The 56,005-nt window shown below is 64.7% G+C and carries 56 protein-coding genes (1 of these 56 cut by a window edge); 29 read left to right on the top strand and 27 right to left on the bottom strand.

The features are described 5' to 3' along the window. From G8E10_RS00280 to G8E10_RS00250, 7 genes are all read right to left on the bottom strand, one after another. A protein-coding gene (locus G8E10_RS00280; RefSeq protein ID WP_167125905.1) for a glutamate--cysteine ligase crosses the window boundary here: on the bottom strand, positions 1-1,352 show its 5' portion. Its footprint begins 22 nt before the window's first position; 1,352 of the gene's 1,374 nt are visible here — the first part of the coding sequence; it begins with the start codon at positions 1,350-1,352; its stop codon lies off the left edge, out of view. A gap of 145 nt (positions 1,353-1,497) precedes the next feature. Further along, complete coding sequence (locus tag G8E10_RS00275) at positions 1,498-2,235, bottom strand: 16S rRNA (uracil(1498)-N(3))-methyltransferase (protein ID WP_167125902.1); 738 nt, start codon at positions 2,233-2,235, stop codon at positions 1,498-1,500. A gap of 9 nt (positions 2,236-2,244) precedes the next feature. After that, positions 2,245-3,750 (bottom strand): inorganic phosphate transporter, encoded by a 1,506-nt coding sequence (locus tag G8E10_RS00270; protein WP_167125899.1) that lies wholly within the window; start codon positions 3,748-3,750, stop codon positions 2,245-2,247. Between the two features lie 288 nt (positions 3,751-4,038). Beyond that, complete coding sequence (locus tag G8E10_RS00265) at positions 4,039-4,548, bottom strand: NUDIX hydrolase (RefSeq protein ID WP_425530805.1); 510 nt, start codon at positions 4,546-4,548, stop codon at positions 4,039-4,041. 298 nt (positions 4,549-4,846) lie between these two features. Next, a complete protein-coding gene (locus G8E10_RS00260; protein WP_281517381.1) occupies positions 4,847-5,611 on the bottom strand; it encodes a FadR/GntR family transcriptional regulator in 765 nt (254 codons plus the stop codon). A 150-nt stretch (positions 5,612-5,761) separates the two neighbouring features. Continuing rightward, complete coding sequence (locus G8E10_RS00255; RefSeq protein WP_245419987.1) at positions 5,762-6,475, bottom strand: L,D-transpeptidase; 714 nt, start codon at positions 6,473-6,475, stop codon at positions 5,762-5,764. Between the two features lie 215 nt (positions 6,476-6,690). Next, entirely contained in the window at positions 6,691-7,509 is an 819-nt protein-coding gene (locus G8E10_RS00250) for a L,D-transpeptidase (protein ID WP_167125893.1), read from the bottom strand. A gap of 190 nt (positions 7,510-7,699) precedes the next feature. On the opposite strand from G8E10_RS00250, the gene G8E10_RS00245 reads away from it, so the two are divergent. Continuing rightward, complete coding sequence (locus G8E10_RS00245) at positions 7,700-8,380, top strand: DNA-3-methyladenine glycosylase I (protein WP_425530804.1); 681 nt, start codon at positions 7,700-7,702, stop codon at positions 8,378-8,380. A 104-nt stretch (positions 8,381-8,484) separates the two neighbouring features. On the opposite strand, the gene G8E10_RS00240 is transcribed toward G8E10_RS00245, so the two are convergent. The 3 genes from G8E10_RS00240 to G8E10_RS00230 all read right to left on the bottom strand — a co-directional run bounded on the left by G8E10_RS00240 (position 8,485) and on the right by G8E10_RS00230 (position 9,529). Then, positions 8,485-8,673, bottom strand: a complete 189-nt coding sequence (locus G8E10_RS00240) for a hypothetical protein (protein ID WP_132446357.1) — start codon at positions 8,671-8,673, stop codon at positions 8,485-8,487. A gap of 77 nt (positions 8,674-8,750) precedes the next feature. After that, positions 8,751-9,149 (bottom strand): CopM family metallochaperone, encoded by a 399-nt coding sequence (copM, locus tag G8E10_RS00235; protein ID WP_167125887.1) that lies wholly within the window; start codon positions 9,147-9,149, stop codon positions 8,751-8,753. Positions 9,150-9,181: 32 nt separating this feature from the next. Further along, positions 9,182-9,529 (bottom strand): hypothetical protein, encoded by a 348-nt coding sequence (locus G8E10_RS00230; protein WP_167125884.1) that lies wholly within the window; start codon positions 9,527-9,529, stop codon positions 9,182-9,184. A gap of 167 nt (positions 9,530-9,696) precedes the next feature. On the opposite strand from G8E10_RS00230, the gene hisS reads away from it, so the two are divergent. The 5 genes from hisS to G8E10_RS00205 all read left to right on the top strand — a co-directional run bounded on the left by hisS (position 9,697) and on the right by G8E10_RS00205 (position 15,526). Beyond that, positions 9,697-11,259, top strand: coding sequence for a histidine--tRNA ligase (gene hisS, locus G8E10_RS00225; RefSeq protein ID WP_167125880.1), 1,563 nt, complete (start codon positions 9,697-9,699; stop codon positions 11,257-11,259). A 274-nt stretch (positions 11,260-11,533) separates the two neighbouring features. Beyond that, the gene (locus G8E10_RS00220; protein WP_167125876.1) at positions 11,534-12,685 is read left to right on the top strand and encodes an ATP phosphoribosyltransferase regulatory subunit; all 1,152 of its coding nucleotides are present in this window, start codon (positions 11,534-11,536) and stop codon (positions 12,683-12,685) included. Further along, entirely contained in the window at positions 12,682-13,383 is a 702-nt protein-coding gene (hisG, locus tag G8E10_RS00215; RefSeq protein WP_167125873.1) for an ATP phosphoribosyltransferase, read from the top strand. Before G8E10_RS00220 ends, hisG begins: the two co-directional genes overlap by 4 nt. A 108-nt stretch (positions 13,384-13,491) precedes the next feature. Next, positions 13,492-14,199 carry a glutathione binding-like protein gene (locus G8E10_RS00210; protein ID WP_167125870.1) on the top strand — a complete coding sequence of 236 codons (708 nt, stop codon included), beginning with the start codon at positions 13,492-13,494 and terminating at the stop codon, positions 14,197-14,199. A gap of 64 nt (positions 14,200-14,263) precedes the next feature. Next, positions 14,264-15,526, top strand: coding sequence for an NAD(P)/FAD-dependent oxidoreductase (locus G8E10_RS00205; protein WP_132663749.1), 1,263 nt, complete (start codon positions 14,264-14,266; stop codon positions 15,524-15,526). Between the two features lie 5 nt (positions 15,527-15,531). On the opposite strand, the gene G8E10_RS00200 is transcribed toward G8E10_RS00205, so the two are convergent. Next, positions 15,532-15,753 (bottom strand): DUF3072 domain-containing protein, encoded by a 222-nt coding sequence (locus tag G8E10_RS00200; protein ID WP_092986867.1) that lies wholly within the window; start codon positions 15,751-15,753, stop codon positions 15,532-15,534. A gap of 135 nt (positions 15,754-15,888) precedes the next feature. Between G8E10_RS00200 and G8E10_RS00195 the strand changes: the two genes are divergently transcribed. After that, the gene (locus tag G8E10_RS00195; RefSeq protein ID WP_110732870.1) at positions 15,889-16,113 is read left to right on the top strand and encodes an antitoxin MazE family protein; all 225 of its coding nucleotides are present in this window, start codon (positions 15,889-15,891) and stop codon (positions 16,111-16,113) included. Then, entirely contained in the window at positions 16,110-16,433 is a 324-nt protein-coding gene (locus G8E10_RS00190; RefSeq protein ID WP_167125867.1) for a type II toxin-antitoxin system PemK/MazF family toxin, read from the top strand. The genes G8E10_RS00195 and G8E10_RS00190 overlap by 4 nt, the downstream gene beginning before the upstream one ends. Here G8E10_RS00190 and G8E10_RS00185 read toward each other — a convergent pair. From G8E10_RS00185 to groES, 4 genes are all read right to left on the bottom strand, one after another. Continuing rightward, positions 16,396-16,563 (bottom strand): hypothetical protein, encoded by a 168-nt coding sequence (locus G8E10_RS00185; RefSeq protein ID WP_167125864.1) that lies wholly within the window; start codon positions 16,561-16,563, stop codon positions 16,396-16,398. The genes G8E10_RS00190 and G8E10_RS00185 overlap by 38 nt on opposite strands. Positions 16,564-16,618: 55 nt before the next feature. Further along, positions 16,619-17,071 carry a pyridoxamine 5'-phosphate oxidase family protein gene (locus tag G8E10_RS00180; RefSeq protein ID WP_245419985.1) on the bottom strand — a complete coding sequence of 151 codons (453 nt, stop codon included), beginning with the start codon at positions 17,069-17,071 and terminating at the stop codon, positions 16,619-16,621. A 302-nt stretch (positions 17,072-17,373) separates the two neighbouring features. Continuing rightward, on the bottom strand, positions 17,374-19,011 hold the full coding sequence (gene groL, locus G8E10_RS00175; protein WP_110726816.1) for a chaperonin GroEL: 1,638 nt from the start codon (positions 19,009-19,011) through the stop codon (positions 17,374-17,376). A 90-nt stretch (positions 19,012-19,101) separates the two neighbouring features. Continuing rightward, positions 19,102-19,398, bottom strand: coding sequence for a co-chaperone GroES (gene groES, locus G8E10_RS00170; protein WP_092932367.1), 297 nt, complete (start codon positions 19,396-19,398; stop codon positions 19,102-19,104). Positions 19,399-19,654: 256 nt separating this feature from the next. Here groES and chrA point away from each other — a divergent pair, with 256 nt between their 5' ends. The 3 genes from chrA (at position 19,655) to G8E10_RS00155 (ending at position 22,988) form a co-directional block, all read left to right on the top strand. After that, complete coding sequence (gene chrA / locus G8E10_RS00165) at positions 19,655-21,022, top strand: chromate efflux transporter (protein WP_167125861.1); 1,368 nt, start codon at positions 19,655-19,657, stop codon at positions 21,020-21,022. A 135-nt stretch (positions 21,023-21,157) separates the two neighbouring features. Next, positions 21,158-22,006: a TIGR01459 family HAD-type hydrolase gene (locus G8E10_RS00160; protein ID WP_167125859.1), complete on the top strand. Its 849-nt coding sequence runs from the start codon at positions 21,158-21,160 to the stop codon at positions 22,004-22,006. Between the two features lies 1 nt (position 22,007). After that, the gene (locus tag G8E10_RS00155; RefSeq protein ID WP_132663746.1) at positions 22,008-22,988 is read left to right on the top strand and encodes a bifunctional riboflavin kinase/FAD synthetase; all 981 of its coding nucleotides are present in this window, start codon (positions 22,008-22,010) and stop codon (positions 22,986-22,988) included. A 46-nt stretch (positions 22,989-23,034) separates the two neighbouring features. Here G8E10_RS00155 and G8E10_RS00150 read toward each other — a convergent pair whose 3' ends face one another. Together G8E10_RS00150 and G8E10_RS00145 are read right to left on the bottom strand one after the other, a co-directional pair. Beyond that, complete coding sequence (locus G8E10_RS00150) at positions 23,035-23,283, bottom strand: DUF1902 domain-containing protein (protein ID WP_167125855.1); 249 nt, start codon at positions 23,281-23,283, stop codon at positions 23,035-23,037. Further along, entirely contained in the window at positions 23,280-23,570 is a 291-nt protein-coding gene (locus G8E10_RS00145) for a type II toxin-antitoxin system Phd/YefM family antitoxin (protein WP_110799930.1), read from the bottom strand. Before G8E10_RS00145 ends, G8E10_RS00150 begins: the two co-directional genes overlap by 4 nt. Positions 23,571-23,866: 296 nt before the next feature. Between G8E10_RS00145 and ileS the strand changes: the two genes are divergently transcribed. The 3 genes from ileS (at position 23,867) to G8E10_RS00130 (ending at position 28,141) form a co-directional block, all read left to right on the top strand. Continuing rightward, the gene (ileS, locus tag G8E10_RS00140; RefSeq protein ID WP_167125851.1) at positions 23,867-26,845 is read left to right on the top strand and encodes an isoleucine--tRNA ligase; all 2,979 of its coding nucleotides are present in this window, start codon (positions 23,867-23,869) and stop codon (positions 26,843-26,845) included. A gap of 191 nt (positions 26,846-27,036) precedes the next feature. Beyond that, positions 27,037-27,654 (top strand): hypothetical protein, encoded by a 618-nt coding sequence (locus tag G8E10_RS00135; protein WP_110799929.1) that lies wholly within the window; start codon positions 27,037-27,039, stop codon positions 27,652-27,654. A 7-nt stretch (positions 27,655-27,661) separates the two neighbouring features. Further along, entirely contained in the window at positions 27,662-28,141 is a 480-nt protein-coding gene (locus G8E10_RS00130) for a GNAT family N-acetyltransferase (protein WP_167125848.1), read from the top strand. 4 nt (positions 28,142-28,145) lie between these two features. Here the strand turns inward: G8E10_RS00130 and G8E10_RS00125 are convergent, their stop codons facing one another. Beyond that, positions 28,146-28,595, bottom strand: a complete 450-nt coding sequence (locus G8E10_RS00125; RefSeq protein WP_167127044.1) for a nucleoside deaminase — start codon at positions 28,593-28,595, stop codon at positions 28,146-28,148. Positions 28,596-28,665: 70 nt separating this feature from the next. Between G8E10_RS00125 and G8E10_RS00120 the strand changes: the two genes are divergently transcribed. Genes G8E10_RS00120 through G8E10_RS00110 form a run of 3 tightly spaced genes read left to right on the top strand, consistent with a single transcriptional unit; the run spans position 28,666 to position 32,296 of the window. Beyond that, complete coding sequence (locus tag G8E10_RS00120; protein ID WP_167125845.1) at positions 28,666-30,864, top strand: pseudouridine synthase; 2,199 nt, start codon at positions 28,666-28,668, stop codon at positions 30,862-30,864. A 6-nt stretch (positions 30,865-30,870) separates the two neighbouring features. After that, positions 30,871-31,434 (top strand): 16S rRNA (guanine(966)-N(2))-methyltransferase RsmD, encoded by a 564-nt coding sequence (gene rsmD / locus G8E10_RS00115; RefSeq protein ID WP_110799926.1) that lies wholly within the window; start codon positions 30,871-30,873, stop codon positions 31,432-31,434. A 7-nt stretch (positions 31,435-31,441) separates the two neighbouring features. Then, positions 31,442-32,296, top strand: coding sequence for a patatin-like phospholipase family protein (locus tag G8E10_RS00110; RefSeq protein ID WP_167125842.1), 855 nt, complete (start codon positions 31,442-31,444; stop codon positions 32,294-32,296). Positions 32,297-32,310: 14 nt separating this feature from the next. Here the strand turns inward: G8E10_RS00110 and G8E10_RS00105 are convergent, their stop codons facing one another. Continuing rightward, complete coding sequence (locus tag G8E10_RS00105) at positions 32,311-34,134, bottom strand: monovalent cation:proton antiporter-2 (CPA2) family protein (RefSeq protein WP_167125838.1); 1,824 nt, start codon at positions 34,132-34,134, stop codon at positions 32,311-32,313. A gap of 184 nt (positions 34,135-34,318) precedes the next feature. On the opposite strand from G8E10_RS00105, the gene G8E10_RS00100 reads away from it, so the two are divergent. From G8E10_RS00100 to lpxK, 6 genes are all read left to right on the top strand, one after another. Continuing rightward, positions 34,319-35,665 (top strand): TldD/PmbA family protein, encoded by a 1,347-nt coding sequence (locus G8E10_RS00100; protein WP_167125835.1) that lies wholly within the window; start codon positions 34,319-34,321, stop codon positions 35,663-35,665. A 134-nt stretch (positions 35,666-35,799) separates the two neighbouring features. After that, positions 35,800-36,615 carry a 3'(2'),5'-bisphosphate nucleotidase CysQ gene (locus G8E10_RS00095; RefSeq protein WP_167125832.1) on the top strand — a complete coding sequence of 272 codons (816 nt, stop codon included), beginning with the start codon at positions 35,800-35,802 and terminating at the stop codon, positions 36,613-36,615. Between the two features lie 78 nt (positions 36,616-36,693). Beyond that, positions 36,694-36,921, top strand: a complete 228-nt coding sequence (locus G8E10_RS00090) for a DUF4170 domain-containing protein (protein WP_092932394.1) — start codon at positions 36,694-36,696, stop codon at positions 36,919-36,921. Between the two features lie 67 nt (positions 36,922-36,988). Beyond that, positions 36,989-38,302, top strand: coding sequence for a lipid IV(A) 3-deoxy-D-manno-octulosonic acid transferase (gene waaA, locus G8E10_RS00085; RefSeq protein WP_132711312.1), 1,314 nt, complete (start codon positions 36,989-36,991; stop codon positions 38,300-38,302). Positions 38,303-38,356: 54 nt separating this feature from the next. Beyond that, on the top strand, positions 38,357-39,121 hold the full coding sequence (locus G8E10_RS00080) for an HAD family hydrolase (protein WP_167125829.1): 765 nt from the start codon (positions 38,357-38,359) through the stop codon (positions 39,119-39,121). Next, positions 39,121-40,164 carry a tetraacyldisaccharide 4'-kinase gene (lpxK, locus tag G8E10_RS00075; protein ID WP_167125826.1) on the top strand — a complete coding sequence of 348 codons (1,044 nt, stop codon included), beginning with the start codon at positions 39,121-39,123 and terminating at the stop codon, positions 40,162-40,164. The genes G8E10_RS00080 and lpxK overlap by 1 nt, the downstream gene beginning before the upstream one ends. A 173-nt stretch (positions 40,165-40,337) precedes the next feature. On the opposite strand, the gene G8E10_RS00070 is transcribed toward lpxK, so the two are convergent. Further along, positions 40,338-40,592, bottom strand: a complete 255-nt coding sequence (locus tag G8E10_RS00070) for a DUF2093 domain-containing protein (protein ID WP_092932401.1) — start codon at positions 40,590-40,592, stop codon at positions 40,338-40,340. Positions 40,593-40,714: 122 nt separating this feature from the next. Then, the gene (gene mutL, locus G8E10_RS00065) at positions 40,715-42,589 is read right to left on the bottom strand and encodes a DNA mismatch repair endonuclease MutL (protein ID WP_167125823.1); all 1,875 of its coding nucleotides are present in this window, start codon (positions 42,587-42,589) and stop codon (positions 40,715-40,717) included. Between the two features lie 416 nt (positions 42,590-43,005). Between mutL and G8E10_RS00060 the strand changes: the two genes are divergently transcribed. Together G8E10_RS00060 and G8E10_RS00055 are read left to right on the top strand one after the other, a co-directional pair. Beyond that, positions 43,006-44,796, top strand: coding sequence for a response regulator (locus G8E10_RS00060; RefSeq protein ID WP_167125820.1), 1,791 nt, complete (start codon positions 43,006-43,008; stop codon positions 44,794-44,796). 258 nt (positions 44,797-45,054) lie between these two features. Further along, the gene (locus G8E10_RS00055) at positions 45,055-46,455 is read left to right on the top strand and encodes a putative bifunctional diguanylate cyclase/phosphodiesterase (RefSeq protein ID WP_167125817.1); all 1,401 of its coding nucleotides are present in this window, start codon (positions 45,055-45,057) and stop codon (positions 46,453-46,455) included. Positions 46,456-46,528: 73 nt separating this feature from the next. On the opposite strand, the gene G8E10_RS00050 is transcribed toward G8E10_RS00055, so the two are convergent. From G8E10_RS00050 to G8E10_RS00025, 6 genes are all read right to left on the bottom strand, one after another. Next, positions 46,529-47,116, bottom strand: a complete 588-nt coding sequence (locus tag G8E10_RS00050; RefSeq protein WP_167125814.1) for a PRC-barrel domain-containing protein — start codon at positions 47,114-47,116, stop codon at positions 46,529-46,531. A 187-nt stretch (positions 47,117-47,303) separates the two neighbouring features. Continuing rightward, a complete protein-coding gene (locus tag G8E10_RS00045; protein WP_132446412.1) occupies positions 47,304-49,031 on the bottom strand; it encodes an IlvD/Edd family dehydratase in 1,728 nt (575 codons plus the stop codon). 115 nt (positions 49,032-49,146) lie between these two features. Next, positions 49,147-50,019: an SMP-30/gluconolactonase/LRE family protein gene (locus G8E10_RS00040; RefSeq protein WP_167125811.1), complete on the bottom strand. Its 873-nt coding sequence runs from the start codon at positions 50,017-50,019 to the stop codon at positions 49,147-49,149. After that, complete coding sequence (locus tag G8E10_RS00035) at positions 50,016-50,654, bottom strand: 2-dehydro-3-deoxy-6-phosphogalactonate aldolase (protein ID WP_167125808.1); 639 nt, start codon at positions 50,652-50,654, stop codon at positions 50,016-50,018. The genes G8E10_RS00040 and G8E10_RS00035 overlap by 4 nt, the downstream gene beginning before the upstream one ends. A gap of 61 nt (positions 50,655-50,715) precedes the next feature. Beyond that, positions 50,716-51,642: a 2-dehydro-3-deoxygalactonokinase gene (locus G8E10_RS00030; RefSeq protein ID WP_167127041.1), complete on the bottom strand. Its 927-nt coding sequence runs from the start codon at positions 51,640-51,642 to the stop codon at positions 50,716-50,718. A gap of 8 nt (positions 51,643-51,650) precedes the next feature. Next, positions 51,651-52,436 carry an SDR family NAD(P)-dependent oxidoreductase gene (locus G8E10_RS00025; protein ID WP_167125805.1) on the bottom strand — a complete coding sequence of 262 codons (786 nt, stop codon included), beginning with the start codon at positions 52,434-52,436 and terminating at the stop codon, positions 51,651-51,653. Between the two features lie 253 nt (positions 52,437-52,689). On the opposite strand from G8E10_RS00025, the gene G8E10_RS00020 reads away from it, so the two are divergent. The 4 genes from G8E10_RS00020 to G8E10_RS00005 form a co-directional block, all read left to right on the top strand. Further along, positions 52,690-53,499 (top strand): IclR family transcriptional regulator, encoded by an 810-nt coding sequence (locus G8E10_RS00020; protein WP_422038090.1) that lies wholly within the window; start codon positions 52,690-52,692, stop codon positions 53,497-53,499. A 201-nt stretch (positions 53,500-53,700) separates the two neighbouring features. Continuing rightward, positions 53,701-54,432 (top strand): helix-turn-helix transcriptional regulator, encoded by a 732-nt coding sequence (locus tag G8E10_RS00015; protein WP_245419977.1) that lies wholly within the window; start codon positions 53,701-53,703, stop codon positions 54,430-54,432. A 96-nt stretch (positions 54,433-54,528) separates the two neighbouring features. Continuing rightward, the gene (locus tag G8E10_RS00010) at positions 54,529-55,302 is read left to right on the top strand and encodes a helix-turn-helix transcriptional regulator (RefSeq protein ID WP_281517361.1); all 774 of its coding nucleotides are present in this window, start codon (positions 54,529-54,531) and stop codon (positions 55,300-55,302) included. 407 nt (positions 55,303-55,709) lie between these two features. After that, positions 55,710-56,005: iron-sulfur cluster assembly protein (locus tag G8E10_RS00005; RefSeq protein WP_167125802.1), on the top strand; the 296-nt coding region annotated here is incomplete at its 3' end.

Genomic DNA, 56,005 nt, shown 5'->3' with positions numbered 1-56,005 from the left:
ACAGGTTCGACCGAGCCGTTCCAGCGGCCCTTGTAGAGCGACAGCATTTCCTGCGCGAGCGTGGTGCCGCGGGCGACGACCTCGTCGAGCGGCGCGAGGAAATGGGTCTCATCAACGCCTTCGCCGTTCAGCCGGTTGCGCGCCTTCAGGCCCGCACGCGACACCGAGAGCACGTCGCGGGCGATGTCGCCAAGCTTGCGGCCCCGCACCGTCGCATCCAGCCCTTGCGCGGGCACGGCATCGCGCAGTGCGATGACGTCCTCATAGGTCCAGTCCTTCACCAGTTCGGCGGCGCTCGCAAGAGCGGCATCGTCGTAGAGCAGGCCGACCCAGAAGGCGGGCAGGGCACAGATGCGCCGCCAAGGGCCGCCATCTGCGCCGCGCATTTCGAGGAACCGCTTCAGCCGCACATCGGGAAACAGCGTCGAGAGATGGTTGGTCCAGTCGCCCATGTTGGGCTCCCAGTCGGCAAGCTCGCCCTTCAGCGCGCCGGCCATGAACTGGCGGAAGGTCACATGCGTGCAGTCGTGGTAGCGCCCGTCGCGCACGACGAAATACATCGGCGCATCCAGCGCCCACTCGACATATTGCTCGAAGCGGAAATGACCGGTCAGTGCTGCGGGCAGCACGCCAGCGCGCTGGTTGTCGGTATCCCGCCAGATCTCGCCGCGCCACGATTGCAGACCGTTCGGCTTGCCCTCGGTGAAGGGCGAGCTGGCAAACAGTGCGGTCGCCAGCGGCTGCAGTTTCAGCGACACCTGCATTTTCGCCGCCATGTCGGCTTCGGACGAGAAATCGAGGTTCACCTGGATCGTGCAGGTCCGGTACATCATGTCGAGCCCTTGGGTGCCGACCTTCGGCATGTAGCGGGTCATGATGTCGTAGCGCGACTTCGGCATGCGCGGGGTGTCCGCCAGCGTCCATGTCGGGCTGCCGCCGATGCCGAGAAAGCGGATGCCGAGGGGCTCGGCAATATCGCGCAGCACCGCCAGATGCGTGTTGGATTCCTTGCACGTCTCGTGCAGCGTCTCGACCGGCGCGCCGGAGAGCTCGAACTGCCCGCCCGGCTCCAGCGAGATGGCGCCGCGACCCGTCGGCTCCACAAGGCCGATCAGGTGCCCGGCATCGATGATCGGCTCCCAGCCGGTCTTCTGCTGCATGCCTTCCAGAAGCGTCAGGATCCCGGCATCGCCGGCATAGGGCACGGGGCTGTTGTCGGCGGTGTAGAACACGAATTTTTCGTGCTCGGTGCCGATGCGGAAGGCCTCTTTCGGCTTGTTGCCGTCCGCCAGATATTCGGTCAACTCGGAAACGGAGGTCACCGGTGTCTGGTCGGTCGTATCGCGGGCCATGGGTATCGTCTCGGTAACGGAGAAACCCGGCCGTTTAGCAGGGCATGAGAGCAGCTAAGTAAGGGCTGATTGAACCGCTTTCAGATGCGGTGCAAGCAAAAATATTTCAACCTTCGTTCAAAAATCGCAAGAGCCCTGTGGCGTTTCAGCGCCAGTCGCCCAGCGTCGCCTGAATGATCGCCATGGCGGCGACGGCCGCCGTGTCGGCCCGCAGGATGCGCGGCCCGAGCGGGATCGCCGTCACGAAGTCGAGCCCGCGCAAGGTGTTGCGTTCCGCCTCGGAAAACCCGCCTTCCGGACCGACGAGCAGCGCGAACCGCGCATCCGTCAGCCCGCGCAGCACCGGCAGCGGGTTGTCGCCGGCATCGCCCTCGTCGCAAAAAAGGATGCGGCGGTCGCGCGGCCATGTTTCCAGAAGCGCCTCCAGCCGCACCGGCTCGCGCACGTCGGGCATCGCCAGCACGCCGCATTGCTCGGCAGCCTCGATGACATTGGCCTGCAGCCGCTCCAGGCTGGTGATGCGCCCCTGCACATGCTGCGTCATCACGGGCTGCAAGAGGCCGGCACCCATCTCCACCGCCTTCTGCACGAGATAGTCGAGCCGTCCTACCTTCAGCGGCGCGAAGAGATAATGGAGGTCGGGCAGGGGAGACTGCGGCCGCGTCTGCTCCCGCGGGATCAGCGCCATGCGCTTGCGGGTGGGCATGGAAATCTCCGCCCGCCACTCGCCGTCACGCCCGTTGAACAGGAGGAGATCGCGGCCTTCCTCCATGCGCAGCACATTGGCGAGATAGTTGAACTGGTCCTTCGTCGTCTCCACCGCGATGTCGGAGACGAGATCCGGCGCGACGAACAGGCGCTGCATGCGAAAATTGGCTCTCATGATGCCGTTCTACAGAAAGATCGCGGAGAAGAGAATGTAGAGGAGCGCCGAAAGCAGAGCGGAGGCGGGGACGGTGATGATCCAGGCGCCGACGATGGTCATGAAATGCGAGCGCCGCACCAGCTGCCGCCGCCGCGTCTCGTCCGCGCCATGCTCGGTCCGCAGCTGGAACTCGGACTGTCCGGTCTTCCGCCGTACATAGTCCAGCCGCAGCTTGGAATTGCGCGTGTACCATTCGCGGAAGAAGCCGATGCCGAACACGGCGCCGACGGCGATATGGGTCGTGCTGACCGGCAGACCGAAGGTCGAGGCGAAGATGACGGTGATGGCGGTGGCGAGCGCGACGCAGAAGGCGCGCACCGGATTGAGCTTGGTGATTTCCTCGCCGACCACGCGGATGAGCTTCGGTCCGTAGAGCAGCAGTCCGGCGGAGATGCCGAGCGCGCCGATCAGGAGAACCCAGAACGCGACGTCCGCGGTTTCCGTCGGTACCAGCGTGCCGACATTGGCAACGATGGCCGACAGCGGCCCGACCGCATTCGAGACATCATTGGACCCGTGCGCGAACGAGAGAAGAGCCGCGGAGACGACGAGCGGCAGATGGAACAGCGGCCGCAGCGACTGGTTGCGGTTCTCGAGCCCGACCGCCCGGCGCGCCACGGTGCGGCGCGAAACGAGATAGATCAGGATACCGACGACAAGGCCCACCGCCAGCCCTTCGCCAAGCGTGATCTCATAGACACGCTCCAGCCCGATCAGCGCGAAATAAGCGGCGAAGACGCCGCCCATGCAGGCGAGCAGGATCGGAATCCAGAACACCGCCCCGGCGATCTTGTCCTCCCGGTAGATGATGAACGTCTTGATGAAGAACAAAAGCCCAGCTGCCACCCCGCCGCCGATGAACGGCGACAGCATCCAGCTGAGCGTAATGCCGCCGAGAGACAGCCATTGCACCGACGAGAACCCGACGGCCGCAACGCCGCCGCCCAGAATGCTGCCGACGATGGCATGCGTTGTCGAAATCGGCGCACTGCACCATGTCGCGATGTTGATCCAGACGGCCGCCGATATCAGTGCCGACATCATGACCCAGACCAGCGTCGCACTGTCGGTGAAGGCCGTGGCATCCACGAGCCCGCCCTCGATGGTCGAGACCACCCGCCCGCCGGCAAACAGCGCGCCGGCGATCTCGAAGATCGCGGCGATCACGAGCGCGCCCGTCATCGTCATCGCCCGCGCGCCGACGGCCGCGCCGACATTGTTGGTGACGTCGTTGGCGCCGATGTTCATGGCCATGTAGCCGGCGATGGCCGCGGCCGCGACGACGATGATCGCGCCGGGAGCCGTGGAAACGGCACTCGCCGCGATGATCATGACGAGGACGAGAAAGATGAAGCCGAGACCGAGGCCGACGGAGCTTTTCAGGACGAAATGCGACGCCTCCTCGTTCAGCGTCAGCTTGTCGAGGTCCTTGTCGAGTGTCGATTTCTCCAGAGCGGGTGTCGTCTTCCCCATGTCATTCCTTGTCGCACCGGCGTGCTGCCGCGACAGCCCTGCAGCGACGGTTGAGTCGCGCGGCAGGGCAGGCGCCGTCCGTATCGTGTCGTCCTCTTATACGAGAAATCTCGCACGACGCTTGCCAAGCGCGCAAACGTCGCGACATCACCGCCGGCGAGCTTTTGTCAGATTGAGGGTATGCCACAAGCCTGACAGTCTCATGATCGCCCTGCATGCCGCTCGAAAGCGGCCGAAAACAGGCCGAAGACGAATCGTGCTGCAGGATCGAAGCGAAAATGGGGTGTACTATTGCGCGGCGCTGCGGGGCTCGTCGGGCTGCATGGTCGCGAGAAGCTGGGTCTGGAAGTCGAGGATGAGCGCGCGCAGGCTCGGTTCCGCAACGCGGCCGGCAGCCTCCGTGAAGGTGACCCATTCCAGGGTACGCGAGCCCTTTTCGGGAAAGCGCTTGGCCATGTCGAACACGACGACCGGATAGACGTGAACCCGGCAGGTGATCTTCAGGCCGTTGTTCATACCCTTTTCATAGATGAAGCTGCCGATGGAATCGGAGGAGGGCTCGCCCTTCACGCCGGCCTCTTCCCAGGCCTCGCGGGCGGCGACCTCGTGCGAGGCCTTGCCTTCCATGGGCCAGCCCTTGGGAATCACCCAGCGCCCGGTGTCACGGCTGGTGATCAGCAGCATTTCCGGCACGGCACTTTTCTTCCGGAATCGATAGCACAGGGCAGCGAACTGCATGCGCTCGGGACGGCGGAACATCAGGCGGACTTCGGAAACGATGCTGTCGAGGATGGTCAATGACGTGCGGCCCTTTCCACGGAATCAGTGTCCGGGAGAATAGTCGAAGTTGCCGCGAGCGGCGGTGATGATAATGCTTGGCCTAACTCCGCTGGAAGGAGGTCGATCCATGATTGTCAGAAAAAATGATATGGCTCCCGTCATATCCGAAAATATGAATATTCGAATGGACGCGGAGGCTGTCACAGTCCATAGAAATCTACTTCATGCGAGTGATTCTTACTATGCCTGCAATCTTGTGCAGACATAGTCGCACACCGCCATCGCCTATCGCGGATGCGACATCCCATGGCGCAATTCAATCCTGATGCCGTTCCTGCAGGCGCAGACGCGCAATCCGCGCGCGGTCCTCTGCCCGGTGTGCATCGAGGCTTGCGCCGATCACGAAATCGATATGGTTCTCGGCGGCCCGGCGTGCAGCATTGCCATCGGCGCCAAGGATAGCCGCATGGATGGCCTCGTGCTGCTCCAGCAGCCTGTCGGCCGCCCCCGGCGCCGAAAACACCGTGGTGCGGCTGAAGAAGATGTCCTGCTCCAACAGCCGGTAGCACGACCGCAGCGTGTGCAACAGGATGATGTTGTGCGCGCTTTCGCCCACCGTCATGTGGAAGTCGATATCGGCGCGCAAGCCGCCGTCGCGGTCGTCCGCATCCTTCGCTGCCCGCATCCGCGCCACGATCCGTGTCAGGCTCTCGCGATCGGCAGGCGTTGCATGGCGGGCGGCCCGCTCGGCCGTCAGCCCCTCGATCTCGCGGCGATAGTCCAGATAGTCCCGCGCCGCCTTTTCGTGGCGAACGATCAGGGCACGCATGGGCTGCGAAAAGATCTCACCGATGATATCCGTGACGAAGGTCCCGCCGCCATGGCGGCTGACGAGCAGCCCGCGCGCCTCCAGTTCCTTCAGTGCCTCCCGCAGGATCGGCCGGGAGACGTCGAAGCGGGCGGCAAGGTCGCGCTCTCCCGGCAGCCGGTCGCCGTCGCGCAGCACGCCGTCGAGAATCAGCGTCTCGATCCGCTGCACGATCTCGTCGGCCGCCCGGCTATGATGGATGGCGGAGAACATTTCGACAGGCTCGTCCGCCACGCGCTTCCCCCACAGCATGTCCGGCCGAAGCGAGATCGCTTCGGCGTCGGATCATGCGACAAAACAAGAGACGAAAAAAGGACCGGCCGGCATCAAGCCGACCGGTCCCGAAAGTTTACACCCAAACGATCAGCCGCCGAAGATGGTGCGCAGCAGATCGATGCCGCGGTCGTCGTAGGAGACTTCGCCCTGCCTGTTGCCGGGTCCGACGACGATCACCTTGGCGCCGATCGAGGCGCGATCGTAGAGGTGCTCGACATCCTGGTTCATCATGCGGATGCAGCCGGACGACATGTTCTGCCCGATGGTCCAGGGCTGGTTGGTGCCGTGGATGCGGAAGCCGCTGTCGCTTTTGCCCTTGTAGAGATAGAGGGCGCGCGCGCCGAGCGGGTTGTTGACCCCGCCTTCCATGTAGGCCGGCAGGATATGGCCGTTCTTGCGCTCGCGCACGATCATTTCGGCGGGCGGCGTCCAGCCGGGCCATTCGGCCTTGCGCTGCACCTTCACCACGCCCGACCAGCCAAAGCCCTCGCGCCCGACGCCGATGCCGTAGCGGGTCGCCTTGTTGTTGCCTTCGACGTAGTAGAGATATTTGTGGTTGGTATCGACGATGATGGTGCCCGGCGCCTCGTCGGTGCGCAGCCGCACCTTGGTACGCCAGAATTCGCGCGCCGGCTTGCGCTGCGGGGCGGCAACGGTCGTCACGTCGCTCTGCCCGATGGTCGCGGCCGGTCGCTCGATCATCGTCGCCGATGCGACGCCGGCGCCGCCGATCAAGATCGCGACCGACAGGGCGGCCCCTGCCAGTCTTCCCCCTGTCAGTCTTCTCGCTGTCATTGTCATTCGTGTCTCTCCCACTCGAGCCCGCCAGTCGCGCCGTTCAGTCGCGCCCTGCGCAACGCATCGGGGAAACGCTATTCGATCGCACGCATCCCGCAAGATCATCGGTTGCAACATCGACCGAATGTGACCGTCCCCGATGTCACCTCGGGAACGGCTGTTGCCGAAAAAGCACGATACTGCGTCGAAACCGGCTTACGCGCCGACGCCCTCTCTCTTCACAACACGATGACGCGCGTCCCCACAGTCACCCGTTCGTAAAGGTCGGTGACGTCCTCGTTGCGCATGCGGATGCAGCCGGAGGAGACGGCATAGCCGATGGTCCAGGGCGCATTGGTGCCGTGGATGCGGTAGAGCGTGGAGCCGAGATACATGGCGCGGGCGCCAAGCGGGTTGGCAGGCCCGCCCTCCATGCTGGCGGGAAGATAATGCCCCTTGGCGGCCTCGCGGGCGATCATCTCGGATGGCGGGCGCCAGGTCGGCCACTCCGCCTTGCGCGTCACCTTGTGGGCGCCGGCCCACTCGAAGCCCGGCTTGCCGACGCCGACGCCATAGCGCCGGGCTTCGCCATTGCCGGTGACGAGATAAAGAAAGCGGCTGTTGGTATCGATGACGATCGTGCCGGGCCGCTCACGGGTCTCGTAGGCCACCATCTGCGGCAGGAACTGCGGATCGATCGGCCGTACGGGACGCTGCGGCGCCACCATGCCGGCCGAGCGGACCAGCGGTGCCGCCCGCTGCACGGCCGGACGCTGGTAAGGCCGCTGGTAGATCACCTGCTGGCGCGGAGCATAGGCTGCCGGGCGCTCGCGGTAGACGATGCGCGGCTGGTCGCCTGCGGCCCGCTGCCGGCGCACGCCCCTCTGATCGACGGGCGCATTGCCGGCGCCGAGCTGCATCAGCCAGGGCGCGGTCAGATCCGGGCTGACGATCACCGGCGGGCGGTTGCCGTAGCGCTCGGCGGCCTGCGCGTATCCGGAGCCGATATCGGTGAGGGCGACGGACAAGAGGGTGGTGAGGATCAACAATGTCTTCATGACGGGCTCGTTCTCGATCTGGCGGCGGCGGTGGCTCAGCCGGTTCATCCGGCGTATGGTGGAAGCCTGACACCGCAGCGGAATAGGAAGCGTAAACGAGCGTCGCGGAACGGGTGGCGGGCCCGTGAAAGTCTTCGGTAGGGTTATTGCGTGCTTTCGAAAAATGGTTGACGAAGCATGAAGCGTCGAGATGTTCGATGTAGGGAAGGCGAGAGCGATGAGCGAGACCGAGGCACCCCAGGGCGTGATCAAGGGCCTGATCACCGGCACGGACGGCCTGACCCGCTGCTTCTGGCCGGGCCAACTGCCGGATTACCTGCGCTACCACGACGAGGAATGGGGCCGCCCCGTCACCGACGACATCAGGCTGTTCGAGAAGATCTGCCTCGAAGGCTTCCAGTCCGGCCTCTCCTGGCTGACGATCCTCAGGAAGCGCGAATCCTTCCGCGCAGCCTTTGCCGGCTTCGATATCGATGCCATAGCTGCCTTCGGCGACGACGACATCGCCCGCTGCGTTGCGGATGCCGGCATCGTGCGCCATCGCGGCAAGATCGTCTCGACCATCAACAATGCGAAGCGCGCTCAGGAGTTGCGCGCCGAATTCGGCACGCTCGCCCGCTATTTCTGGAGCTATGAGCCGGCCCCGCACGAGCGGCCTGCCACTGTCACCTTCGCGGAGATCGCCGCCAATCCGACGACGCCCGTCTCCGTACGGATCTCAAAGGACCTGAAGAAACGCGGCTGGACCTTCGTCGGCCCGACCACCGTCTATGCCTTCATGCAGGCCATGGGCCTCGTCAACGACCATATCGAAGGCTGTATCTGCCGGCAGCCGATCGAGGACCTGCGCGCCCGTTTCGTGCGGCCGTAAGCCCTCGAGTTTGTCAGGGATAAGTGGAATCCGGTTATCCCGAAAAGACAAACGACAACAAAGGGCTTTAGGGTCTGACGGGTTCAGAATGAACCTGACAGACCCTAAAGCGTGCGGCCCCGCCGCCCGCTGGCCAGAAGCACGACGCCGATGACGGCGACAACAAGGCCGATGACGAGCCACTGCGTCTGCCCGGTCATGAAGCTCCCGCCCATCAGATTGGCGCCCTGCAGCGTCCAGATCAGCCCCACCAGCAGACAGAGCACACCCGCAATCGTCTTGAAACGCTTCATCCCGTTCTCCTCCAAATCGTCTCGCCGTGTTGCGTAGGGCAAGCCATGACCCGCCCCACGCCTTTATGTCTCAGGCCTCAGCCGCCGTTCTTGGCCAGCCAGTCCTTCATACGGGTGATCTCGGTTTCCTGCGCCGCGATCACCTCCTGCGCCAATGCGCGCAGGTTCGGGTCGGTGCCGAATTCCAGCTCCACCTTCGCCATGTCGATCGCGCCCTGATGATGCGCGATCATGCCTTTGGCGAAGTCCACATCGGCCTTGCCGGTGTACGTGATGGCCATGCCCTCGTGCATCCGGGCATTGGCCTTCGCAAAGGCCTGGCTCGACGGTCCCTTGTCGCCCTCGGGCTTTGTCATGCTCTCATGGTTCATCTGGCTGTGATCCATGGGCTTGGGCGCGTCCTGCGCCACGGCAAACGGGGCCAAGAGGGAGAGAAGGGCGATGGTTGCGGCGCATACGGCCTGTTGTCGAAACATGGTCTGTCCTTTCGAAATGATGATGAAGGCTATCAGGTCGAAAGAACCGCCTTGGGCGGCGGCGCTGCGGGTTGCGGGGCGGAGGCCGCCAACGGAAGCTCCGCCGCTGGTCGCACGCGCTGCACCGGGACGGCCAGCCGGCCGAGATCGCCGGCCGCGACCTCCAGTGCGAAACAGGCCGAGCAAAGCATGGGATGCGCACCCTTTGCCGGATGAGGGCAGCCGCTCGCGCAGTCGGGCGCTTCGGAATGGTTGCTCACCGCGTCATGCGCGGCAGCGATGGCGTCCCGATGCGCGAGACCCTGCGCCTGCGCCACGGCCGAGGTCCATCCCGACAGGATGGCGCAGAGGACGGCGAGGGCGAGGATGAAGGGGCGCATCCTCCCAACATAAGCAGGATCGGCGCGAAGGGAAGCCCGCCCGCGCCGTCCCGTTGCGCCCGCTCAGCCTTGCCGCCCAGCCTTGCCGCTCTGGCCGCGATCGGATAGGGAAGGCGCCACGCTATAGAACGAGCCCTTCCAGCCGCAAACGAGACGGTCGAGACGCCATGAACGACAAGAAGAAGAAGCCTCAGAAGCTCAAGGCCCGCCTGCCGCGCGGCTTCGTCGATCGCTCCGCCGCCGACATCCGTGCCGTCGATGGCATGGTGGCGAAAATCCGCGAGGTCTACGAGCGCTACGGCTTCGATCCCGTGGAAACGCCGCTGTTCGAATATACCGACGCACTCGGCAAGTTCCTGCCCGACAGCGACCGCCCGAACGAGGGCGTGTTCTCGCTGAAGGACGACGACGATCAGTGGATGTCGCTGCGCTACGACCTCACCGCGCCGCTCGCCCGCCACGTCGCGGAGAATTTCAACGAGATCCAGCTGCCCTACCGCACCTTCCGCGCCGGCTGGGTCTTCCGCAACGAAAAACCCGGCCCCGGCCGCTTCCGCCAGTTCATGCAGTTCGACGCCGACACCGTGGGCGCTGCTGGCTTTCAGGCCGATGCCGAGATGTGCATGATGATGGCGGATACGATGGAGGCGCTGGGGATCGCGCGCGGGGACTATGTCATCCGGGTGAACAACCGCAAGGTTTTGGATGGTGTGCTTGAGGCGATCGGGCTTGGCGGTGAGGAAAATGCCGGGCGGCGTCTGCATGTTCTGCGTGCAATGGACAAGTTTGATAAATTTGGCTCCAACGGCGTCAGGCTTCTTTTGGGTGGCGGTCGGTGGGATGGAGGCAGTGAAGGTGTAGGGGACTTCACCAAAGGAGCAGGTCTCAGCGAGAGCGCGATAAGCGCCATTATCAAACTGCTAACAGTGTTCGATGACCGCTTTGCTGACCTGCTGGGCGACATGCAAGATCTTCAGTTCAAGGAAATATTCGGCTCCGAATTCTCTATAAACCCAACATTTGAAGCTGGCGCACAAGAACTTTATTCAATTTACAACTTGGTATTCGCTGCTGGCTATGAATTTGACCGTATCAAAATCGACCCTTCTGTCGTCCGTGGCCTAGAATACTACACCGGCCCCGTCTTCGAAGCCGAACTGACCTTCCCCGTCACCAACGAAAAGGGCGAAAGCGTCGTCTTCGGTTCCGTCGGCGGCGGCGGTCGCTATGATGGCCTCGTCTCCCGCTTCATGGGCCAGCCCGTGCCCGCCACCGGCTTCTCCATCGGCGTCTCCCGCCTCATGACGGCGCTGAAGAACCTCGGCAAGCTGGGCGAGGACGAGGTTCTCGCCCCGGTCGTCGTCTGCGTCATGGACCGCGACATCGAAGCGCTCGGCCGCTACCAGCGCTTCACCCAGGCGCTCCGCCACGCCGGCATCCGCGCCGAAATGTACCAGGGCAACAAGAAGAACTTCGGCGACCAGCTGAAATACGCCGACCGCCGCGGCGCCCCTCTCGCCATCATCCAGGGCGGCGACGAGCGCGAGCAGGGCATCGTCCAGATCAAGGACCTGATCGAAGGCAAGCGCCTCTCCGGCGAGATCGAGGACAACGCCACCTGGCGCGAAGCCCGCGTGGCGCAGGTCTCCGTGCCCGAAGCCGAACTGGTGGAAAAAGTCCGCGAGATGCTGGACGCCCAGAGGCAGGACCGCGACCGGGCAGCAGGCTGACGCGCGTGTTCTCGATATCGCCGACCGCGCAGCCCCTCACCCTAACCCTCTCCCCGCACGCGGGGCGAGGGGACGTGCCTCATGCGCCCCTTGAGATGCCGGCAACCACTCGCCACACCCTGACTACGTTTGGTAAGCAAAGCGGTCGCCACACCCTCCCTTCGCCCCGCAAGCGGGGAGAAGGTGCCGGCAGGCGGATGAGGGGCAGCCTCCCCGCGACGGTATCGGTTCTTCTTCTCACCCCCGCCCGCACGCCCCCGGGAACCGCACACCCATGACCCGCTACGACCTCCCCGATTTCGCCCCGGACCTCCTCGCAGCCTTCGCCACGCGACGGGCCGAGCGGGTGCACACGCCGGTCATCCAGCCGGCCGATCCCTTTCTCGACATGGCGGGCGAGGACCTGCGGCGGCGCATTTTTCTCACCGCGAGCGAGACGGGGACCAGCCTCTGCCTGCGGCCGGAGTTCACCATTCCCGTCTGCCTGCGCCATATCGAGACCGCCACCGGCACGCCGAAGCGCTATGCCTATCTCGGCGAGGTTTTTCGCCAGCGCCGCGGCGGCGCGGAGGAGTTCTATCAGGCCGGCATCGAGGATCTGGGCGAGCGGGACGTGGCGAGCGCCGATGCGCGCGCCATCGTCGATGCGATGGACCTGCTGCGCGTCGTGCTGCCCGGCCAGGCCCAGACCCTCTCGCTGACGCTGGGCGATCAGGCCGTGTTCGAGGCCGTGGTTGCAGCCCTCGGCCTGCCGGTCGGGTGGCAGAAGCGGATGATCCATGCCTTCGGCGACGTCGGCCACCTCGAAGCGCTGCTCGACCGTCTGGCCCGCCCCCAGCCCGTGACCGGCCTCGACCCCGAGATCGAGGCCCTGCTGTCGGCAGACCGGCAGGATGACCTGATCGCCCGTCTGGAACGCCGCATGGAAGAGACCGGCTACTCCACCAATGCCAGCCGCTCGCCGGCCGAAATCGCCCGCCGCCTGAAGGAAAAGCGCGAACTCGCCGAAACCCGCCTCGATGGCTCGGCGCTGCTGCTGCTGCGCGAGTTCCTGACGCTGCGCCTGCCGCTGGCCGAGGCCTCCGCAGCCCTCGCTGGCTTTGCCGATGCCGCCGACCTGAAACTCGGCCCGGCTATCGCCGCCTTCGATGCGCGTCTTGCAGCCCTCGCCAATGCCGGTGCCGATCTCTCCGCCATGACCTACCGCGCCGCCTTCGGCCGCCCGCTCGACTATTACACCGGGATGGTCTTCGAAATCGTCGCATCCGGCGGTGCCGAGGTGCTGGCCGGCGGCGGCCGGTTCGACCGGTTGATGACGCTGCTCGGTGCGCAAAGCCACATCCCGGCCGTCGGTTTCTCGCTGTGGCTCGACCGCATTGAGGCGCTGCGCGACGCCGCACAGGGGAAAACGGGAGAGCCGGAATGACCATCACCATCGCGCTCCCCTCCAAGGGCCGCATGAAGGACGAGGCCTCGGCCATCTTCGAGCGCGCCGGCCTGAAAATATCGACCGTCGGCAACGACCGCTCCTATCGCGGCCGCGTCGACGGCATCGACGATGTCGAGATCGCCTTCCTGTCGGCGTCCGAAATCTCGCGCGAAATCGGCGCCGGCTCCGTGGATTTCGGCGTCACGGGCGAAGACCTCGTGCGCGAAGGTCTGGCGGATGCGGACGAACGGGTGGAATTCTGCGCCCGCCTCGGCTTCGGCCATGCCGATGTCGTCGTCGCCGTGCCGGATATCTGGCTCGACGTCGACACCATGGCCGACCTCGGCGATGTCGCCGCCGATTTCCGCACCCGCCACGGCCGCCGCCTCGCCATCGCCACCAAATACTGGCGCCTGACCCAGCAGCACTTCTCCGGCAGCCATGGCATCCAGCTTTACCGCATCGTCGAAAGCCTCGGCGCCACCGAAGGCGCTCCCGCCTCCGGCTCCGCCGACATCATCGTCGACATCACCTCCACCGGCTCGACGCTGACGGCCAACCACCTGAAAATCCTCTCCGACGGCATCATTCTGCGCAGCCAAGCCTGCCTCGTGCGCGCCCGCAAGCCGGGGCATGAGAACGACATCCGGGTGCGGGAGATCGTGGAGCGGGTACAGGCGGCGTTGCGCGGCTAGAACGGGTTCGCATGTATGACGGCGACGAAAATCGCCGCACGCCCCGCTGACATCCCGCCCCATCGCCCCTATGTGAAACCGCAACCCCTTCCAAGGAACCCGTCCCGCATGGCCGATCTCTCTTCCTTCCCCATCACCACCCGCTGGCCCGCCACCCGGCCGGATGCCATTCAACTTTATTCGCTACCGACGCCGAATGGCGTGAAGATCTCGATCGCGCTCGAAGAACTCGGCCTCGACTACGAGCCGCATCTCATCTCTTTCGGCACCAACGATCAGAAATCGCCGGAGTTCGTCTCGCTCAACCCGAACGGCCGCATTCCCGCGATCATCGATCCGAACGGCCCTGAGGGAAAGCCGATCGGCCTGTTCGAATCCGGCGCCATCCTAGTCTATCTCGCAGAAAAGACTGGCAAGCTTCTGCCGGCCTCCGCTGCCGGACGGTATGAAACGCTCGCTTGGGTCATGTTCCAGATGGGCGGTGTCGGGCCGATGTTCGGTCAGTTCGGCCACTTCTTCAAGTTCGCCGCCGACAAGGTCGCCAACAATCCCTACCCGATGGAGCGCTACCGCGACGAATCCAAGCGGCTGCTCTCGGTGCTCGAAACCCGTCTGGAAGGCCGCCAGTGGCTGATGGGCGACGATTACACCATCGCCGATATCGCCACCTTCCCGTGGATCGAGGGTGCGCGAAAATTCTACGGCGGCGATCAGGTGCTCGACTATGCGAGCTTCCCCAACGTCATGGCCTGGGTCGCCCGCGCGCTGGAGCGTCCGGCGGTCAAGACCGGCATGGAGATCCCCAAGCGGGATTGATCGCACGCGGTTTTCTACCGCATTGACGGTTCCGCCCGCGACGGGATAGGTCTCGGGCGGAATCATGCGAAGGGAAGACGGCGTGGCGGAAGAGCGGGAGACAGGGCAGGACAACCGGCTTGTCGTGGTTGGCGGCGGGCAGGCGGCCTTTGCGCTGATCGCCAGGCTTCGCGCGCTGAAGGACACGCGTCCGATTACCTTGATCTCGGCCGAACAAAGCTTGCCATACCAGCGCCCGCCGCTGTCCAAGAAATATCTCCTGCGCGAAATGACGCTCGATCGGCTGCTCTATCGGCCGGAAAGCTGGTACGCCGAGCACGCCATCGATGTCCGGCTCGACTGCCGTGTGACCGCGATCGACCGTGCCGCAAAGTCCGTGACGCTCGATGATGGCACCGCGCTCGCCTACGACACGCTGGCGCTCGCGACCGGCGCCACGCCCCGGCGCCTGCCGGACAGCATCGGCGGGACGCTCGAGGGTGTCTTCACCCTGCGCGACTTCCGGGATGCGGACCGCCTTGCGGAGGAGATGCGCCCGGGCCGCCACGCCCTCATCATCGGCGGCGGCTATATCGGGTTGGAGGCTGCGGCCGTCGCTCGCACGCTGGGCCTCGAGGTCACCCTGATCGAGATGGCCGACCGCATCGTTCAACGCGTCGCCGCATCGGCAACCTCAGACATTTTGCGGAACCTGCATCTCTCCCGCGGCGTGGACCTGCGCGAAGGCACCGGCCTCACGCACCTGCTGGAACACGACGGCCGAGTGACAGGGGCGGAATTGTCGGATGGCACGAAGATCCATGTGGACCTCGTGATCGTCGGCATCGGCGTCTCCGCCAACGACCGCATCGCCCACGATGCGGGCATCGCGACGGCGAACGGGATCATTGTGGATATCAACGGCCGCTCCAGCGACCCCTCCATCTTCGCGATGGGTGATTGCGCCGTGCTGCCCTTCGCCGACATGCTGATCCGTCTGGAATCCGTGCAGAACGCCGTCGATCAGGCGGAAACCATCGCGGCAAACATCGCGGGTACGCCAACGCCTTACCACGCGAAACCGTGGTTCTGGTCCGATCAATACGACGTCAAGCTACAGATCGCCGGCTTCGGCCTCGGTCATGACGAAACGGTCACGCGAGCGGGACAGAGAGAAGGCAGCGCCTCCGTCTGGTACTACCGCCAAGGCACGCTGATCGCGGTGGATGCGATCAACGACGCCAAGGCTTACGTTGTTGGAAAGAAACTGATCGAAATGGGGACGACACCGGACAAAGCCGCCATCGAAAACCCCGCCACCGACCTCAAGGCGCTCCTCGCCTCCTGATCAGGCTACTCGCCGAGATCGAGCTTGCTGCGCAGCGCATCGATCCGTTTCGAAGCCTCCGCCTTGGTGATGTCCTCGGCAAACTGATCCGGCTGATGCGCCTGTTCCGACAGCGTCTGCAGATAAGACCGCTGCGCTCCCGTCATGGGCTCGTCGCCGCTGACCCAGTCGTCGGGGTTCTTTTCGGTGTTGGAAGACGTGTCGTTGGCAACGGCTTTGTCGGACATGAAGTGCTCCTCAGGTGGTTATGTTCGCTAAACGTTCATGCACGGAGGAGGTTCCGCGATATGCGTGAAGCTGTCCGCTAAACTTGACAGTTTTGTCGAATTTGATCATGTTACATGTAACGAAGGAGGCAGGTCATGCGCACGCCTTTGACACAACGGGTTCAGAAGCACCGCGATGCCATGCGTGCATCCGGTCTGCGGCCGGTGCAGATATGGTTGCCAGATACGCGTAGCCCCGGTTTCCTTGAAGAGTGCCGCCGTCAGGCACGGATCGTCGCTGCAGCAGATGCCATGGATACCGATACGGATGCCTTCATCGATGCTGCTCTGGCTGATCTTGGAGACGAGGCGGATGCGTGACGAGGGGTGACATCGTCACGGTCGCAATGCCGGGCGACTTTGGCAAACCAAGGCCGGCCCTTATCATCCAGTCGGATCGTTTCGCGGAAACGGGCTCGGTCACCATCATGCTCATATCCGGCACGCTGGTCGATGCCCCGCTTATCCGGACGACGGTTCTTCCGTCACCGGAGAACGGTCTTCGCAAGCCATCCCAGATCATGATCGACAAGACGATGTCAGTAAGGCGAGACAGGCTCGGCCCGGTCTTTGGCCGGTTGGAGACCGAGAACATGATCGCGGTTACACGCACACTCGCTGTTTTTCTCGGAATCGCGTGAGCACAACGATGGCCCTGGCGATCATGTCGCCATATTCGCTCGTCTGGGCGTTGTAGCCGTAGTTGTCGTCGTTCTTGTCGAGGATCTTGCCAACGACGATCGAAGCTTCGTCACCGGCATTGTCTGCCATCTGGCGAACGAGCACCCGCTCACTCGCCAAAAGATCGCGTCACCGGCGGCCCGCATCAGGCGTTCGTCGCATGACGCCCCGACAGGCTCTCGATCTGGATGCTGTAGAATACCGGAAGCAGCGCTTCGCCTGAGGACGCAGTCTCGCCGGGTTTGTAGGCGCCCGGCTCCCACCAGTTGCCTTTCTCCTGCAGCAGCGACCAGGCGTAGACGTGTTCGCCGTGCCATGTCTCGTCGTCGGGCAGTTCCTGATAAAGCCCTTCCAGCAGGACGCTCTGCCATTCCTCCGGCGTCGCCAGCGTCTCGACCTGAATGCAAGCCTGTGGGTTGGCGCGCAGCGTATCGATCTTCCTGCCCGGCAGTGAAAAGCTGTAGAAAGCGCCCTTTCGGAAGGCATACCGGATCGGGATGACATAAGGCCGGTTTCCGGTACTGCAGCCAAGGTGCCCGATGGTATTGGCGGCGAGCACCGCCTCGCATTCCGGCGTTGTCATATCGCGTACGTTCATGATGGCACTCCTGTCGGCCGTCCCTTCGACGAGGCTTCCGGATAAGCGGAAGCGCGCGGGAACGTTCGCCGACAGTGCGCCTTTGGAACCTGTCTGGCAAATGCAGCCGCCTCCGACAAACGGTTCTCGTGACATTTCGCGTGAGGTCGAGCACGGCGGTGATGCAATACCAGTTCCGAAAAAATCGGAAGTCGGCAGCTCGAAGCGGTCGATCCCCGGGGACATGCCCGGAAGCCCCGTGGAACGAAAAAGGGCGGCCCTTGCGGACCGCCCCTTCATTCCATCAATCCTTTTCGGATTGATTACATCATGCCGCCCATGCCGCCCATGTCGGGCATGCCGCCGCCGGCGCCGCTGTCCTTCTTGGGAAGTTCGGCGATCATGGCTTCGGTGGTGATCAGGAGCGAAGCGACCGAAGCTGCGTTCTGCAGCGCGGTGCGCACGACCTTGACCGGGTCGACGATGCCCATGGCGATCATGTCGCCATATTCGCTCGTCTGGGCGTTGTAGCCGTAGTTGTCGTCGTTCTTGTCGAGGATCTTGCCAACGACGATCGAAGCTTCGTCACCGGCATTGTCGGCGATCTGGCGAACGAGCGACTGGAGAGCCTTGCGAACGATGGCGACGCCGGCGTCCTGATCGGCATTCTCGCCCTTGACGTCGAGAACGGCCGAGCAACGCAGCAGGGCCACGCCGCCGCCGGGAACGATGCCTTCCTGAACGGCTGCACGGGTTGCGTTCAGCGCGTCGTCGATGCGGTCCTTGCGTTCCTTGACTTCGATTTCCGTCGAGCCGCCGACGCGGATGACGGCAACGCCACCAGCGAGCTTGGCCAGGCGTTCCTGAAGCTTTTCGCGGTCGTAGTCCGAAGAGGTTTCTTCGATCTGCGCCTTGATCTGGGCAACGCGGCCTTCGATCTCGTTCTTGGCGCCGGCACCGTCGACGATGGTCGTGTTCTCCTTGGAGATCGAGACCTTCTTGGTACGGCCGAGCATTTCGAGCGTGACGTTCTCGAGCTTGATGCCGATGTCTTCGGAGATGACCGTGCCACCCGTCAGAACGGCGATGTCTTCCAGCATGGCCTTGCGGCGGTCGCCGAAGCCCGGAGCCTTGACGGCAGCGATCTTGAGGCCGCCACGCAGCTTGTTGACGACGAGCGTTGCAAGAGCTTCGCCTTCGACGTCTTCAGCGATGATCAGGAGCGGCTTGCCGGTCTGGACGACAGCTTCGAGAACCGGAAGCATGGCCTGCAGGTTCGAAAGCTTCTTTTCGTGCAGGAGAACGTAGACGTCCTCGAGCTCGGCCAGCATCTTTTCCGGGTTGGTCACGAAGTAGGGGCTGAGGTAGCCGCGGTCGAACTGCATGCCTTCGACGACTTCGAGTTCGGTTTCCGCGGTCTTGGCTTCCTCGACGGTGATGACACCCTCGTTGCCGACCTTCTGCATGGCTTCAGCAATGTCGAGACCGACCTGCTTGTCGCCGTTTGCCGAGATCGTGCCGACCTGAGCGACTTCTTCCGATGTGGAGATCGGCTTTGCCTTGGCCTGCAGGTCCTTGACGACGGCGAGAACGGCGAGGTCGATGCCGCGCTTCAGGTCCATCGGGTTCATGCCGGCTGCAACGGCCTTGTTGCCTTCGCGAACGATGGCCTGGGCAAGAACGGTTGCAGTCGTGGTGCCGTCACCGGCGATGTCGTTGGTCTTGGAAGCGACTTCGCGAACGAGCTGTGCGCCCATGTTCTCGAACTTGTCTTCCAGTTCGATTTCCTTGGCGACGGAAACGCCGTCCTTGGTGATGCGCGGTGCGCCGAAGGACTTGTCGATGACGACGTTGCGGCCCTTGGGGCCCAGCGTGACCTTGACGGCATCAGCGAGGACATCGACGCCGCGCAGCATTTTTTCGCGCGCGGTGCGGCCGAATTTTACTTCTTTAGCTGCCATTTTGAAAACTCCCGGGCATAAGCCCAAATTTTAAGTGTCGTCGGATTGTGAGAAGGAACTGCCAGAGGCTGAGCCAAGGCAGAGCCGATATCAGGCGATAACGCCCATGATGTCGGATTCCTTCATGATCAACAGGTCTTCGCCGTTGAGCTTGACTTCGGTGCCCGACCACTTGCCGAACAGGATGCGGTCGCCGGCCTTGACGTCCAAAGGAACGATCTTGCCGCTATCGTCACGCGCGCCGGAGCCGACGGCGACGATTTCGCCTTCCTGCGGCTTTTCCTTGGCGGTGTCGGGAATGATGATGCCGCCCTTGGTCTTGGCTTCGGACTCGACGCGACGTACGACGACGCGGTCGTGCAGGGGGCGGAAGGTAGTGCTTGTCATTGTCTTTTCCCTCGATCAAATGACGCTGGGATCTCTAGGATCCATCGATCTCTTAGCACTCCGGTAGGTCGAGTGCTAGCAAGGCTGAGATAAGGACGGTTTGTGCCGGAGTCAAGATTGGCGGCCATCATTTATGTCCGCCGCCTGTCACATGGCCATCGTAGAGACGGTCTGCGACACGGGTGAGACGCGCGTCGCAAGGGGTCGATCGATCGTTGTCGGAACGATTCGGACGGGATAAGGCGCGAGGCGGACAATGAACGATCAACACGGCACGAATGAGACAGGCCCCGTTTCCGACCATCCGCGCGATGTTTCCACAGAGCCGGGTCGCGGCCCGAAGCCGTCTTTCGCACAAGCTGTGCGCGTCTGGGCCCGCATCGGTCTTCTCGGCTTCGGCGGCCCGGCCGGGCAGATTGCGCTGATGCACCGCGAGGTGGTGGAGACGCGGCGCTGGGTGCCGGAGGATCGCTTCCTGCACGCCCTGAACTACTGCATGCTGCTGCCGGGTCCGGAAGCGCAGCAGCTCGCCATCTATATCGGCTGGCTGCTGCACGGCACACGCGGCGGGCTCGTGGCCGGCATCCTCTTCGTCCTTCCCGGCCTCTGCATCCTGCTCGGCCTTTCGACGCTTTACGCGCTCTACCACCAGACGGGCATGCTCTCGGCGGTGTTCTTCGGCTTGAAGGCTGCGGTGCTGGCCATCGTGGTCGAAGCGCTCCTGCGTCTCGCCCGGCGCGCGCTGAAGACGGTCTCTTCGCGCGCCATTGCCGCGCTGGCCTTCGCGGCCCTGTTCTTCTTCTCCGTGCCCTTTCCGCTGGTCATCCTCGCCGCCGGCCTGTTCGGCCTGCTCACAGCCAAGCGGAAGGCGGAAGCTAGATGGGTGGCAGGGGCAACGGACAGGTCGAGAACCTGGCCGCAGACGCTGGCGCTCGTCGGCCTCTGGTCGTGCCTCTGGGTCGCCCCGCTCGGCCTCATCCTCGCCCTCTGGGCCGCCGGAAACGTCTTCTTCGCCCTCCACATCTTCTTTTCCAAGATGGCTGTCGTCACCTTCGGCGGGGCCTATGCGGTGCTCGCCTATGTCGCCCAGCAGGCGGTGGAAACCCACCACTGGCTGCGGCCCGGTGAAATGCTGGATGGGCTGGCGCTGGCGGAAACCACGCCGGGGCCGCTGGTTCTGGTGCTGACCTTCGTCGCCTTCATGGCGGCCTTCCGCCTGCCGCCGGCCGGGCTCGATCCCGTGGTTGCAGGCCTCATCGGCGGCCTCGTCGCCACCTGGGTCACCTTCGTGCCGTGCTTCGCCCTCATCTTCCTCGGCGCGCCCTCCGTCGAGCGGCTGCGGGGCAACCGCATGGCGGTCGCGGCCATGAGCGCGATCTCGGCCGCCGTGGTCGGCGTCATCCTCAACCTCGCCGTCTGGTTCGCCCTGCACGTGCTGTTTGCGAACGTGCAGCAGAGCCGGTTCGGGCCGCTGGTCCTGTCCGTTCCCGAACTGGCGAGTTTCAACGTCGCGGCAGCGCTTCTCGCAGCGCTGGCGGGCAGTCTGCTCTTCGTCGCGCGGCTTGGCGTGGTCGGCACGCTCGCCGTCTGCGCCGCCGGCGGGCTCATGCTCTCGCTGCTCTGAGGCGTCGGGGAGGCGTCGGGGCGCGCAATTTACAGAGGAATGCGGCGGATAAGCGATGCGATTGCCGCGTTTAGGCTTGTCTTTTGGCGACGTCCTTGCGATGTCAGCCGATAGAAGTCTCAACGGGAAGCCTGCATGGCCGTTCGCATCAACAGCTTTCGTGACATCGCGAGCCGCTATGACGTGGTGCTGTGCGACGTCTGGGGCGTCCTTCACAATGGCGTTGCGGCCTTCCGTTCGGCCTGCGAAGCGCTGACGGACGCGCGCAGCCGCGGCGTCACCGTCGTTCTCGTCACCAATTCCCCCCGTCCGCATCCCGGCGTCATCGTCCAGATCCGCGGGCTCGGCGTGCCCGATACCGCCTACGACCGCATCGTCACCTCGGGCGACGTCACCCGCGCGCTGATCGCCGCCGGCCCGAAGAAGATCTACTTCATCGGCTCCGATCGCGATTTCCCGCTGCTGGCTGGCCTGGGCGTCGATATCGTCGCCTCCGAAGATGCCGAGATCGTCGTCTGCGCCGGGTTCTTCGACGACGAAACCGAGACGCCGGACGATTACCGCGCCACGCTCTCGGTCCTGGCCAAGCGCAAGCTGCCCTTCATCTGCGCCAATCCGGACCTCGTGGTCGAGCGGGGAGACCGGCTGATCCCCTGTGCCGGCGCCATCGCCAAGCTCTATGAGGAGCTGGGCGGCGAGGCCCGCATCGCCGGCAAGCCGCACAAGCCGATCTACCGCGCGGCGCTGAGCGAAGCCAAGGGTGTCCGCGGCACGCTGGAAGGCGCACGCGTCATCGCCATCGGCGATGGCATGCCGACCGACGTTCGCGGCGCGCAGGACAGCGGCATCGACGTTCTCTATATCAGCGCGGGCATTCATGGAGCCGAGTACATGACCGGCGAAAAGACCGATGAGGCGAAACTCGCCGCCTTCCTGAAAAAGGAGGGCGCGACGCCGAAATGGTGGATGCCCCGGCTCGCGTGACATGACAGTCTTTCACCGCAACGAGACGAAAAATCCCCTGCCGGCCGCCCTCCACGGCGGCGTCATCGCCATCGGCAATTTCGATGGCGTGCATCGCGGTCACCAGTCGGTGCTCGATCGCGCGCTGGTCGAGGCCCACGCGCTGGGCGTACCCGCGCTCGTGCTGACCTTCGAGCCTCACCCCCGCGCCATCTTCCGGCCCGACGAGCCCGTCTTCCGCCTGACGCCGGCGCCGCTCAAGGCGCGCATCCTCGAAGGCATGGGCTTTGCCGCCGTCATCGAATATCCGTTCGACCGCAGCTTCTCGCAGATGTCGGCGCATGATTTCATCCGCGACGTGCTGATGGACTGGCTGAAGGCCGGGCATGTCGTCACCGGGTTCGACTTCCATTTCGGCAAGGGCCGGGAAGGGGGCCCCGCCTTCCTGATGAAGGCCGGCACCGACAACGGTTTCGGCGTCACGCTGGTCGATGCCTATCGCGACGAGAATGCCGACGTCATCTCGTCCAGCCGCGTCCGCAGCCTTCTGGTCGAAGGCGACGTGGCGCAGGCTGCAGGCCTGCTCGGCTATCGTTATACGGTGGAGGCGGAGGTCATCGGCGGCAAGCGGCTCGGCCGCACGCTCGGCTATCCCACCGCCAATATGCGCCTCGACCCCGGCGTCTGCCTGAGGAACGGCATCTACGCCGTCCGCTTCCGCCGCGCCGATGGCTCCCTGCACGATGCCGTCGCCAGCTTCGGCCGCCGCCCGACGGTGACCAGCGATGGTGAGGCCCTGCTCGAGACCTTCCTGTTCGACTTCTCCGGCGACCTCTACGGCGAAATCGCCTCCGTCTCTTTCTTCGGCCACCTGCGCGACGAACTGAAATTCGACGGCCTCGACCCGCTGATCGTCCAGATGAAGCAGGACGACGCGGAAGCCCGCGCGCTTCTCTCAGGCGTTACCCCGCTCAGCGGGATCGATATGGGGTTGTGTTTCTAGAGTTTGCCGTCGTAGCCGGCGTCTTTCAGGTAGAACCCGTCCGGCATCAGGCCGCGACCGGCAGGATGGGTGCCTGCCAGACGATCGCGGGGATCAGGTCTTTCAGCGGTGTCGTTGCCAACTCCGGCAGAGAGATATGATTGTTGACGATCAACGCGATGGCCGCGTCCGCCATGATGGCCTGAAAGGCATCAAGATCGTCGGTTTCGATATGCAGGCCCTCGATGTCGCTTTCGGACATAAAAACCCCGGCTTCAGCATCCCAAACGGCCCTCACGAAGAACGTACGTTTCATGCCCATGATCCTCCCAGATCGACGTCCCGTCCCCGATCGTCTTCCCGCTCGATATCGAGGTCGAACCCGTGATGACCAAGTCCTTCCATGAACTCCAAGAAGCTTTGCCGTGGTTGAGATCCCGTCAGCCGCTCGTGCTCCTCGACGCTGATGATAACGACGCTGTCGCGCCCTCGCACCGTAACGCGTTGCGGGCCTTCGCTTCGCGCGAGCCGGACGACTTCGCTGAAGCGCGCTTTTGCGTCCTCCAGCTTCCACGTTGGAGGTTTTGCGAGATTCTTGGCCATGGAAAAACTCCCATCTCGTCAGATGGTCAGCATAGCGGAGCCGACCCGTGAAGTCCATTTGCTGCGTACGGAGGCCCCCTTCCATTCCGCTGCAAAAACCCTTAGACAACGGGCCATCATGACACACATGCGGCTTGCGTCTTCTCTGCGAATTATCGGCCCGGCCTTCCGCGCGCGCTAAGCGGCCGGAAGGTCCGGGTTTCAAGCATTTGCGCCGCCGCAGGGCTTGCACGCCCCGCGCGTCTGTTTCCTGCCCCGACATTGCGCTTCCAAAGCGCCAGAGAATGATCGCCGATATGACCGAGACCACCCAAACCTTCGACTATTCCAAGACCCTCTATCTGCCCGAAACCGACTTCCCCATGCGCGCCGGTCTGCCGCAGAAGGAGCCGGAGATGGTGGCCCGCTGGCAGCAGATGGACCTCTACAAAAAGCTGCGCGCCTCCGCCGCCGGTCGGACAAAATTCGTGCTGCATGACGGCCCGCCCTATGCCAATGGCAACATCCACATCGGCCACGCGCTGAACAAGATCCTGAAGGACGTCATCACCCGCTCGTTCCAGATGCGCGGCTTCGACAGCAATTACGTGCCCGGCTGGGATTGCCACGGCCTGCCGATCGAGTGGAAGATCGAAGAGGAGAACTATCGCGCCAAGGGGAAGGGCAAGCCCGACCTGCGCGAACCTGCGGCCATGATCGAGTTCCGCCGCGAATGCCGCGCCTATGCCGAAAAGTGGATCAAGGTGCAGGCCGACGAGTTCAAGCGCCTCGGCATCACCGGCGATTTCGACAATCCCTACCTCACGATGAATTTTCACGCCGAAGCCCGCATCGCCGGCGAACTGCTGAAGATCGCCAAGAGCGGCCAGCTTTATCGCGGCTCGAAGCCGATCATGTGGTCGGTGGTGGAACGCACGGCGCTGGCCGAGGCGGAGGTCGAGTATCACGACGTCGATAGCGATATGATCTGGGTGAAGTTTCCGGTTGTGCAGCCTGAAATGTCGTGGTCTGAGCCAGACGGCTCAAAGCTTGAAAGGGTTGAAGCGCCTGTTGTTGATCTCGACCTGCTGGACGCCTTCGTCGTGATCTGGACCACAACCCCATGGACGATCCCCGGCAACCGTGCCATCGCCTTCTCGAACCGCGTCGCCTACGGCCTTTACGAGATCACAGAAGCTGAAAACGACTTCGGCCCGCAGCCCGGCGAAAAGCTGATCTTTGCCGACAAGCTGGCGGCTGAATCTTTCGCTAAGGCCAAGCTGCAATACAAGCCGGTGCGTGCAGTTACCTCTGACGAACTCGCCGCCATCACCTGCGCCCACCCGCTGGCCGACCTCGGCTACACCTTCACCGTCCCCCTCATCGCCGGCGACCATGTCACCGACGATGCCGGAACGGGCTTCGTCCACACGGCACCCAGCCACGGCCGCGAGGACTTCGACGTCTGGATGGAGAATGGCCGCGCGCTCGAAGCCCGCGGCATCGACACCGCCATCCCCTTCCCGGTGGATGATGCCGGCTACTACACCAAGGACGCGCCGGGCTTCGGCCCGGAGGCCGAGGGTGGTCCCGCGCGCGTCATGGATGACAATGGCAAGAAGGGCGATGCCAATGAGCGTGTCATCAAGGCGCTGATCGCCACCAACACGCTCTTTGCCCGCGGCCGGCTGAAGCATTCCTATCCGCATTCCTGGCGCTCCAAGAAGCCGGTCATCTTCCGCAACACGCCGCAATGGTTCGTCTACATGGACAAGGACCTTGCCGACGGCACGACGCTGCGCACCCGCGCGCTCACCGCCATTGACGACACGCGCTTCGTGCCGGCCGCCGGCCAGAACCGCCTGCGCGCCATGATCGAAGGCCGTCCGGACTGGGTGCTGTCCCGCCAGCGCGCCTGGGGCGTCCCCATCTGCGTCTTCGCCCGCGAGGACGGCACGGTGCTGAATGACGAGGCCGTCAACGCCCGCATTCTCGAAGCCTTCGAGGCCGAAGGCGCAGACGCGTGGTTTGCGGCGGGCGCCAAGGAGCGCTTCCTCGGCAACGACCACGACGCGGCCGGATGGACCCAGGTCATGGACATCCTCGATGTCTGGTTCGACAGTGGCTCCACCCATGTCTTCACGCTGGAAGATCGGCCGGATCTCAAATGGCCGGCCGATGTCTATCTGGAAGGCTCCGACCAGCATCGCGGCTGGTTCCACTCGTCCCTGCTCGAAAGTGCGGCGACGCGTGGCCGCGCGCCTTACGACACCGTCGTCACCCACGGCTTCATCATGGATGAGAAGGGGGAGAAGATGTCGAAGTCGAAGGGCAACGTCACGGCTCCTCAGGAAGTCATGAAGGATGCCGGCGCCGATATCCTCCGCCTCTGGGTCATGACATCGGACTATGCCGACGACCTGCGCGTCGGCAAGGCGATCATCCAGACCAATATCGATGCCTATCGCAAGCTCCGCAACACCATCCGCTGGATGCTCGGTACGCTGGCGCATGACCCCGGCGACGACGTCGCCCTGGCCGACATGCCGTCGCTCGAGCGGCTGATGCTGCACCGGCTGGCCGAACTCGACGAGGTCGTGCGCAGCGGCTACGATGCGTTCGACTTCAAGAAGGTGACGCGCGCGCTCATCGATTTCTCCAATGTCGAGCTGTCGGCCTTCTACTTCGACATCCGCAAGGACGCGCTCTATTGCGACGCGCCGTCGAGCCTGCGTCGCCGCGCCAGCCTCTGCGTCATCCGCCGCCTCTTCGAGTGCCTCGTCACCTGGCTGGCACCCATGCTGCCCTTCACCACGGAAGAAGCCTGGCTGTCGCTGAAGCCCGATGCCGTCTCGATCCATCTGGAGCAGTTCCCGGACCTGCCGGCCGAATGGCGCGACGAGGCCGTCGCCGAGAAATGGCGTGTCATCCGTGACATCCGCCGCGTCGTCACCGGCGCGCTGGAAGTCGAGCGCCGTGAAAAGCGCATCGGCGCTTCGCTGGAGGCAGCCCCCGTCGTCTACATCGCCGATGCCGTAACGGCCGAAGCGCTGGACGGTGAGGATTTCGCCGAGATCTGCATCACCTCGGCCATCGAGGTGGTCGTCGGCAGGGGGCCGGAAAACGCGTTCCGCCTGGAAGGCGAGGGCAAGGTCTCCGTCGAGCCGCGTCTGGCCGAAGGCCGCAAATGCGCCCGCTCGTGGAAGGTGACGACGGATGTCGGTTCCGATCCGGCCTATCCCGATGTCACCGCCCGCGATGCGGCGGCCCTGCGGGAGCTCGGCATTTCGCTTTGACGTGTCGTGATGTCATGACGACCGGATGAATTGCGCTTGCGCCGTTCATCCGGTAGAACCCTGCCTGAAAATGGGCGGATTTATCCGTCATGGGGCAGGAATTGGCGGGCAGATCGGCCCAAGCGCATCCCGGGGGGTCCGGGAGCGCCGGGAGGCTGGCGGGGCAGGCCGCACGCGCTGGAAGGGTTTGAATGACAATGACGCGACAGTATGGTGCGGGCGCCGGCGTGCTCTCGATCATGGCCGCAAGCTTCGTGCTGACCGGTTGCATCGGCGGGCCGACCTACGGGACGGACAAGACGGCCGGCGAGCACCTGATGGACGATCTCGGCAGCACGGTCAGCATGGGCGGCGACAAGTCCGCCAACGTGAAGTACCAGCCGCGCCCGGGTCTCGTCCTGCCGCCGTCGGCTGAGCGCACGGCCCTCGTCCAGCCGCAGGCCTCGCTGGCCAACAAGGATAATCCGGCTTGGGTCGAATCGCCCGAGGAAACGCGCCAACGCCTGCGCGAGGAAGCCGACGAGAACGCGGACCGACCGGGCTACGTCTCGCCGCTCGCGAAAGCCTCGGCCAATGGCCGCAAGCTCACCGCCAAGGAACAGCAGGAAGCCTATCGCGAAGCCCGCAAGGTGCAGATGGGGGCCTATGCCGACAAGCGCCGTTTCCTCAGCGATCCCCCGCTCGCCTACCGCAAGGCGCCCGAGGAAGCCCTGACCGATCTCGGCGAGGACGAAACCATCAAGGAACGTCGTCGCAAGAAGGAAGCGCAGGTGCAGGGCAGCGGCAAGAAGTGGTGGCAGGTTTTCTGATCCGGCCATGAGCGTCACCATCCGCGAGGCCACCGTTGAGGATGCCGCTATCATCCTGCGCTTCGTGCGGGAGCTGGCAGCCTACGAAAAGCTGGAGCACGAGGTGGAAGCGACGGTGGACACCACCGCGTTGGCCCTTTTCGGCCCGGACAGCGTTTCCAAAGCCGTGATCTGCGAGCGAGACGGCGCGCCCATCGGCTTCGCCGTCTGGTTCCTGATCTACTCCACCTGGCAGGCCCGCAACGGGCTCTACCTTGAGGATCTCTACGTCACCCCGGAAGCGCGCGGCACGGGCGCCGGGCGCAGCCTGTTGCGGCATCTGGCCAGAGTTGCCGTCGACAAGAACTGCGGTCGTTTCGAGTGGAGCGTGCTGGACTGGAACGAGCCCGCCATCCGCGCCTATCGCGCCATCGGCGCGCAACCGATGGACGGCTGGACCCGCTACCGCCTGACCGGCCAAGCCTTGCAGGATTTCGCCACCGGCTGAAAACCTACCGCCGCGCCTCGAAGAAGGCGCGCAACAATCCCGCCGCTTCCGTTTCCCCCAGCCCCGAATAGACATCCGGCGCATGGTGGCAGGTCGGCTGGGCGTAGAAGCGCCCGCCATGATCCACCCCGCCGCCCTTCGGGTCGCCGGCGCCATAATAGAGGCGGCGGATGCGGGCAAAGGAGATGGCGGCGGCGCACATGGCGCAGGGTTCGAGCGTGACATAGAGGTCCGCGCCGGTCAGTCGTTCCGCATTGAGCCGCCGCGCAGCATCGCGGATCGCCTCGATCTCGGCATGGGCCGTCACGTCGCGGCGCTCGCGCGTCCGGTTGCCGCCGGCGCCGATCACGGTGCCGTCGAGCACGACGACAGCACCGATCGGTACCTCGCCGCGCGCCTGCGCTGCCCGTGCTTCCGCCAGCGCCAGATCCATGAACCCCGGTGATGCGGCCATTCGCGTCATTATTTCTCTTAACCCATCGGCTCCGACCTGATAGGAGAGCCTGAAAAGGCAGGCAACACAAATGACATCCAATGACAAGCCCCAGCGGCCGCGCGGCAAGCCCGCAAGCGGCGGCAAGACGACAGACCGCGCGCCTCGCGCAGCGGCAGCCGACGGCAAGGCCAAATTCGGCAAGCCCGCATTCGGTAAAAACGCAGGCGACAAGAAGCCCTTTGAAAAGAGGGAGGGCGGAAAGCCGGCCTTCGGCAAGCCGGCCTTCGGAAAAACCAGCGGACCGCCGCGTGGCAAGCCCGCTTTTGCAAAGCGCGACGACGCGACGCCGAATGAAACGCGCGCGACAGAGCGCCCGGCGTTCGACAGGCCGCGGACCGAACAGGCCCGCTCCGACAAGCCGTGGGGCGAACAGCCGCGTTTCGAAAAGCTCCGCTCGGACAAGCCCCGTTCAGACAGGCCTCGCTTCGAGAAGGCCGGCGCCGAGACGGCCCGTTCCGACAAGCCGAAATTCGACAAACCCCCATTCGATAAACCCAGGTTCGACAAGCCCCAATTCGACAAGCCCAAGTTCGATAAGCCGCGTGGCGAACGCACGGCCGAGCGTGCCACCGACGAGCGTCCTGCCCGCGCGCGCGCCGCAGCGGCGACGGCTGTGTCCGACGAAGCGCCCCAGCGTATCTCCAAGATCCTCGCCCGTGCCGGCATCGCCTCGCGTCGCGACATCGAGCGGATGATCATGGAAGGCCGCGTCAGCGTCAACGGGACCAAGCTGGATACGCCGGTCGTCAACGTCACGCTGTCCGACAAGATCGAGGTCGATGGCCAGCAGATCCGCGGCATCGAGCGCACCCGTCTCTGGCTCTACCACAAGCCGACCGGGCTGGTGACCACGAACAACGATCCGGAAGGTCGCGCGACGGTGTTCGACCGCCTGCCGGAAGACCTGCCGCGCGTGCTTTCCATCGGTCGTCTCGACATCAACACCGAAGGCCTGCTACTTCTGACCAATGACGGCGGTCTCGCCCGCGTGCTGGAGCTGCCGGCGACCGGCTGGTTGCGCCGCTATCGCGTCCGCGCGCATGGCAAGATCGAACAGGCCGACCTCGACAAGCTCAAGGACGGTATCGCTGTCGATGGTGTGCTTTACGGCGCGATCGATGCGACGCTCGACAAGGTGCAGGGTGCCAACGTCTGGATCACCATGGGTCTGCGCGAAGGCAAGAACCGCGAGATCAAGAACGTGCTCGGCGCGCTCGGCCTCGACGTGAACCGCCTGATCCGCATTTCCTACGGCCCGTTCCAGCTCGGCGAACTGCCGGAAGGTGCGGCCCAGGAAATCCGCGGCCGCACGCTGCGCGATCAGCTGGGCCCGCGCCTGATCGAGGACGCCAAGGCGAACTTCGATGCACCGCTCTTCAACAATCCGGATGCCGACGATGAAGGTCCGCTGGTCTCGACCGAGCGCAGTGCCGAACGCGGCAACGACCGGTCGAGTGACCGCGGGCAGGGCGCTTACGAGAAGCCGGCCTTCCGCGAGAAGACGGCCGACCGCAACGAGCGCCTACGCGGCCGTCTCGATACGCGCCCCGCAGACAACAAGCGTGGTGGCCGTGATAGCGCACCGGCAGCGCGTGGCGACGGGCCGAAGCGCGAGCCGCTCGGCCGTCCGCGCAAGGCCAATGTCTGGATGGCGCCCGGCGCCCGTCCCCTGGCCGAAAAGAAGACCGGCCCCGAGGCGGCATCTGCCGAGAAGCCGGTTCGTCGCGAGCGTCCCGAGGGCGCGCCCAAGGTCAAGCGCTACGGTCGTACCAAGGATGGCCAGGCGATTGTCGGCAAGCAGCGTTTCGATCCGGATCGCAAGAGCAACGCGAGCTTTGCCCGTCCCGACACAGGCCCACGCGTGATCGTCGAGCGGGATTCGCAGGATCGCGACTGGATCAAGGCCAGCGAGCCCCCGGTCCGCGAGGAACGCGGCGGCTTCAAGTCCCGCGATGGCGGCGACCGTGAAACGAAGAGCTTCGGTGACCGCAAGCCGCGGGGCGATCGTCCCGATGGCGAACGGTCGTTCGGCCCCAAGAAGAGCTTTGGCGACCCCAAGAAAAGCTTTGGCGGCGATCGTCCGGCTGGTAAGTCTTTTGCCAAGCCCGGCGCGAAATCCGCTGGCAAGCCCGCCTTTGGCGGCAAGCCTTCGGGCGGTCGCCCAACGGGCGGCAAACCCTCTTTCGGTGGCAAGCCGGGCGGGTCCAAGCCGCGCGGCGGGAAGTAGCACCCGGTGCGCATCGTCGGCGGAGAATTTCGCGGCCGGGCTCTCGCGAGCCCGGCAACGGCCGATATCCGGCCGACATCCGACAGGACGCGCGAAAGCCTGTTCAACATCCTCAGCCACGCCTATCCCGACCGGCTGGAGGAGACCCGTATCCTCGATCTCTTCGCCGGAACCGGCGCCGTCGGCCTCGAAGCCCTGTCGCGCGGTTGCCGTCAGGCGCTGTTCGTCGAAAACAGCGCGGAGGGCAGGGGCCTGCTGCGCACCAATATCGAGACGCTGGGCCTCACCGGTCGCGCCAGGATCTTCCGGCGCGACGCGACCGATCTCGGCACCGTCGGCACCGTCGAGCCCTTCCACCTCGTCTTCGCCGATCCGCCCTATGGCAAGGGTCTTGGCGAGCGAGCACTGGCGGCGGCCTCAGCCGGCGGCTGGATCCTGCCCGATGCGCTCGTGATCCTCGAGGAGCGCGCCGATGTAACGCCGATGGCGGGGCCCGATTTCGAAACGCTCGACATCCGCCAGTTCGGCGATACCCGCATGCATTTCTATCGCTTCCGCAAGCGCGGCTGACCCTGTCATGTCGGAGATGCCGTCCTCCAGCACAGCATCGAGCGGCCCGACAGTCGCCTTGGCGCTCGGCGGCGGCGGTGCCCGGGGTCTCGCGCATATCCACGTCATCGAAGCGCTGGATGACCTCGGCATCCGCCCGCGCGTCATTGCCGGCACCTCGATCGGCGCCATCATGGGCGCCGGCATGGCGGCCGGCATGCGCGGCAGCGACATCCGTGACTTCGCGCTCTCCACCGTCGGCCGGCGCAAGGAGATCGCCAACCGCCTCTGGCGGCTGCGTCCCGCGACCCTGCAGGCGATCGGCGGCAGCCTGCGCTTCGGCCCGTTCAATCTCGAACGCGTGCTCTCCGCCTTCCTGCCGGAAGCCATTCCGGACACGTTCGAAGCCCTGTCCATTCCTCTGAAAGTCATCGCCACCGACTATTACGCGCAGTGCGAAACGGTGCTGGAGGCGGGGGATCTGCGCAGCGCCATTGCCGCGTCCGCCGCCATTCCCGGCATGTTCCAGCCGGTGCGGCTCGGCGCGCGCGTCATGATCGACGGCGGCTTCGTCAATCCGGTTCCCTTCGATCATCTCGAAGGTCTCGCCGATATCGTGCTGGCCGTCGATGTCGTCGGCGGCCCGGAGGGGGACGGCACGACCCTGCCGACGCGGATGGACGCGATGTTCGGTGCGAGCCAGCTGATGATGCAGACGATCACGGCCATGAAGATGAAGGCCTATTCGCCCGATCTTCTGGTGCGCCCGGATGTCGGCCGCTTCCGCGTCATGGATTTCCTGCGCGCGCAGGAGGTGCTGACGGTCAGCGCCGGCGTGAAGGACGAGGTGAAGGCCTCGCTCGACAAGCTTCTGTCGCGGTAGACGCCGTCGCCGTTTCAGCGCGGCCGCTGTGCCTCGGCGATCTCCTCGTCCGGCCCCTGAGGCGCCACCGGCTCCCGCTTCGGCTTCATCAGCGGCTCGGGCTTCACGGGGCGGAAATGCAGCATGTCGCGGCCGGCCGCCAGCCCGTCCACGGCCTGCACCTCCAGCCGCGCCTCGTCGCGCCGGCGGATGTCGGTGGTGATGGCGATGGCCTGCGCGTCGGTAACGCCAAGCTCTTCCAGCGTGCGCTGGCCGAAGAGCAGGCCGGATTCCAGCGTTTCCCGAAGCTCGTAGTCCACGCCGCGCGCCCGCAGCTGCAGCGTATGCTGGCGGTCGTAGGAGCGTGCGAAGATGCGGGCATTGGGGAATTCCGACTGGACGAGATCGACGATCCGGTCGGTCGTCTCCTTGCGGTGGGTGCAGATCGCCACGATCTTCGCCCGCTCGATGCCGGCGGCCCGCAGCACGTCGAGCCGTGTTCCGTCGCCGAAATAGATGCGGAAGCCGAAGGTCGCCGCCTGTTCCACGCGCGCGGCGGAATGGTCGATGATGGTGACGTCGCGTCCGCCGGCCAGCAAAATCTGCGCGGCGATCTGCCCGAAGCGCGAGAAGCCGATCATCAGCACATCGGCGCCAGCCCCCTCGAAATCCTCCTCCATGTCGTCCTCCGCCTCTTCCTCCTCGTCCCGCACGAGAAAGCGCGAGAGCGCGGAGGCGGCCGGCGTCAGCGCCATGGAAAGCGTGACGATGACGACGAGCAGCGAACCGGTCGCGGCCGGAAACACGCCCGCAGCAGCCGCCGCACTGAACAGCACGAAACCGAACTCGCCGCCCTGCGGCAGCAGAAGCGCGATGCGCACCGCCTCGTTATGGGCCGAGCCGAACAGCCGGCAGACGGCGTAAAGCGTCACGGCCTTGATGATCACCAGCATGGGAACCGCGATCAGCACCGTGAGCCAGTTGGAAAAGATCACGTCGATCTGCAGCGACAGGCCGACCGCCATGAAGAACAGCGCCAGCAGCAGGCCGCGAAACGGCTCGATGTCGGCTTCCAGCTCATGGCGATAGCTCGATTCCGCCAGCAGCACGCCGGCCAGAAACGCGCCCATGGCCATGGAAAGCTGCGCCATCTGCATCAGGGTCGCAGCACCCAGCACGATCAGCAGCGCGGCGGCGATCATGATTTCGCGCGCGCCGGTGCGCGCAAGAATACGAAAGAGCGGATTGATGAGATACCGTCCGGCCAGCACCATCACGAGGATGGCGCCGACGGCGACCGAGAAATCCTCGATCGGCGGCGTCGTATCCTCCGGCGCCTGCAGCGCGATCAGCGGGATCAGCGCCAGCAGCGGCACGATGGCGAGATCCTGCAGCAGGAGGATCGAGAAGGCGCGCTGTCCGTAGCGCGTATTCGTATCGCCCTTCTCGTCGAGGATCTGCAGCGCGAATGCGGTGGAAGACAGAGCAAGGCCGAAGCCGGTGATGAGGCTGCCGGCAGCATCGAGCAGGCCGAGTTCGTAGACGATGGCCGAGAGCAGCCCGCCGGTGACGAGCACCTGTGCGGACCCCAGCCCGAAGATATCGCGCCGCATGGCCCAGAGCCGCGACATCTTCAGCTCCAGTCCGATCACGAATAGCAGGAAGACGACGCCAAGCTCGGCAAAACCGAGGATCGCTTCCCCATCCGTGATCTGGTGGAACACCGGGCCGATGATGACGCCGGCTGCGAGATAGCCGAGCACGGTGCCGAGCCCCAGCTTCTTGAAGATGGGCGCGGCCACGACGGCGCCGCCGAGCAGCAAAAGCGCCTGGGAGGTCATGACGGGCGTTGTCGACATCGTGACGTTTCCTGTGGCTTTGCCGTTCGTGCTGGACGCACCGGGCCCGACCTGTTTTTTTGCGAAAGGGCCTTCTCACCAGGTGGCAAGACGGAAATAAGGCGCGCGTTCCGGGAGAATCGTGCCACGCCCTTGATGCCCGGGCCACTGCACAATAAATGGGACGGGAATGAAAGGCCAATTCATGCCCCAGACGATTGATTCCGCCGCACTCGAAACGCGGGCCGCAGAGCTCGTGGACCTTGCGAGAAAGGCGGGAGCCGATCAGGCCGACGCCGTCGTGCTCCGGGGCCGCTCGCGCTCCGTGTCCGTACGCCTCGGCAAGGTGGAGGCGACCGACAGTTCCGAGAGCGACGACTTCTCGATCCGCGTCTTCGTCGGCCGCCGCGTCGCCAGCGTTTCCGCCAATCCGGGCTTCGACCTGAAGGTGCTGGCCGAGCGCGCCGTCGCCATGGCCAAGGCCTCTCCGGAAGACCCTTACGCGACGCTGGCCGACGACACCCGCATCGCCCGCGAGTTTCCCGATCTCGACCTCTTCGACCCCAGCGAGATCTCCACCGAAGAGCTGACCGAACGCGCGCTCGAGGCGGAGGCCGCGGCCCTTGCAGTGCCCGGCGTTACCAAGACCAGCGGCGCCGGTGGCTCCACCGGCATGGGCGGCCTCGTGCTCGTCACGTCCAACGGCTTCTCCGGCGCCTATATGGGCACCCGCTTCAGCCTCTCCGTCAGCGCCATTGCCGGCGAGGGCACGAAGATGGAGCGCGACTACGACTTCGACAGCGCGCTCTTCCTGTCCGATATGCGCGGTGCCGCCGATATCGGCCGCCATGCCGGCGAGCGTGCCGCCGCCCGCGTCAATCCGCGCCAGGTGGACACGCAGAAGAACGTCACCGTCGTCTTCGATCCGCGCGTCTCCCGCAGCTTTGCCGGCCACATCGCCGGCGCCATCAACGGCGCCTCGGTCGCCCGCAAGACCACCTTCCTCAAGGACAAGATGGGCGAGCGCATCCTGAAAGCCGGCATCAACCTGACGGACGATCCCCTGATCGTGCGCGGCTCCGGCTCGCGGCCCTTCGATGGCGAAGGCGTGACCGGGCAGAAGATGACCATGATCGAGGACGGGATCCTGCGGAACTGGTTCCTCTCCACCGCCACGGGGCGGGAACTCGGCCTTGAAACCAACGGCCGCGGCGCGCGCAGCGGCACGGCGGTCAATCCGTCCTCCACCAACTTCGCGCTGGAGCCGGGCGATATCTCGCGCGAGGATCTGATCCGCAGCGTCGGCACCGGCTTCTACGTCACCGAGCTGATCGGCCATGGCGTCAACATGCTGACGGGCGAATATTCCCGCGGTGCTTCCGGCTACTGGATCGAAAACGGCGAGATCGCTTTCCCCGTCTCCGAGGTCACCATCGCGTCCAATCTGAAGCAGATGTTCATGGCCCTGACGCTCGCAAACGATATCGATCGCTCCTACTCGGTCGCCGCGCCGACGATCGCCGTGGAAGGCATGACGCTGGCCGGAAAGTAAGGCCGGCCCAACGGCCGCCACGGTAAAAACCGAAAGGCTGGTATGACGAAGCGGCCACCATGTTTTGGCCGCACTTCGCCTGTCTGACGCGGACATCGCCTGATACAGCGCACGACCATACGGAAAGGACGCCCATGAACGCCGACCATCACCCGCCGGATCAGTGGACCAGGGATCTGGACCTGATCACCACGGCAGCGATGGCCGCCGGCGAGAAGGCCTTGACCTATTTCCGCAAGAACCCGGAATTCCGCTACAAGAACGAGGATCGCTCGCCGGTCAGCGAGGCGGATTACGCGGCAAACGACATCCTCAAGGAACGCCTGCTCTCGGCCCGCCCCAATTACGGCTGGCTGTCGGAGGAGACGGATGACGACGAGGCGCGGCTTGGCTGCGACACGGTGTTCGTGGTCGATCCGATCGACGGCACGCGCGGTTTCATTGCCGGCAAAGACGTCTGGTGCGTCAGCGTCGCCGTCGTCCACAAGGGCCGCCCGGTCGCCGGCGTGCTCTACGCGCCGGCTCTCATTGAGCTTTATCAGGCACGGCACGGCGCGGAAGCCCGGCGCAACGGCATTACTATCCATGTCGCCAAGCCGGTGGCGGGCCAGCCACTGCGGTTCGCCATCGCCGAGGATCTCCTGCCGAAGCTGAAAGCAGGCTACGGCAAGGATGTCGCGCGCGTTTCCCACGTTCCTTCGCTCGCCTATCGCATCGCGATGATCGCCGACGGCCAGATCGACGGCACGGTGGTGAAGAAGAACGCCCATGACTGGGATCTCGCCGCCGCCGACCTGATCCTGCAGCAGGCGGGCGGCGTGCTCACCGGTCTCGACGGCGAGCCCCTGACCTACAACCGGCCCAGCGTGCGTCACGACGTCCTGTGCGCGGCGGCGCTGCCCGCTCTGCCGGCACTGCTGGACGCATCGGCCGGCCTGCACGGGCATTGACCTTTCCGGCTGGATGCCGCACATCACCAGTCGAAAACAGCACGATAAGACGACGAAAACTGACGAAAAGAGGCGAAAATGACGGAAAAGAAGCAGCTGCTGCACATGGTCTTCGGTGGTGAACTGAAGACCCTCAAGGACGTCGAGTTCCGCGATCTCGAGAAGCTGGATGTGGTCGGCATCTTCCCGGACTACGAAAGCGCGCTGCATGCCTGGCGCGGCAAGGCGCAGGCGACGGTCGACAACGCCCATATGCGCTACTTCATCGTCCACATGCACCGTCTGCTCGATCCGGGCCAGCTCTGATGAACTTGGGCGGATGCGGCATGCGCGTGTCCGGGCCGTCGCGTCCCGCCCGCGTGGATAGCGCCAGATGACGCGCCTCTTCGCGCGCGCGGCGCTGTCCGGCTATCGCTGGGTCGGAACCGCGGTCTATCCGCTCGTCTGGTCCTACCTTGCCTTGCGCGCCGCGCGCGGCAAGGAAGACCGGGCACGCCGGCAGGAGCGCTACGGCTTTCCGAGCGCTGCGCGTCCGCAGGGTCCGCTGGTCTGGTTTCATGCGGCCAGCGTCGGCGAGACCATGTCCGTCATCCCGCTGATCAAGGAAATCCACCGCCGCGGTATCGCCGTCGTGCTCACCAGCGGCACCACCACCTCGGCTCGCGTCGTCGCCGAGCGGCTGGGCGATATCGCCATCCACCAATATGTGCCGCTCGACTTCAAGCCGGCTGTCTCCCGCTTCCTCGATTATTGGGAACCGGACCTTGCGATCATCGCCGAGAGCGAGATCTGGCCGATGACCATCATGGAACTCGGCAAGCGCCATATCCCGCAGATCCTCGTCAATGGCCGCCTGTCCGACCGCAGCTTCGCCCGCTGGAAGAAACGCCCGAACCTTGCCGATGCCATCTTCGAAAACCTCGCGCTCGTGATCGCGCAATCGGAAGCCGATGCCGAGCGGTTCAGCGCGCTCGGCGCTCTACCGGTCATGGTGTCGGGCAATCTGAAGGTCGATACGGACGCGCCGCCGGTCGATAATGCCGTGCTGCGCCAGTACCGGCAGCAGATCGAGACCCGCAAGACCTGGGCGGCGATCTCCACCTTCGAGGGGGAAGAAGCCGCGGCCGGTTCGGTGCATCTGGCCCTGAAAGAGCGTAACGCGCTTCTGACCATCATCGTCCCCCGGCACCCCGAGCGCTGCGACGCGATCGAGGCCATGCTGGTCGCCAAGGGGCTGACCGTCGCCCGCCGCACCCGCAACGATCCCGTCACGCCGGAAACCGATATCCTGCTCGGCGATACCGTCGGAGAAATGGGCCTCTATCTCCGCCTGACCGATGTCGCCTTCGTCGGCCGGTCGCTGTTTGGCGAGGGCGGGCAGAACCCGATCGAGCCGGCCATGCTCGGCTGCGCCATCCTGTCGGGCGGCAACGTCCAGAATTTCCGCGAGACCTACCAGACGCTCGCCAAGAACGGCAGCGCCAAGATCGTGCGCGATACCGAGATGCTGGCCAAGGGCGTGCACTACCTGCTGACCAATGACGAGGTGCGCCGCAAGATGATCGAGGCGGGGCAGGAGGCCGTGCACGAGATGCGCGGCGCCCTGTCCGCGACGATCCGCGGGCTTGAGCCCTACATCAACCCGCTGACGGTGAAGGCCCGCCTGTTGCCGCGCGACGATGTCTAGCGCAGTCCGGCAGGCGTCATACTGCACGTTTCAAATCCCAAAGAGACCGTCGAGATGAGCAAGGCACCGCTTCCGATACCGATCGCCGGCATCCTCTTCGACAAGGACGGGACGCTGCTCGACTATGCCAAAAGCTGGGTGCCTGTAAATTACGAGGTCGCCCGCATCGCCTCGCGCGACGATGCGGACCTCGGCGCCACGCTGCTGCGCGCCGGCGGCATGGATCCTGAGACCGGTTTCGTCGGCCCCGACAGCCTGCTTGCGGCCGGCAATACGGCGGAGATCGCGCAAGGCATGGTGGAGGCCGGCGCACCATGGACGCGCGAGGCATTGACGGATGCCCTCGACGACCTTTTCTCTCGCTCTGCCGCCTATGCCGTGCCGGTGACGGATCTCTCCGCACTGTTTACGACATTGCGGACACGCGGCTACAAGCTCGGCGTCGCCTCCAGCGACAACGAGGCCTCCATCCGCTGCACGGCCGAACGCTTCGGCTTTGCCGAATGCCTCGATTACGTCGCGGGCTATGACAGCGGCTACGGCGTCAAGCCGGAGCCCGGCATGGTCCACGGCTTCTGCGCGACGACGGGCCTCATCCCGGATCAGGTCGTCGTCGTCGGCGACAACAATCACGATATGCACATGGGGCGAAATGCCGGCGCCGGCCTCACCGTCGCCGTGCTCACCGGCACCGGCTCCCGCCAGTCGCTCGCCGCCGCCAGCGACCACTGCCTTGCCGATATCACCGAGCTTCTGGCGCTCCTCGATCAGCACGCGCAGATGGGCGACGACCTCACGATGAACGAGGCGGCCTCCTGATGGCATCGGAAGCGCCGCCCTTCTGGTGGGAAAGCCCCGGCTGGGCCGCGCGCGCGCTCAGCCCCGTCGCCTGGGTCTACGGGCGGATCGCCGGCCGCCGCATGGACCGTGCGCGCCGCTGGGCCGCCCCCGTTCCCGTCATCTGCGTCGGCAATTTCACCGTCGGCGGCGCCGGCAAGACGCCGACCGCGATCGCCATCGCCAGGGCCGCGAGCCGCCGCGGCCTGAAGCCCGGCTTTCTCAGCCGCGGCTATGGCGGGTCGCTGGATGTGACCACGCTGGTCGATCCTCACCATCACCGGGCGCTGGAGGTCGGCGACGAGCCGCTGCTGCTGGCCCGCGCCGCACCCACCGTCATATCGAGGAAGCGCGTCGAAGGCGCACAGCGGCTGGTGGCGGAAGGCATCGATCTCATCATCATGGATGACGGCTTCCAGAGCGCGCGCCTCGTGTTCGATTATGCGCTGCTGGTCATCGACAGCCGCCGCGGCATCGGCAACGGCCGCCTCGTGCCGGCGGGCCCGGTGCGCGCGCCGCTCGGCCACCAGTTGCGCTACGCCTCCGCCGTCCTGAAGATCGGCCGGGAGACGGCGGCCGACCCGGTCATCCGCACCGCAGCGCGGGCCGGACGGCCGGTCTTCGTCGCCGATATCGTGCACGAGGATGACGGCTCGCTGAAAGGCCAGCGCGTGCTCGCCTTCGCCGGGATCGCAGACCCCGAAAAGTTCTACCGGACGGTGCGCGGAACCGGCGCGGAGATCGTGACAACCCGCAATTTCCCGGATCACCATCATCTGGAAGCCGACGAGATCGCCGGTCTGCTCGACGATGCCGACACAGCCGGCCTTCTGTTGGTGACGACCGCCAAGGACCGCGTTCGCCTCGACGCCGGTCATGAGGCGGATCGCATGGGCGAACTCGCGCGCGAAGTCCGCGTCATCGATGTGGAGATCGTCTTCGACGATCCCGCAGCCCCCGACAAGATGATCGACGCCGCTCTGTCCGCCGCCCGCCATCGGCTGTTGCGCCGGAGCGGGGAGTAAAGCGTTCTGTCGCGCCTGCGTCGGCCCCTCATCCCCCTGCCGGGACCTTCTCCCCGCGCGCGGGGCGAAGGGACTCGTGGCGCCGCTTTCACCTCACATCGAAACCCCAAGCAGGGCACGTCCCCTCTCCCCGCAAGCGGGGAGAGGGTTAGGGTGAGGGGCCACCGCAAACGCTACGGCGTAACCGACGACCCCGCGTCTGCCGTCTGCCCGGGCAGGATCCCCGCACGCTTGTCCGCATCGAAGGCGGCCTGCGCATCGACATACGGCTCCTGCCGCGCCACGCTCCAGTAGCGCAGCTCTTCGACCGGGATCTCGCGTCCGGTGATGGCGCAGATGACGAAGGATCCCGGCAGGATGACGTTGAAATCGCCGTCGAGATACCGGATTTTCGCAATCCTGTTGCCGCTGCCTTCGAACCGGTTCATCGTGTCTCATCCCCTGACTGATCGTCTCGCCCAAGCGGCCGAACCTTGTCCCGCCGCTGTAAACCTTCGCCGCCTGTTTTGCCAGCCGCCTCTTGGAGCCGTCTGGCCGGCGCTTCTCACCATCAGCTGCGTCCGAACAGACGCTCGATATCGGCAAGCTTGATCTCGATATAGGTCGGCCGCCCGTGATTGCACTGGCCGGAGCCGGGCGTCGCCTCCATCTGGCGCAGGAGCGCGTTCATCTCCTCCGGCCGCAGCCGGCGGCCCGAGCGCACCGAGCCGTGGCAGGCCATGGTGGCCGCAAGCGCTTCCAGCCGGCCGGCCAGGCCGTTGGCCGTGTCCCATTCCGCCAGCTCGTCGGCCAGCTGCCGGATGAGCCCCGCCGCATCGATCTCGCCGAGCATGGCCGGCGTCTCGCGCACGGCGACCGCCCCCGGGCCGAAGCGCTCGATGGTGAGCCCCAGCCGCGAAAGCTCTTCGGCATGCACCATCAGCCGGTCGCAATCGTCCTCCGCGAGATCGACGATATCGGGGATCAGCAGCGCCTGCGCGGGCAGGGCCTTCGTCGAAAGCCCCTTGCGCAGGTTCTCGTAGACGAGCCGTTCATGCGCGGCATGCTGATCAACGATCACGAGCCCGTCGTCCGTCTGCGCGACGATGTAGTTCTCGTGCAGCTGCGCCCGCGCCGCGCCCAGCGGATGCTCCGGCCGTGCCGTCTCGGGCGCCATCGGCTGCGATGCCGAAGGCTCCGGTGCCATTCTCGCGGCCGGTGCGAACGATCCGAAGGCGGCCTGCGCGGCTTCCCCGAAACCGAGCCCGCCCGTCTCCAGCGGCCGGTAGGGCGAACGCTCCGCCGCCCAGGGGGCCGAGGGCGCCTGTCCATACCCGGTCTGGCCACCATAACCGCCGGAGGAACGGGCGGCAGAGGCGAAACCTGAACCGGACGTAGGGGCCGAAGCTTCCGGCCGGAAGGCGTTCACGAGCCCGCGTGCGCCGAGCGTCGAGGATCGGTCGCCGTCGGCGGCCAGCGCCTGCCGGATCGCGCCGACGAGGAGGCCGCGCACGAGGCCCGGATCGCGGAAGCGGACGTCCGACTTTGCCGGATGCACGTTCACATCCACCAGCGCCGGGTCGATCGTGATCGACAGCACGGCGACGGGATAGCGCCCATGCGGAATGGTTTCGGCATAGGCGCCGCGCAGCGCCGAGAAGATCAGCTTGTCCTGTACGGGCCGGCCGTTGACGAACACATATTGGTGCAGCGAATTGCCCCGGTTGAAGGTGGGCACGCCGGCAAAGCCGGTCAGCCGCACCTCGTCGCGCTCCGCATTTATCTCGATAGCATTGTCGCGGAAGTCGCGGCCGAGCACCTGCGCGATGCGCGCCAGGCGGTCGTCCCCGGTCGCGGGAAATTCGAGCGTGGTGCGGTCGGGGCCCGATAGCAGGAAGCGCACGCCGGGAAACGCGATCGCCATGCGCCGCACGACCTCGGAAATCGCCGCCGCCTCGGCCCGCTCCGTCTTCATGAATTTCAGCCGGGCGGGGGTCGCGAAGAACAGGTCGCGCACCTCCACCACCGTGCCGTGGTTCGCCGGCGTCGGCCGCACGGCCTGCACCACCCCGCCATGCACGGAGATTTCAGCGCCATGATCGCTGCCGGCCGGCCGGCTCGCGATCGTCAGCCGCGCGACGGAGCCGATCGAGGGCAGCGCCTCGCCGCGAAAGCCGAGCGTGCGGATGTCGAACAGGCCGCCGTCGAGCTTGGAGGTGCAGTGCCGCCGCACGGCGAGTGCCAGATCCTCCGGCCCCATGCCGCAGCCATTGTCGACCACGCGCAGCAGCGTCTTGCCGCCGCCGGCGGTCGCGATCTCGATGCGGGTGGCGCCGGCATCGAGCGCGTTCTCGATCAGCTCCTTGGCAGCGCTCGCCGGCCGCTCGATGACTTCGCCGGCAGCGATCTGGTTGATGAGCGTTTCGGAAAGGAGGGTAATGGCCATGGTGCATTCTCCGCCATTCCCGCTCCCCCGCCAAGGACCGGATCGCGGCTCGGCCGGGATATCCCCTGTGAGATCCGAAAAGGGACGGAGACGGGCTGTAACGAGCATGGGTTCTTGAGGGTTTAAGGGTGCATTAAGCCCGCTGTGGCATGGTTGACGTTGGGCCAAGGCAGCCGGAACGGTCGACAGGACACCGGGTGCTGCCGCCGGAGGGATATGCAGCACTGGCGTTGCCGGCGAACATGACCCGACGTGAGGGACGAAAAGATGTCGCAGCCATTCCCGTTTCCGGGTGGGCGCTGCGCCGGAGCGATCGCGATGCTGACCGCGCGCTCCCGGAGAAAACGCCATGCCCGGTAAAGGGTCATGACGTCGGCATGTTCCCGTCAATGCTCGCCAGAAATGTGAGGCCGTGAATGAATGATCTCGCGTCATCTGGCGCAGCTGTCCAGCTCTCTCTGCTGGAAGCGGTTTCGGATGCGCTGGGCCTGGCCGTTTTTGTGTGCGACCGCAACGACGAATTGATCTTTGCCAGCAAGCCAATCCAGCAGTTCTATCCCGTCGAGGACCGTTTCCTTGCACGCGGCACGCGGCTGCGGGATTTCTTGGGCGCCGTCTTCGATCTCGGCGTGCGTTCGGGAACGGCGACGGAACGCAGCCGCCGGCGCGTGAACCGCGACGAATGGATTTCCGCACGCGTCTCCCTTCACTGGCGCGAGCGCTACGAGGTGGTCGAGCGCATCGCCCGCCAGCGCTGGATCAATGTGCGCAAGCGCCGGCTGGCCAACGGCCTCTGCGTCGTCTCCCTGACCGAAGTCTCCGAGCAGAAGAAGAAGGAAGAGCAGATGCAGCTCGACGTCGAGCGCATGGAGATGACGGAAGGCATTCTAGACGGCCTGCCCAACCCGATCTGCGTGAAGGATCGAAGCCTCAACTACATCGGTGTCAACAAGGCCTTCTGCGACCTGCATGGCATGACGCCCGACCAGATTCTCGGGCGCTCCGTCTGGGATCTCATCGAACCGGAACTTGCCGAGAAATTCGAGACGTCCGACCGCATGGTGCTGGAAACCGGGCGTGAACACAGCCTGCCGGAACAGATCGTGCGGGCAAACGGCGACGATTGCTGGGTGGTGACGCATAAATTCCGCGTCGGCGACGCGCATCGCGGCCTTCTCGTGACCTGCATGAACGACGTCACGGATATCGTCGTGGGCTACGACGAGGGCGTGGTCTCGCCGGAAATGGCGAAAAACCTCGCCGTCGCGCGATATGATGCGTTCGAGCCGGCACAGAACTGCCACGATCCCTATCAGGCACTGGACCTGCACGTCCTCGCCCAGACCGCTCAGGCGCCCACGCCGCAGGACATGGCGGCTCAGCAACGGACAACCGAAGCCGCCGAGCCTATCGTTGCGGGTCGCATCCTCGTCATGACGCCGGATGCGACCGTCGAGGCGCGTCTGCTCTCGGTCCTGTCGAAGCGTGGCCACGAAGTCTGCGCGCTCAGCTCCGCGCCGGAGATGACGGCGTTCCTCGACGCCATTCGCGAGGCGAACCTCTCGCTCGACCTCGTTCTCATCGATCCCGCCCTTGGAGACCTCAAGGCGACATTGGAGACGGCTGCCGGTCCGCCAGGCATCGTTTTCGATCCATCCTGGGCGCAAGAGGCGCTGGCGGACCACGTTCTTGCGTCGTTCACGATACGGGAAACAGCACTGGGCTCGCCGATACCCGACGAGCCCGCCGCCATCCTGCAAACTCCCGCCGACTGGGACATCGTCCTGCCGGTCACCGAGCGCCCAACCTCCGATATCGACGTCCTCGTTGCCGAAGACAACGACATCAACCAGTTCGTCTTCTCCCAGATCCTCGAAGGTCTCGGACTGTCCTACCGGATCGCCGCCAATGGCGAGGAAGCCGTCCGCTTCTGGCAGCAATTCCGCCCGCAGCTCATCTTCATGGACGTCTCCATGCCGGTCATGAACGGCTTCGACGCGACGCGGGCTATCCGGGCGGCAGAAGTGCACCTGTCGTCCCGCACGCCGATCGTCGCGGTGACGACGCAGGCCCTCGATATCGACCTGGAGCATGCGCGCGCTGCCGGCATGGATGACCATATCGTAAAGCCGATCAGCCCCGACATGATCGAGCGCGTGCGGAACCGCTATCTTCAGGACAGCAGCGATCATCGCCAGCAGCGCTGATACGTCTTCCACGATAGTGGAGAAACTCCTGCATCTTCAGGTATAGAATCCGCTCTTTCCTTCGCGTTCTTGCAAGCGATACGAGAATTAGGGATATAGACTGTTGTAATTTCTTAACGATGTGGTCCCATGGTCCATGCGGTCAGCGTGCCGACCAAAATATGCAGGACCTCCGCAATGGATCAGGACGAAACAGCTTCGCGCCAGAAAGGTCTGTCACGCCTTACGGAGCCGAGTCAGCGAGAGCGGCAGGCTGCGATGCCTCAGCGTCGTCATGATGTCTCCCCGGAACACGATCCGTACGACATCGGCAGTCCTGCGTTCGACCGTCACGCTCGCGATCTTCATGCCCTGGCCTTCATCGATCCTCTGACGGACCTTGGCAATTCCCACCGGCTGCGGGAAAAAGTGCGGGAAATCGCGCTGGAACGCGCTGCCGATCCGGCACCCTTCACGATCGGTCTTGCCAATCTCGACGGGTTCAAGCCGCTCAACGATCTCTTCGGCCACGCCGCGGGCAACGAGATCCTCTACCAGGTCGCGCGCCGGCTGGAAGCCTGTATGCCCGATGGCGCAACCGTCATCCGCATGGGCAATGACGAGTTCGCCTTCGTGCTGCCGCTCGTCTTCGAGCGCAAGGGCGCCGAGAAGATCGGCCATATGCTGAAGGAGGTGCTGCAGGCACCGTTCGAACTGGCCGAGCGCACGGTGCGTCTCTCTGCCTCCTTTGGCTTTGCGGTCTATCCCTTTGCCGGCGAAGCCTATGACGACCTCTTGAAGAGTGCGGATACCGCGCTGTATCGCTCGAAGCGTCGCGGCCGCGGGCAGATCACCGTCTATTCCCAGGAAATCGCTCAGGAAATGCGCCGCGCGACGCTGCTGGAGCAGGCGCTGCGCAACGCCATCATCGCCGATGAGATCGACGTGCATTTCCAGCCGATCGTCAGCCTCGACACCGACATGGTGGTCGGTTTCGAAGCGCTGGCGCGCTGGTGCGACAGCGATCTCGGTTACGTCTCGCCGGCCATCTTCGTGCCGCTCGCCGAAGAGCGCGGCTTCATCGATGCCCTGTCGGAAACCTTGTTGCGCAAGGCAGCAGAGGCGGCCTTGCTCTGGCCGAAGGAGCTGTTTCTCTCGTTCAACCTGTCCTCGGCCCAACTGATGGATCTTGCGACCAGCAGCACCGTGCTCGCCATCATCCATCGCGTTGGCCTCGATCCGCGCCGGCTGGAACTCGAGATTACCGAAACGGCGATGATGCGCGATGCCGACATGGCGCAGAAGATCGTGCAGGAACTACGTGACGCCGGTGTGCGGATTTCGCTCGATGATTTCGGAACCGGACAGTCCAGCCTCGGCCGCCTTCGGGACTTCACCTTCGATAAGGTGAAGATCGACCGCTCCTTCGTCTGCCGCATCGTCAACGATCGCGCCTCCGAGCACATCGTCAAAGCGATCGTCACCATGTGCGATGGTCTGGGTCTTGAGGTCGTCGCGGAAGGCATCGAGGATTTCGCCGAAGCGCTGATGCTCAAGGGGCTGGGTTGCGGTATGGGGCAGGGGTATTTCTACGGAAAGCCGGCTGATGCCACGGCAACCCTGCGATACCTCCGCGATCGCTACCGCGACACGGACACCAAACGACCCATCGCCATCTGATCCCTAACGTCGTCTGCACGAACAAAAACGGCGGTGCTTTCGCACCGCCGTTTGGTAAGCCGCGTTTAGCGGATTACGGGGTCGTCGTGGCCGGCTGGCCGGCAGGGGCAGCGCCACCGGCCGGAGCCATGGTGTTGTTGCCGGCAGGTGCCATCGGGGTCGTCGACGAGGTCGTCGAGCCGTCAACCGGCGTCGTCGCGTTCCGTTCTGCGACCTGTGCGGCCTTCGTCTTGAACTCCGGTGCAGCCTTCAGCGTGTCGGCTGTTTCGGTCGTGGTCAGCTTCAGGTCGTCGGAGTTTGGGACTTCGGTAACCATCACGGTGTCGAGCGGTACGGCTACGTTCTTTTCGCCGATGCCGAGGAAGCCGCCGACGCCGATCACGGCTGCTTCGACGGAACCGTCCTTGGAGAAGATCACATCGTTGATTTCGCCGATGCTTTCATCCGCAGAATTGTAGACAGACTGGCCGAGATAGGTGCTGGCAGCGATCTGGTCCGCGCCCTGCTCGGTGATGTAGCTGCCGGATGCAGCTGCCGTTGTTGCCATCGGCGCGGCCGGTGCCGGCTGTGCGGCGTCCTGTGCAGAGGCGAACGGTGCGAAAGCAACGATGCCAGCAAAGAGGGCGCCGGCGGCGACGGAAGTAACGAGCTTGTTGGTCATGATGTAACCTTCCTGTTTCGGTTTCTTCTCGGATCGTGGCGCGGGGTTCAAACACGCCGCACCGGTGATGCTGAGAGAACGGCCCGTCCCGGAAAGTGGTTCCGAAAAAAAATGGCCTGCCGAAAGGGGAACTTTCTGCAGGCCATAAGGTAAGTATAGACCGACCAAATACCTCGGCCGGCTCCGGTCAGTGGCTTTCGCGGAAAACCTCGCTGCCGCTGCCGCCGACGAGGAAGTCGAGATCCGCGCCCTTATCGGCCTGCAGAACGGTGTCCTGATAGAGCTTGTAATAGCCGCGCGTCCATTTCGGCTCCGGCGGCACCCAGGCGGCCATACGCTGAGCGAACTCGGCTTCGGGAATCATCAGGTTCAGTTCGCCCTTCAGCGTGTCGAGCCGGATCCGGTCGCCGGTCTTCACGATGGCGAGCGGTCCCCCGGCATTGGCCTCGGGGCTGACATGCAGCACCACGGTGCCGAAGGCCGTACCGGACATGCGCGCGTCGGAAATGCGCACCATGTCGCGCACGCCCTTTTCCACCAGCCGCCTCGGGATCGGCATGTTGCCGACCTCCGCCATGCCGGGATAGCCCTTGGGGCCGCAGCCCTTCAGCACGAGGATCGTGTCTTCGGTCACATCGAGGTCGGGATCGTCGATCTGCGCCTTCATGTCCTCGATCGTCTCGAACACATGCGCCGGCCCCTCGTGCACCAGCAGGTGCTCGCTGGCGGCCGACGGCTTGATCACGGCGCCGTTGGGCGAGAGATTGCCGCGCAGGATGCGGATGCCGCCGGCCTTGCGAAGCGGGTTGTCGAGCGGCCGGATGACGTCGTCGTTGAAGACTTCGGCATCCTTGTAGTAGTCCGAGATGGGACAGCCGTAGACGGTCGGCGCGTCGGCATGCAGCAGGTCCTGAATGCGGTTCATCACGGCCGGCAGGCCGCCGGCATAGGCCAGATCCTCGATCAGATACTGGCCGGAGGGCATACAGTTCACGATGCAGGGAACCTGCGCGCCGACCCGGTCGAAATCGTCGAGCGTCAGATCGACGCCGGCCCGTCCGGCGATGGCGAGGAGGTGCACGACGGCATTGGTCGAGCCGCCAACGGCGGCATTGGCGACGATGCCGTTCTCGAAGTTCTTCTTGGTCAGGATCTTCGACAGGCGCAGATCCTCATGCACCATGTCGACGATCCGCTTGCCGGTCATGTGGCTCAGCGCCATGCGGCGCGCGTCCACGGCGGGCAGGGCGGCGTTCAGCGGCAGCGACAGGCCCATGGCCTCCACCACTGACGCCATGGTCGTCGCCGTGCCCATCGTCATGCAGACGCCGGGCGAGCGCGACATGCCGCTTTCCGCCGCCATGAACTCCGCCAGGCTCATCTTGCCGGCGCGCACATCCTCGGAGAACTTCCAGACATCCGTGCCGGAGCCGATGTCCTTGCCGCGCCACTTGCCGTTCAGCATCGGGCCGGAGGAGACGACGATGGTCGGCAGATCGACGGATGCCGCACCCATCAGCTGGCCCGGCGTGGTCTTGTCGCAGCCGCCGAGCAGCACGACGCCGTCGATGCCATAAGCGCGAATGGCCTCTTCGACGTCCATGGCGAGCAGGTTGCGGAACAGCATGGCCGTCGGCCGCATCTGCGTTTCGCCGAGCGAGGAGACCGGGAACTCGACCGGAAAGCCGCCGGCCTCCCAGACACCGCGCTTCACGCCTTCGGCGAGAATCCGCAGATGGCTGTTGCAGGGCGTCAGTTCCGACCAAGTATTACAGATACCGATGATCGGGCGTCCGTCGAAGGCATGATCCGGAAAGCCCTGGTTCTTCATCCACGAGCGGTGAATGAACCCGTCCTTGTCGGTGCCGCCGTACCAGTGACGGCTTCTCAGTTCCCGTTTCTTCTCGTCGCTCATGGAAACCTCCCTTTGGCGCGGCGCTACGGCCGTTCACCAATAATCATACTTTTTACCGTTTCGACTGTAAATCGCCGATGACGCTCTCCTCCGGGGGCGCGATCGGCAGCGGCGATCAGAGCACGTAGACGGGCTCGAAACGGCCTTTCACGTCGATGTCGAGCAGGAAGGTCTTGCCGGCATCCGGGTCTTTCGAGCGCCCTGCTTCGTCCAGTCCCTGCCAGGCCGAGGTGAAGAGCAGCCGGTCGGCGCTGCGTCCGACGAAGGCCGGGCAGCTCGGCTGCGACACCGGCACGGTATGCCGCGCCAGGCGCTTGCCCTCGGGCGAATAGACGTCGATGGCGGAGGCGCCCCAGCGGGCGGCCCAGATCAGCCCTTCGGCATCGCACACAGCACCGTCGAACCCGCCTTCGCTTTCCGGCTCCTCGACCATCAGCGCAGGCTCGCCGGTCGGCAGGCCCGTTGCGGGATCCAGCGCCACGCGCATGAAGCGGTTGAGACCGGTGTCGGAGTAATAACCGGTGCGGCCGTCCGGCGAGAAGCAGATGCCGTTCGGGATGGTGATGTCGCTGACGATGCGCGTCACCTTGCCCTTGGCGACGTGGTAGATCGCGCCGGCATTCTTTTCCGCGCTCCGGCCCATCGTGCTGATCCAGAGCGCGCCCGAGGCGTGAACGCGACCGTCATTCGTACGGTTTCCCGGTTTGTCCTCGATCACGCCGTATGTCTCGAAGACGCCCGTCTCGGCATCGCGCAGGAAAAGGCCCTGATCGCTGGCGATCAGCTGCCGTTCCCCATCCACCAGCGCCATGACGCTGGCGAGAAAGTTCAGCGGCTGGACGCTCTTGGCCTGGCTTTCGAGATGCAGCCCGTGCAGCTCGCGCCCGACGATGTTGAACCACCAGACGGTGCCGGTCGAGGGATCGTAGACCGGGCCTTCACCAAGCTCCGAGGGATTGTCGCTGACGATTTTCGCGTTGGCACTCATGCGGACGCTCCATAGACGGCGTCATAGGCCTTGGTGGTGATACGGGCGCGCGCGCCGATTTCGGCGGCACTCATGCCGACCTTGTAGATGCTGGACCCGAGGCCGAAGCTCTTGACCCCAATCTTGGCATATTCCGCGAAATTGGCCTCGGACACGCCGCCGACCGCCGCGATCTCCAGATCGGTCGGCAGCACGGCGCGGATGGCCGAAATGCCGGAGGCGCCGAGCACGCTCGCCGGAAAGAACTTGAGCCCGGTTGCGCCGGCCGCAGCCGCTGCCAGAGCTTCGGTCGGTGTGAAGACGCCGGGCATGGTCACCATGCCCTTCGATGCGGCATGCGCGATGACGTCCACGTCGACGTTCGGGCTGACGAACAGCCGGCCGCCGGCCTGCTCCAGCCGCTCGACCTGGTCCTTGGTCAGCACCGTGCCGGCGCCGATCAGGCAGTTGGCCGGCGCCGTCTTCACGGCGATCTCGATGGAGCGGAAGGGATCCGGCGAGTTCAGCGGAATTTCGATGGCCGTGAACTCGGCCTCGACCAGCGCCGAAATCGCCGCCTCCGTCTCCTCGGGCTTCAACCCGCGCAGGATGGCGATCAGCGGATATTTCATGGAGGGGAAGGGAACGCGTGTCATGATCTCGTCTTTCTTGAAAGCGGCAAAGAATAGGCTCGAAAGCGGCAAATAGGGAATGATCTCAGGCCGGCCAGAGCGCTTTGGCCGCAGCCGCCAACCCGTCGCGAACGGCCTCGTCGGCATCGACGAGCTCGCTCTGAAGCCCGGCAGCCGTGAGCGCCTGCGTATAGAGCCCGGCCAGCGGGCCGGAGGCGACGAGACTGACCGGCGTTTGGGCGTCGGCGGTCATGGTGGTCGCACCCGCAATCTCCAGGCCGATCATCAGCCCGGACAGCCGGGCTTTCGCCTCCGTTGCGCCATGCCCGTGCAGCAACTGGCCGGAGCGGACGGTGAAGAGGAGATTGGTCGCCATGGCAGGGTTTGCCATCGCCTCGGCGACGGCGGCGACGAAGGCCGGATGCGTGCCGTCGAAGGCGCCGGCATCAGCCACCGCATGGCTGAGGATCGACTGCCGCGACACGACGTCGAACAGTTCGCCGCTCATGAAGGTCGAGAACCGCTCGACCTTGCCATCCGTCACCCGCACCCATTTGCTGTGCGTGCCCGGCATGCAGACGAGCCGCGTGCCCGAAAGGGCACCGACGCTGCCGAGCAGCTGCGTTTCCTCGCCGCGCATCACGTCGGGCCTCACCGCATCGCGCTGGGCGAGCCCCGGCAGGATGCGGATGTCGCGACGCTCGTCGGGAACGACGACCGCATGGCGGACGATGTCGGAGAGGGCGGCCGGCGTGTCGAGATAGCCCGCCTCCACCCAGCCCTGCCGTGCACCCGCCATGCCGCAGATCACGACCGGCAGCGTGGCGCTGGCGCCCATCGCCTCCAGATGCGTTTCCAAAACGGCTGAAAACCCTGTTTTCGCCGCCGTCGTCATGCCCTCGGCACTGCGGCGCTCGCCAAGGGCCTCGCCCGTTTCGCCGATCAGCCAGATCCGGAAACTCGACGTTCCCCAATCCGCTGCTGCATAACGGGCCGCTGCCGGCTGGCTTATCGTTGTCGTCACAAGACACCTCCGTCGATGATCATCGTCTGGGCCGTCATCCGCGCCGAACAGTCGGAGGCGAGGAAGAGGCAGGGGCCGACGAGGTCGTCGGCATAAAGCGTTTCGGGAATGCATTGTCGCCGGCGCATCGCTTCGATGCTGTCCTCGCTCAGCCACAGCGCCTTCTGCCGTTCGGTCACCACCATGCCCGGCAGCAGCGCGTTGACCCGCACGCCGGAGGGGCCGAGCGCACCTGCGAGCGACTTCGTCAGGCCGACGATCCCAGCCTTCGCGGTCGCATAGGCCGGCACCTCACCCATGTTGAGGAGATAGGCGATCGAGGAGAAATTGACGATGGACCCGCCCGAAAGAGAGGACCCATTCCCGGCTGTGAGATAGGGCGCTGCCGCCTGGCTCATGAAGAAGACCGGCTTCAGGTTGATGCCGAGGTTTTCGTCCCAGTCGGCCTCAGAGATCGCGCCGAAAACCTGCCGGTCGTCGCGGGCCGCATTGTTGACGAGCACCTTCAGGCCGCCCAGCGCCGCCGCTGCGCGATCGACGAGCGCGGGTATGCCGGCGATGTCCCGCAGGTCCGCCTCTATGAAAAGCGGCGCATGGGGTCCGACGTCTTTGAGACGGGCTGAAACTTCCGCCGCCGTATCTGCGTTGATGTCGATATACGCGACCCGTGCACCCTGGCGCACGAAACCTTCGACCAATGCCGCACCGATGCCCGAGGCTCCGCCCGTGATGAGTACGCCACGATCTGCGAGATCCGGAAACGTTGCAGAAGGGCCGGGCATGCTGTCGACGCCCTCCCTCAAGGCATACATTTCATATTTCTGTTCCAATATTCGGAACAATCGTTTAGTATGTGGAATATCGGCCAAATCCCGGTTGGGTGTCAAGGCGGAAAGGTGCGCGGCACCGTGCCGCCGGCGATGCGGCAGGGCACAAAACAGGCTACGAACCCCCCGTTGGATCTTGCGGGTGAAAGACGGCAGAGTGAAGACATCGACCAGCGACGGTAGGACGGCAGACCATGCGGGCGACCGCGTGGAGTCGTCGGCCGCTCTGGATACGGGAACGCTGGGGAAGGCGATGGCCGTGCTCGAACTCGTCGTCAACGCCGACATGCCGCTACGCTTTACCGACATTCACGCGCTCTCGCGCCAGCCCCGCGGCACGCTGCATCGGCATCTGTCGCATCTGGTCGAGGAAGGCCTGCTGTTTCAGCGTGCGGACCTCGCCTACGAGCCGGGCCTGAGGCTGTTGTCGTTTGCGCACCGGGCATGGTCGCGCAACGATCTCCGGCGAATCGCCCGGCCGCATCTTGATCGTCTTCACGCGGAAACGGGCGAAACGGTTCATCTGGGCGTCCTTCGCACGACCGACATCATCTATCTGGACAAGGTGGAAAGTCGCCAGACGGTGCGAATGGAGAGCCAGATCGGCCGGGTTTCGCCGGCCTATTGCACGGGATTGGGTAAGGCAGCACTTTCCGTCTTGCCACCTGCGCGGCTGGATGCGAGCCTCGCGCGCATCTCCTATCACCCCTTCACGGCCAATACGCACCGGTCGCGAGGCGCGCTGATGGCCGACCTCGACCGGATCCGCGGACGAGGATATGCGATCGATGCGGAGGAACATGAAGTCGAGATCCACTGTGTCGCCGCGCCGGTCTCCTCCGGAGACAAGGCATGCGAGAGCCACGGGATCGTCGGGGGCATTTCGGTGACGGGACCGGCTTATCGCGTGACGATCCGTCAATTGGAGGCATGGTCGGGACTTGTCAGAGACGTGGCGAATTCCATCTCTCACGATGCGGGTGTCGGTCTCTGTCCGGTGTCTGCGCCCGACCGGTAAAACGGACGTTCGAACCTCGGTCTTGTGTATTTATCAGACCAATTGCTAAGTGGTGCTAGACGCCACATGGACTTTATTTATAGTGGAACGGCAGCGGATCAGGCAAAAAAGCCCACCGGAATCGTTTCAGATGATGGAATTCGGTGCATGCCACGTTGTTGGAATTCGCTGCGGCAATCATAATCACTCAAAGGAATGTTCATGGGTTTGAGGAGTGTCTCGCCCGAGATTGTCGTTTCCGGCAACAGCTGGACGATCGGCGACCTGGATCAGGAAGGCGATGTCCGCAGCTTGTTCGAGAGCATCTGTGAGCTCTATGAGTTCCAGGGATACGCCGTCCTGTCCTTGCCATCCCGGTCCGTGTCGTCGCTTCGCAAGCTGGTGATGATGACGAACTGGCCGATGGATATCGTCAAGGAGTATGACGCGCTGGGACTGTTGAAGACCAGTCCGGTTTTCGAGCAGTTGCGGCTGAGCACCGTGCCCTTCACGGTCGACAATACCTCACCTCTGGCCTTCGTCAGGACGGTCAAGATTGCCAAGGGCCTGTTTGCGCGTTCGGGCTTCGGGCGCATGGTGTTCGTGCCTGTTCACGATGCCGACGGTCGTCGCAGCGCCATTGCGTTCGGCGGCGACCGGCCGGAGTTGAACCGACAGGAGTTGAACGTGGTGACCTTCGTGGCGGGGCATGCCTTCAATCGCCTGAGCGAGATCTGGTCGGCCTCGCGGCGTGCGCCCGGCTCCCTGTCCCGCCGCGAGATCGAATGCCTGCGCCTGGCCGCAGGCGGCAAGACCACCGTCGAAATGGCACGCCTGCTCAACCTGTCGGAATATACCGTCAACCACTATCTCAACCGTGCGACCCGAAAGCTGGATTCGGTCAACCGGGTCCAGACGATCGCAAAAGCCCTTCGGGCTGGGCTGATCACGTGAACCGAGTGCCGTTGGAGGATGGGACGAGGATGAAGGTGGCGGAGCCCATGCCGGCACGCCCGCATGGCAGAAGCGGCAGGTGGATGGAGACCCTCCATGCCTGACACGAAGCCCACTGCATCGAATGCCGCCATGTCGGAAGGCGGATGGGCGGGAGATGCGTCCGAAAACGATCTTGCCGCGCTTGAGCGGCTGAAAAGTCGAGACGACGTCCTTGCCCATATGACGCGCATCACGGCTGCGCGTGGCTTTCCCTTCTTTCTCCTCTGTACGCTGCCGACGGTCGACCAGACGAAATATTCCGAGATTGCCGTTCTCTCCAACGTCCCCGACGATGTCACCCAGCGCTATGACGACAGCGGCTCGGTGCACGAGAACCAGGCCTTCGTCATGCTGCGCACGACGACCACGCCGTTTCGAATGACCGCGGACGAGTGTCGGGAAAGCGCGGGCGGCCTCTTTTCGCCTGAGCGGGAAACGCTCCTGCAGGAGGTGGAGTTCTGCGAGGCCTATTTTTTCCCCGTTCACGATGCCGCAGGTGGGCGGGCCGTGTTCATCTTTCTCAGCGGCGATGCCGATCTCTCCATCGAGGTCATGACCGATCTGCACATGATCTGCCTGCACGTCTATAATCGTCTGGTCGGCATCGGCGGCATGGACCAGGAAACCGAGAAGGTCGATTTGTCGGATCGCGAGATCCAGTGTTTGAACTGGACGGCCGCCGGCAAGACGAGCTCGGAAATCGCCGATATCCTTGGCCTCTCCGAGCACACGGTCAATCACTACCTCAACCATGTGGCCAAGAAGCTCGACGCCGCCAATCGCGTTCAGGCTGTCGTCAAAGCCATGCGGCTCGGCCTGATCAGCTGATTTCCCCTGGGCAAGCGTCTGAATAAGATGCACGGCGTGAAATTCTGCTCGCGAAATGAGCAAGTGCCAACAACTGTCGGGCGAACGACCCCGAAGACGCAGGGATTCTCCAACTGGCACGCTTCCTGCATCTCTCTACGTAAGGTCCAGAGGGGACCACTCTATAAAAACTGCGCCCCAGAAGGTCGCGAACAAGGCCGTCTTTTGCTCACGTGATCCCGGATGAACGGACACGGAAGCAAAAGGCGGCCTTTGTCATTCTCGAGTGCCAAGTGCCAAGTGCCAAGTGCCGAGGGTCTTGAGTTCCGACATCTTTTCCCATCGTTCCATTGGCGAAGTGGCCCGGCTCGATTATCTACCTGCCAGGAGATGCGCGGCTCGCGCGTCGTCGCGTAGGGAAAACGAGTATGGCCGCTGATCACGCCGACGTAAGCAAGGAGAGGGTGCTCGACGCCCTGAGGGCGGTGCGCGGCCCGGAGCTGGAAGGCAATATCGTCGATCTCGGCCTCGTCTCCGACGTGTTCATCTCGGATGCCAAGGTCTATTTCTCGATCACCGTGCCGGCCGAGCGCGCCCGTGAACTCGACCCCTTGCGCGCCGCGGCCGAACGCGTCGTCAAGGATATCCCCGGCGTCAAGGGCGCGATGGTCGCCCTGACCGCCGACCACAAGGCCGGGACGCCCGCCCCGCGTCCCCCCGTACC

The organism is Ferranicluibacter rubi, from assembly GCF_011603255.1.
Taxonomy (GTDB): Bacteria; Pseudomonadota; Alphaproteobacteria; order Rhizobiales; family Rhizobiaceae; genus Ferranicluibacter; species Ferranicluibacter rubi.
Note: the sequence above shows the minus strand (reverse complement) of the source record. Positions and strands in the feature narration are given on the sequence as shown.

Coding starts and splice junctions, on each gene's coding strand:
- G8E10_RS00275 (WP_167125902.1), bottom strand. CDS start 2,235: ATGAGAGCCAATTTTCGCATGCAGCGCCTGTTCGTCGCGCCGGATCTC.
- G8E10_RS00270 (WP_167125899.1), bottom strand. CDS start 3,750: ATGGGGAAGACGACACCCGCTCTGGAGAAATCGACACTCGACAAGGAC.
- G8E10_RS00260 (WP_281517381.1), bottom strand. CDS start 5,611: ATGTTCTCCGCCATCCATCATAGCCGGGCGGCCGACGAGATCGTGCAG.
- G8E10_RS00255 (WP_245419987.1), bottom strand. CDS start 6,475: ATGACAATGACAGCGAGAAGACTGACAGGGGGAAGACTGGCAGGGGCC.
- G8E10_RS00250 (WP_167125893.1), bottom strand. CDS start 7,509: ATGAAGACATTGTTGATCCTCACCACCCTCTTGTCCGTCGCCCTCACC.
- G8E10_RS00245 (WP_425530804.1), top strand. CDS start 7,700: ATGTTCGATGTAGGGAAGGCGAGAGCGATGAGCGAGACCGAGGCACCC.
- G8E10_RS00240 (WP_132446357.1), bottom strand. CDS start 8,673: ATGAAGCGTTTCAAGACGATTGCGGGTGTGCTCTGTCTGCTGGTGGGG.
- copM (WP_167125887.1), bottom strand. CDS start 9,149: ATGTTTCGACAACAGGCCGTATGCGCCGCAACCATCGCCCTTCTCTCC.
- G8E10_RS00230 (WP_167125884.1), bottom strand. CDS start 9,529: ATGCGCCCCTTCATCCTCGCCCTCGCCGTCCTCTGCGCCATCCTGTCG.
- hisS (WP_167125880.1), top strand. CDS start 9,697: ATGAACGACAAGAAGAAGAAGCCTCAGAAGCTCAAGGCCCGCCTGCCG.
- G8E10_RS00220 (WP_167125876.1), top strand. CDS start 11,534: ATGACCCGCTACGACCTCCCCGATTTCGCCCCGGACCTCCTCGCAGCC.
- hisG (WP_167125873.1), top strand. CDS start 12,682: ATGACCATCACCATCGCGCTCCCCTCCAAGGGCCGCATGAAGGACGAG.
- G8E10_RS00210 (WP_167125870.1), top strand. CDS start 13,492: ATGGCCGATCTCTCTTCCTTCCCCATCACCACCCGCTGGCCCGCCACC.
- G8E10_RS00205 (WP_132663749.1), top strand. CDS start 14,264: ATGCGAAGGGAAGACGGCGTGGCGGAAGAGCGGGAGACAGGGCAGGAC.
- G8E10_RS00200 (WP_092986867.1), bottom strand. CDS start 15,753: ATGTCCGACAAAGCCGTTGCCAACGACACGTCTTCCAACACCGAAAAG.
- G8E10_RS00195 (WP_110732870.1), top strand. CDS start 15,889: ATGCGCACGCCTTTGACACAACGGGTTCAGAAGCACCGCGATGCCATG.
- G8E10_RS00185 (WP_167125864.1), bottom strand. CDS start 16,563: ATGGCAGACAATGCCGGTGACGAAGCTTCGATCGTCGTTGGCAAGATC.
- G8E10_RS00180 (WP_245419985.1), bottom strand. CDS start 17,071: ATGAACGTACGCGATATGACAACGCCGGAATGCGAGGCGGTGCTCGCC.
- groL (WP_110726816.1), bottom strand. CDS start 19,011: ATGGCAGCTAAAGAAGTAAAATTCGGCCGCACCGCGCGCGAAAAAATG.
- groES (WP_092932367.1), bottom strand. CDS start 19,398: ATGACAAGCACTACCTTCCGCCCCCTGCACGACCGCGTCGTCGTACGT.
- chrA (WP_167125861.1), top strand. CDS start 19,655: ATGAACGATCAACACGGCACGAATGAGACAGGCCCCGTTTCCGACCAT.
- G8E10_RS00160 (WP_167125859.1), top strand. CDS start 21,158: ATGGCCGTTCGCATCAACAGCTTTCGTGACATCGCGAGCCGCTATGAC.
- G8E10_RS00155 (WP_132663746.1), top strand. CDS start 22,008: ATGACAGTCTTTCACCGCAACGAGACGAAAAATCCCCTGCCGGCCGCC.
- G8E10_RS00150 (WP_167125855.1), bottom strand. CDS start 23,283: ATGAAACGTACGTTCTTCGTGAGGGCCGTTTGGGATGCTGAAGCCGGG.
- G8E10_RS00145 (WP_110799930.1), bottom strand. CDS start 23,570: ATGGCCAAGAATCTCGCAAAACCTCCAACGTGGAAGCTGGAGGACGCA.
- ileS (WP_167125851.1), top strand. CDS start 23,867: ATGACCGAGACCACCCAAACCTTCGACTATTCCAAGACCCTCTATCTG.
- G8E10_RS00135 (WP_110799929.1), top strand. CDS start 27,037: ATGACAATGACGCGACAGTATGGTGCGGGCGCCGGCGTGCTCTCGATC.
- G8E10_RS00130 (WP_167125848.1), top strand. CDS start 27,662: ATGAGCGTCACCATCCGCGAGGCCACCGTTGAGGATGCCGCTATCATC.
- G8E10_RS00125 (WP_167127044.1), bottom strand. CDS start 28,595: ATGGCCGCATCACCGGGGTTCATGGATCTGGCGCTGGCGGAAGCACGG.
- G8E10_RS00120 (WP_167125845.1), top strand. CDS start 28,666: ATGACATCCAATGACAAGCCCCAGCGGCCGCGCGGCAAGCCCGCAAGC.
- G8E10_RS00110 (WP_167125842.1), top strand. CDS start 31,442: ATGTCGGAGATGCCGTCCTCCAGCACAGCATCGAGCGGCCCGACAGTC.
- G8E10_RS00105 (WP_167125838.1), bottom strand. CDS start 34,134: ATGTCGACAACGCCCGTCATGACCTCCCAGGCGCTTTTGCTGCTCGGC.
- G8E10_RS00100 (WP_167125835.1), top strand. CDS start 34,319: ATGCCCCAGACGATTGATTCCGCCGCACTCGAAACGCGGGCCGCAGAG.
- G8E10_RS00095 (WP_167125832.1), top strand. CDS start 35,800: ATGAACGCCGACCATCACCCGCCGGATCAGTGGACCAGGGATCTGGAC.
- G8E10_RS00090 (WP_092932394.1), top strand. CDS start 36,694: ATGACGGAAAAGAAGCAGCTGCTGCACATGGTCTTCGGTGGTGAACTG.
- waaA (WP_132711312.1), top strand. CDS start 36,989: ATGACGCGCCTCTTCGCGCGCGCGGCGCTGTCCGGCTATCGCTGGGTC.
- G8E10_RS00080 (WP_167125829.1), top strand. CDS start 38,357: ATGAGCAAGGCACCGCTTCCGATACCGATCGCCGGCATCCTCTTCGAC.
- lpxK (WP_167125826.1), top strand. CDS start 39,121: ATGGCATCGGAAGCGCCGCCCTTCTGGTGGGAAAGCCCCGGCTGGGCC.
- G8E10_RS00070 (WP_092932401.1), bottom strand. CDS start 40,592: ATGAACCGGTTCGAAGGCAGCGGCAACAGGATTGCGAAAATCCGGTAT.
- mutL (WP_167125823.1), bottom strand. CDS start 42,589: ATGGCCATTACCCTCCTTTCCGAAACGCTCATCAACCAGATCGCTGCC.
- G8E10_RS00060 (WP_167125820.1), top strand. CDS start 43,006: ATGAATGATCTCGCGTCATCTGGCGCAGCTGTCCAGCTCTCTCTGCTG.
- G8E10_RS00055 (WP_167125817.1), top strand. CDS start 45,055: ATGCCTCAGCGTCGTCATGATGTCTCCCCGGAACACGATCCGTACGAC.
- G8E10_RS00050 (WP_167125814.1), bottom strand. CDS start 47,116: ATGACCAACAAGCTCGTTACTTCCGTCGCCGCCGGCGCCCTCTTTGCT.
- G8E10_RS00045 (WP_132446412.1), bottom strand. CDS start 49,031: ATGAGCGACGAGAAGAAACGGGAACTGAGAAGCCGTCACTGGTACGGC.
- G8E10_RS00040 (WP_167125811.1), bottom strand. CDS start 50,019: ATGAGTGCCAACGCGAAAATCGTCAGCGACAATCCCTCGGAGCTTGGT.
- G8E10_RS00035 (WP_167125808.1), bottom strand. CDS start 50,654: ATGACACGCGTTCCCTTCCCCTCCATGAAATATCCGCTGATCGCCATC.
- G8E10_RS00025 (WP_167125805.1), bottom strand. CDS start 52,436: ATGCCCGGCCCTTCTGCAACGTTTCCGGATCTCGCAGATCGTGGCGTA.
- G8E10_RS00015 (WP_245419977.1), top strand. CDS start 53,701: ATGGGTTTGAGGAGTGTCTCGCCCGAGATTGTCGTTTCCGGCAACAGC.
- G8E10_RS00010 (WP_281517361.1), top strand. CDS start 54,529: ATGCCTGACACGAAGCCCACTGCATCGAATGCCGCCATGTCGGAAGGC.